Source organism: Aeromonas bestiarum (assembly GCF_028751155.1).
GTDB classification, from domain to species: Bacteria; Pseudomonadota; Gammaproteobacteria; order Enterobacterales; family Aeromonadaceae; genus Aeromonas; species Aeromonas bestiarum.
In genome coordinates this window covers 3,441,329-3,498,362 of sequence record NZ_CP064746.1, presented here as the reverse complement: position 1 = coordinate 3,498,362, position 57,034 = coordinate 3,441,329, and the positions used below count along the sequence as shown (strand labels likewise).

General features: G+C 61.4%; 49 protein-coding genes (2 of these 49 cut by a window edge). 24 read left to right on the top strand and 25 right to left on the bottom strand.

Features of this window, described 5'->3' with window-relative positions:
• The 5 genes from accA to pdxY form a co-directional block, all read left to right on the top strand.
• On the top strand, nt 1–393 hold the final stretch of the coding sequence (accA, locus tag IU367_RS16110) for an acetyl-CoA carboxylase carboxyl transferase subunit alpha (RefSeq protein ID WP_042867203.1). 558 nt of this gene lie to the left of the window's left edge; only the last 393 of its 951 coding nucleotides appear in the window; the start codon falls outside the window, past its left edge; it ends in the stop codon at nt 391–393.
• A 361-nt stretch (nt 394–754) separates the two neighbouring features.
• Nucleotides 755–2,299, top strand: coding sequence for a lysine decarboxylation/transport transcriptional activator CadC (gene cadC, locus IU367_RS16105; protein WP_241279214.1), 1,545 nt, complete (start codon nt 755–757; stop codon nt 2,297–2,299).
• Between the two features lie 740 nt (nt 2,300–3,039).
• Entirely contained in the window at nt 3,040–4,374 is a 1,335-nt protein-coding gene (gene cadB / locus IU367_RS16100; RefSeq protein ID WP_043554782.1) for a cadaverine/lysine antiporter, read from the top strand.
• A gap of 76 nt (nt 4,375–4,450) precedes the next feature.
• Nucleotides 4,451–6,583: a lysine decarboxylase CadA gene (locus IU367_RS16095; protein ID WP_274452437.1), complete on the top strand. Its 2,133-nt coding sequence runs from the start codon at nt 4,451–4,453 to the stop codon at nt 6,581–6,583.
• A 75-nt stretch (nt 6,584–6,658) separates the two neighbouring features.
• Nucleotides 6,659–7,519 (top strand): pyridoxal kinase PdxY, encoded by an 861-nt coding sequence (gene pdxY, locus IU367_RS16090; protein ID WP_274452436.1) that lies wholly within the window; start codon nt 6,659–6,661, stop codon nt 7,517–7,519.
• 13 nt (nt 7,520–7,532) lie between these two features.
• Here the strand turns inward: pdxY and IU367_RS16085 are convergent, their stop codons facing one another.
• Nucleotides 7,533–8,954: an MATE family efflux transporter gene (locus tag IU367_RS16085; RefSeq protein WP_241279217.1), complete on the bottom strand. Its 1,422-nt coding sequence runs from the start codon at nt 8,952–8,954 to the stop codon at nt 7,533–7,535.
• 106 nt (nt 8,955–9,060) lie between these two features.
• A complete protein-coding gene (locus tag IU367_RS16080; protein WP_274452435.1) occupies nt 9,061–9,969 on the bottom strand; it encodes a LysR family transcriptional regulator in 909 nt (302 codons plus the stop codon).
• 504 nt (nt 9,970–10,473) lie between these two features.
• Here IU367_RS16080 and IU367_RS16075 point away from each other — a divergent pair.
• Nucleotides 10,474–11,769 (top strand): HAAAP family serine/threonine permease, encoded by a 1,296-nt coding sequence (locus IU367_RS16075; protein WP_274452434.1) that lies wholly within the window; start codon nt 10,474–10,476, stop codon nt 11,767–11,769.
• A 60-nt stretch (nt 11,770–11,829) separates the two neighbouring features.
• Here the strand turns inward: IU367_RS16075 and IU367_RS16070 are convergent, their stop codons facing one another.
• Entirely contained in the window at nt 11,830–12,858 is a 1,029-nt protein-coding gene (locus IU367_RS16070) for an MBL fold metallo-hydrolase (protein ID WP_274452433.1), read from the bottom strand.
• Nucleotides 12,859–13,013: 155 nt separating this feature from the next.
• Between IU367_RS16070 and IU367_RS16065 the strand changes: the two genes are divergently transcribed.
• Both IU367_RS16065 and yjeH read left to right on the top strand, forming a co-directional pair.
• The gene (locus IU367_RS16065) at nt 13,014–13,913 is read left to right on the top strand and encodes a LysR family transcriptional regulator (RefSeq protein ID WP_274452432.1); all 900 of its coding nucleotides are present in this window, start codon (nt 13,014–13,016) and stop codon (nt 13,911–13,913) included.
• An 89-nt stretch (nt 13,914–14,002) separates the two neighbouring features.
• Nucleotides 14,003–15,283 (top strand): L-methionine/branched-chain amino acid transporter, encoded by a 1,281-nt coding sequence (gene yjeH, locus IU367_RS16060; protein ID WP_274452431.1) that lies wholly within the window; start codon nt 14,003–14,005, stop codon nt 15,281–15,283.
• Nucleotides 15,284–15,344: 61 nt separating this feature from the next.
• Here the strand turns inward: yjeH and IU367_RS16055 are convergent, their stop codons facing one another.
• The 4 genes from IU367_RS16055 to IU367_RS16040 form a co-directional block, all read right to left on the bottom strand.
• Nucleotides 15,345–15,881, bottom strand: a complete 537-nt coding sequence (locus tag IU367_RS16055) for a GNAT family N-acetyltransferase (protein WP_274452430.1) — start codon at nt 15,879–15,881, stop codon at nt 15,345–15,347.
• 81 nt (nt 15,882–15,962) lie between these two features.
• Complete coding sequence (locus IU367_RS16050) at nt 15,963–17,696, bottom strand: ABC-F family ATP-binding cassette domain-containing protein (RefSeq protein WP_274452429.1); 1,734 nt, start codon at nt 17,694–17,696, stop codon at nt 15,963–15,965.
• 381 nt (nt 17,697–18,077) lie between these two features.
• Nucleotides 18,078–18,515, bottom strand: a complete 438-nt coding sequence (locus tag IU367_RS16045; protein ID WP_043134506.1) for a PliI family lysozyme inhibitor of I-type lysozyme — start codon at nt 18,513–18,515, stop codon at nt 18,078–18,080.
• Between the two features lie 124 nt (nt 18,516–18,639).
• The gene (locus IU367_RS16040; protein ID WP_274452428.1) at nt 18,640–20,670 is read right to left on the bottom strand and encodes a M13 family metallopeptidase; all 2,031 of its coding nucleotides are present in this window, start codon (nt 20,668–20,670) and stop codon (nt 18,640–18,642) included.
• Between the two features lie 129 nt (nt 20,671–20,799).
• Between IU367_RS16040 and tilS the strand changes: the two genes are divergently transcribed.
• Nucleotides 20,800–22,140 (top strand): tRNA lysidine(34) synthetase TilS, encoded by a 1,341-nt coding sequence (gene tilS / locus IU367_RS16035; RefSeq protein ID WP_274452427.1) that lies wholly within the window; start codon nt 20,800–20,802, stop codon nt 22,138–22,140.
• Nucleotides 22,141–22,207: 67 nt separating this feature from the next.
• On the opposite strand, the gene IU367_RS16030 is transcribed toward tilS, so the two are convergent.
• On the bottom strand, nt 22,208–23,128 hold the full coding sequence (locus IU367_RS16030; RefSeq protein WP_274452426.1) for a GGDEF domain-containing protein: 921 nt from the start codon (nt 23,126–23,128) through the stop codon (nt 22,208–22,210).
• Nucleotides 23,129–23,228: 100 nt separating this feature from the next.
• On the opposite strand from IU367_RS16030, the gene IU367_RS16025 reads away from it, so the two are divergent.
• Nucleotides 23,229–25,181 carry a cation:proton antiporter domain-containing protein gene (locus IU367_RS16025; protein WP_274452425.1) on the top strand — a complete coding sequence of 651 codons (1,953 nt, stop codon included), beginning with the start codon at nt 23,229–23,231 and terminating at the stop codon, nt 25,179–25,181.
• A gap of 28 nt (nt 25,182–25,209) precedes the next feature.
• On the opposite strand, the gene IU367_RS16020 is transcribed toward IU367_RS16025, so the two are convergent.
• The 4 genes from IU367_RS16020 to IU367_RS16000 all read right to left on the bottom strand — a co-directional run bounded on the left by IU367_RS16020 (nt 25,210) and on the right by IU367_RS16000 (nt 28,890).
• Nucleotides 25,210–26,355, bottom strand: a complete 1,146-nt coding sequence (locus IU367_RS16020; protein ID WP_043134513.1) for a patatin-like phospholipase family protein — start codon at nt 26,353–26,355, stop codon at nt 25,210–25,212.
• A 168-nt stretch (nt 26,356–26,523) separates the two neighbouring features.
• Entirely contained in the window at nt 26,524–27,393 is an 870-nt protein-coding gene (locus tag IU367_RS16015; protein ID WP_274452424.1) for an alpha/beta hydrolase, read from the bottom strand.
• A 69-nt stretch (nt 27,394–27,462) separates the two neighbouring features.
• Nucleotides 27,463–28,044, bottom strand: coding sequence for a TetR/AcrR family transcriptional regulator (locus tag IU367_RS16010; RefSeq protein WP_103471382.1), 582 nt, complete (start codon nt 28,042–28,044; stop codon nt 27,463–27,465).
• Nucleotides 28,045–28,245: 201 nt separating this feature from the next.
• Entirely contained in the window at nt 28,246–28,890 is a 645-nt protein-coding gene (locus IU367_RS16000) for a response regulator transcription factor (protein WP_042867224.1), read from the bottom strand.
• Between the two features lie 158 nt (nt 28,891–29,048).
• Here IU367_RS16000 and IU367_RS15995 point away from each other — a divergent pair, with 158 nt between their 5' ends.
• Nucleotides 29,049–29,675, top strand: a complete 627-nt coding sequence (locus tag IU367_RS15995) for a glutathione S-transferase (RefSeq protein WP_274452423.1) — start codon at nt 29,049–29,051, stop codon at nt 29,673–29,675.
• An 85-nt stretch (nt 29,676–29,760) separates the two neighbouring features.
• Here the strand turns inward: IU367_RS15995 and IU367_RS15990 are convergent, their stop codons facing one another.
• The 5 genes from IU367_RS15990 to IU367_RS15970 form a co-directional block, all read right to left on the bottom strand.
• Nucleotides 29,761–31,872 carry an alpha-amylase gene (locus IU367_RS15990; protein WP_274452422.1) on the bottom strand — a complete coding sequence of 704 codons (2,112 nt, stop codon included), beginning with the start codon at nt 31,870–31,872 and terminating at the stop codon, nt 29,761–29,763.
• Between the two features lie 210 nt (nt 31,873–32,082).
• A complete protein-coding gene (locus IU367_RS15985) occupies nt 32,083–33,243 on the bottom strand; it encodes a membrane protein (protein WP_043134523.1) in 1,161 nt (386 codons plus the stop codon).
• Complete coding sequence (locus IU367_RS15980) at nt 33,243–33,614, bottom strand: GtrA family protein (protein WP_042867228.1); 372 nt, start codon at nt 33,612–33,614, stop codon at nt 33,243–33,245. The genes IU367_RS15985 and IU367_RS15980 overlap by 1 nt, the downstream gene beginning before the upstream one ends.
• Nucleotides 33,611–34,675 (bottom strand): glycosyltransferase family 2 protein, encoded by a 1,065-nt coding sequence (locus tag IU367_RS15975; RefSeq protein ID WP_274452421.1) that lies wholly within the window; start codon nt 34,673–34,675, stop codon nt 33,611–33,613. Before IU367_RS15975 ends, IU367_RS15980 begins: the two co-directional genes overlap by 4 nt.
• Nucleotides 34,676–34,731: 56 nt before the next feature.
• Nucleotides 34,732–35,277 (bottom strand): hypothetical protein, encoded by a 546-nt coding sequence (locus IU367_RS15970; protein WP_274452420.1) that lies wholly within the window; start codon nt 35,275–35,277, stop codon nt 34,732–34,734.
• Between the two features lie 327 nt (nt 35,278–35,604).
• On the opposite strand from IU367_RS15970, the gene IU367_RS15965 reads away from it, so the two are divergent.
• The 4 genes from IU367_RS15965 to IU367_RS15950 all read left to right on the top strand — a co-directional run bounded on the left by IU367_RS15965 (nt 35,605) and on the right by IU367_RS15950 (nt 38,992).
• A complete protein-coding gene (locus IU367_RS15965) occupies nt 35,605–36,378 on the top strand; it encodes a substrate-binding periplasmic protein (protein WP_043554804.1) in 774 nt (257 codons plus the stop codon).
• Between the two features lie 81 nt (nt 36,379–36,459).
• Nucleotides 36,460–37,944, top strand: a complete 1,485-nt coding sequence (locus IU367_RS15960; RefSeq protein ID WP_274452419.1) for a L,D-transpeptidase family protein — start codon at nt 36,460–36,462, stop codon at nt 37,942–37,944.
• 150 nt (nt 37,945–38,094) lie between these two features.
• Nucleotides 38,095–38,640: a peptidoglycan L,D-endopeptidase MepK gene (gene mepK, locus IU367_RS15955; protein ID WP_065401437.1), complete on the top strand. Its 546-nt coding sequence runs from the start codon at nt 38,095–38,097 to the stop codon at nt 38,638–38,640.
• Between the two features lie 100 nt (nt 38,641–38,740).
• Nucleotides 38,741–38,992, top strand: coding sequence for a hypothetical protein (locus tag IU367_RS15950; protein ID WP_043134531.1), 252 nt, complete (start codon nt 38,741–38,743; stop codon nt 38,990–38,992).
• A 91-nt stretch (nt 38,993–39,083) separates the two neighbouring features.
• On the opposite strand, the gene IU367_RS15945 is transcribed toward IU367_RS15950, so the two are convergent.
• Both IU367_RS15945 and cysZ read right to left on the bottom strand, forming a co-directional pair.
• Nucleotides 39,084–39,698 carry a trimeric intracellular cation channel family protein gene (locus IU367_RS15945; RefSeq protein WP_042038201.1) on the bottom strand — a complete coding sequence of 205 codons (615 nt, stop codon included), beginning with the start codon at nt 39,696–39,698 and terminating at the stop codon, nt 39,084–39,086.
• Nucleotides 39,699–39,841: 143 nt separating this feature from the next.
• Nucleotides 39,842–40,606 (bottom strand): sulfate transporter CysZ, encoded by a 765-nt coding sequence (cysZ, locus tag IU367_RS15940; RefSeq protein ID WP_043134533.1) that lies wholly within the window; start codon nt 40,604–40,606, stop codon nt 39,842–39,844.
• A gap of 109 nt (nt 40,607–40,715) precedes the next feature.
• On the opposite strand from cysZ, the gene IU367_RS15935 reads away from it, so the two are divergent.
• The 4 genes from IU367_RS15935 (at nt 40,716) to IU367_RS15920 (ending at nt 47,993) form a co-directional block, all read left to right on the top strand.
• Nucleotides 40,716–44,090 (top strand): AAA family ATPase, encoded by a 3,375-nt coding sequence (locus tag IU367_RS15935; protein WP_274452418.1) that lies wholly within the window; start codon nt 40,716–40,718, stop codon nt 44,088–44,090.
• Nucleotides 44,091–44,105: 15 nt separating this feature from the next.
• The gene (zipA, locus tag IU367_RS15930; protein ID WP_043554810.1) at nt 44,106–45,230 is read left to right on the top strand and encodes a cell division protein ZipA; all 1,125 of its coding nucleotides are present in this window, start codon (nt 44,106–44,108) and stop codon (nt 45,228–45,230) included.
• Nucleotides 45,231–45,331: 101 nt separating this feature from the next.
• A complete protein-coding gene (gene ligA / locus IU367_RS15925) occupies nt 45,332–47,692 on the top strand; it encodes an NAD-dependent DNA ligase LigA (protein WP_274452417.1) in 2,361 nt (786 codons plus the stop codon).
• Entirely contained in the window at nt 47,682–47,993 is a 312-nt protein-coding gene (locus tag IU367_RS15920; protein ID WP_274452416.1) for a hypothetical protein, read from the top strand. Before ligA ends, IU367_RS15920 begins: the two co-directional genes overlap by 11 nt.
• Nucleotides 47,994–48,056: 63 nt before the next feature.
• Here the strand turns inward: IU367_RS15920 and IU367_RS15915 are convergent, their stop codons facing one another.
• On the bottom strand, nt 48,057–49,028 hold the full coding sequence (locus tag IU367_RS15915; protein ID WP_098984738.1) for an ABC transporter substrate-binding protein: 972 nt from the start codon (nt 49,026–49,028) through the stop codon (nt 48,057–48,059).
• 443 nt (nt 49,029–49,471) lie between these two features.
• Here IU367_RS15915 and nrdD point away from each other — a divergent pair, with 443 nt between their 5' ends.
• The 5 genes from nrdD to IU367_RS15890 all read left to right on the top strand — a co-directional run bounded on the left by nrdD (nt 49,472) and on the right by IU367_RS15890 (nt 53,271).
• On the top strand, nt 49,472–51,589 hold the full coding sequence (gene nrdD, locus IU367_RS15910; protein ID WP_274452414.1) for an anaerobic ribonucleoside-triphosphate reductase: 2,118 nt from the start codon (nt 49,472–49,474) through the stop codon (nt 51,587–51,589).
• A 52-nt stretch (nt 51,590–51,641) separates the two neighbouring features.
• The gene (locus IU367_RS15905) at nt 51,642–51,956 is read left to right on the top strand and encodes a hypothetical protein (RefSeq protein WP_274452413.1); all 315 of its coding nucleotides are present in this window, start codon (nt 51,642–51,644) and stop codon (nt 51,954–51,956) included.
• Nucleotides 51,957–52,469 carry an anaerobic ribonucleoside-triphosphate reductase-activating protein gene (nrdG, locus tag IU367_RS15900; protein ID WP_274452412.1) on the top strand — a complete coding sequence of 171 codons (513 nt, stop codon included), beginning with the start codon at nt 51,957–51,959 and terminating at the stop codon, nt 52,467–52,469.
• A gap of 91 nt (nt 52,470–52,560) precedes the next feature.
• A complete protein-coding gene (locus tag IU367_RS15895) occupies nt 52,561–52,731 on the top strand; it encodes a YqaE/Pmp3 family membrane protein (protein ID WP_042867241.1) in 171 nt (56 codons plus the stop codon).
• A 147-nt stretch (nt 52,732–52,878) separates the two neighbouring features.
• Nucleotides 52,879–53,271: an energy transducer TonB gene (locus IU367_RS15890; RefSeq protein ID WP_274452411.1), complete on the top strand. Its 393-nt coding sequence runs from the start codon at nt 52,879–52,881 to the stop codon at nt 53,269–53,271.
• Between the two features lie 31 nt (nt 53,272–53,302).
• On the opposite strand, the gene IU367_RS15885 is transcribed toward IU367_RS15890, so the two are convergent.
• The 5 genes from IU367_RS15885 to IU367_RS15865 form a co-directional block, all read right to left on the bottom strand.
• Entirely contained in the window at nt 53,303–53,662 is a 360-nt protein-coding gene (locus tag IU367_RS15885; RefSeq protein ID WP_241279234.1) for an MliC family protein, read from the bottom strand.
• A 109-nt stretch (nt 53,663–53,771) separates the two neighbouring features.
• On the bottom strand, nt 53,772–54,644 hold the full coding sequence (locus IU367_RS15880; protein WP_241279235.1) for a beta-1,6-N-acetylglucosaminyltransferase: 873 nt from the start codon (nt 54,642–54,644) through the stop codon (nt 53,772–53,774).
• 365 nt (nt 54,645–55,009) lie between these two features.
• Nucleotides 55,010–55,768: a substrate-binding periplasmic protein gene (locus IU367_RS15875; protein ID WP_274452410.1), complete on the bottom strand. Its 759-nt coding sequence runs from the start codon at nt 55,766–55,768 to the stop codon at nt 55,010–55,012.
• A 149-nt stretch (nt 55,769–55,917) separates the two neighbouring features.
• Entirely contained in the window at nt 55,918–56,946 is a 1,029-nt protein-coding gene (locus IU367_RS15870; protein ID WP_043554816.1) for a DUF2955 domain-containing protein, read from the bottom strand.
• A gap of 10 nt (nt 56,947–56,956) precedes the next feature.
• On the bottom strand, nt 56,957–57,034 hold the final stretch of the coding sequence (locus tag IU367_RS15865) for an HlyD family secretion protein (RefSeq protein ID WP_043554817.1). The gene runs 978 nt beyond the window's last position; the window shows 78 of its 1,056 coding nt (coding positions 979–1,056); its start codon lies beyond the right edge, outside the window; it ends in the stop codon at nt 56,957–56,959.

The following is a 57,034-nucleotide window of genomic DNA, read 5'->3' as shown; positions in this document are numbered from 1 at the left end:
GGTCTGACCGTGCCCGTGGTCTGCACAGTAATCGGTGAAGGCGGCTCGGGCGGCGCCCTGGCTATCGGTGTGGGGGATCGCGTCAACATGCTGCAATACTCCACCTACTCCGTCATCTCGCCGGAAGGTTGCGCCTCCATCCTGTGGAAGAGCGCCGACAAGGCACCGGTCGCCGCCGATGCCATGGGCATCACGGCCCAGCGCCTGAAGGAGCTGAAACTCATCGACAGCATAGTCGAGGAGCCCCTCGGCGGTGCCCACCGCAATGTGGAGCTGATGGCCAAGCGCCTGAAGGATCGCATCCAGCAGGATCTGAACGCCTTGCGTCCGCTCGAGACCGATCAGCTGCTGGAGCAGCGCTACCAGCGCCTGATGGGCTACGGCTACTGCTAAGCACCGGCTTCATTCCTACATGCCAGAAGGCCCCCGCACTGCGGGGGCCTTCTTTTTTGGGGCCGGGATAAATACTCTTCATATGGATACCAGTTGGCACGATGTTTGCCGAAAACCCCCGTGTCGGATCAACTGAGCGGCGGTTAGTGGCCAAAAAAAGTGGGATCCCGCTCCCGTTTTGCTTAAAGTGACCGCTTCCGATCGGCCCGATTGGAATACCCGCAAGGATGCCCTTCAGACGTAAACAGGATTGACCCTCAGGCATGTTCACTGTTTCGGCGACACTGCTTTCCCGGTTCCGCCCGCCTCTGGTCTTGCGTCACTCTCATCGTGCATCGTCTTCATCTGCAGCGAGTGAATCATGAGCGAATCGGTTTTTGAGATCCATGACTGGACCCTGAGCGTTGACGACAACATGCTGTGTCGCCCCGATCGCGAGGTCTACCTCGAGCCCAGGCTGGTCAATCTGTTGCGGTTTCTGGCGAGCAATGCCGGCACAGTGTTTGCTCGCGACTCCCTGATCAACGAGGTGTGGGACGGGGCCGAGGTCACCGATCAGGTAGTCACTCAGTCCATCTTCGAGCTGCGCAAGATCCTCAAAGATGGCCGCTTTGATGCGACCGACTACATCATCACAGTGCCCAAGCGTGGCTACAAGCTGGTGGCGCCGGTACGGCCATTGCAACCTTTGCAGGTGGTTTCCGTGGTGATGGCGGATGCCCGGTCAGCCCCGACGGCCAACTCGACCCTCTCCGACCTGAGCCCGCCTGCCGATGACGAGGATGAGGAAGCGATCAGTGGTGTGGCCCCCTTCCCGGCCGGCCCCCTGACCCGCGCCATCTCGACCCGGGCCCAGGACGGCCGCAGCCGCTGGAAGATGATCAGTTTCGACATCTTCGTGGCCGTCATCCTGGTCACCATCGTCAGCCTGCTCAGCTACCAGCACACCAGTCCCCAGGTGCACTCCATGCTGGATCCAAACCTGCTGGTATTTCGCTTTCACTCCGGCATGGAGGGTGACAACGAGAACGTGCGCCTGGCCGATGGCATCACCCGTGCCCTGATGGGGGAGGTGGCGGCCGCCACGCCGCTGCGGGTGCAGTACGGTGCCAATACCCTGATGGGCGGCATACTGCCCGGCAAGGAGCTGAGCGTGCGGGTTTCCCGTCAGCCCGGCGGCACCTATCTGGATCTGGAATACCGCAACATCAACACCAACCGTGTGCTGTTCAGCCACCAGTATCAGCTCAGTCGCCACAACGTCCACGCCGTGCTGCAGGCGAGCAGCCAGGATCTGCTGCGCGCCCTCGATCAGCCGGACGCCTTGCCCGGCATGGGCTGGCCCACCGACGATGCCGCCCTGATGGCCATGATGGAGGCGCACTACTACACCAACAGCCAGGATACGGTGGCGCTCAAGCGCGGCATCGATCTGCTCGACAAGTCCCTCGCAAGCCAACCGGATCAGCCGCTGCTGCTGGCCGAGCGCTATCTGGCGGGAGAGGCGCTGGCAACCCTGGCCGGTCAGTCCGAGAGTGAGCGACTGCAGGGGATAGGCACCCATCTGGCCAGTCTGGTGCAGGACGGCGGCCTGCTGCCGGCGCGGGTATGGGAGGCGCTGACCCTGCAGGCGATACTGGACGGCCAGCAGCAGCAGGCGAATCGCCTGCTGGCGCAGGCAGCCAGCCGGGGCCGCTCAGTGCTCTATCACATACTGCTCGGCAAGCTGGCTGAGCTGGATGGCCGCCCCGAGGCGGCGGGGGATGCCTACAGTCAGGCCTTCCTGATGGAGGCGACCGAGCAGACCTATCTGCTCTGCCAGCGACTCGGTTTCTACAGCAACATGGAAACCCTGACTCCCGCCCTGTTCAACGCGCTGGGCCAGAGCAAGGTGAAGTTGTTCTGAGGCGTGGCAACATGCCGCTTCGCTGATCGCAGAGGTTGCGCTCAGTCAGACAGGCTGCCTTGGGGCAGCCTGTTGCTTATGTGCTGTCTGGTGTGCCGCAGCCCGGCAATGACCAGCCTTGGGTGACCTGGCGGCCAGCCGCTCTCTTTATTCCTGTCCCTATCCCTGCCACTGGCTCAGGGCCATGGCATCTTTGTCTATCCCTCAGGGTTCTGCTGTTACCCCTGTGCAGATGGCCGATCCAGGGCCAGCTCCCTTCTTCATTCCGCTCGCGGCTGTGTCGTCCTGATGCTTGCCCTCCCTTCGGATTACCCAGTCAAGGGCGGCCATTGCCGGGAGGCGTCCGCTCCGCATGGCGAGTCGGGTCTGGGAGGATGGCGAGGTTTCAACCAGCGGCCTGGCCGAGGTTTCAGGGCAAAGGGGGTTGAATGGGGCACCTCGTGGCCGCAAGGGCATCATGAAAAATATCAAGGTGTATCGAATGAGGCCTGGCAGGCCTCTCAAGCGGGGGCGGGGATATCAAGGATTTATCAAGATGGCTTGGCGCCTTGCATCCAACATTATGTTTTTAATCGGTTTTTATTGATTGATGTCGCGGGGTGAAAAAAGTTCACTCATGTTTTTATCCCTTAGCGGGTCTTTATGTTTTCCGGGGCACAGAGGCCTAGTCTGTGGCCATTCGTTGGCGGGACGCTCCGCCAAGCGTGTGTTTGATGACCTTTTATCGACCCGGAGATCTTATGTCCCTAGATACGAGCAAGAAGATTGGCCTCATCGCCTGTACAGGTGTGGTGGCCGGCAACATGATGGGGAGCGGCATAGCGCTGCTGCCCTCGGCCCTGGCCACTATCGGCTCCATCTCTGTATTCAGCTGGGCCATCTGTCTGGTTGGCGCCATGGGCCTTGCCTTCGTGTTTGCCCGCCTCGCTACCAAGAATCCGCAAGAGGGTGGCCCCATCGCTTACGCCGGCGAGATCTCTCCTGTGTTCGGCTTCCAGACCGGTGTGCTCTATTACCATGCCAACTGGATTGGCAACCTGGCCATCGCCATTACCGGCGTCTCCTACCTGTCGGTCTTCTTCCCCATCCTCAACAACCCTATCCCGGCAGCCCTGGCTACCATAGCGGCGGTCTGGATCTTCACCTTCGTCAACCTGCTTGGCGGCAGCTGGGTGAGCCGCCTCTGTACCCTGGGGCTGGTGCTGATCCTGCTGCCTGTGGTCGGTACCGCCGTGATGGGCTGGGGACATTTTGATACCAGCGTCTACAGCCAGAACTGGAACACCACCAGCGGCAGCGACCTGCATGCTGTCATCAGCGCCGTGCTGATCTGCCTCTGGTCCTTCGTGGGTGTTGAATCCGCCGCCGTCTCTTCCGGCATGGTGAAGAACCCGAAACGTACCGTGCCGCTCGCCACCATGCTGGGTACCGGTATTGCCGGCGTCATCTACATACTCTCCACCCAGGTGATCAGCGGCATGTTCCCGGCCGGTGAAGTGGCAGCCTCCGGCGCCCCCTTTGCCATGGCCTCTTCCGCCATCTTCGGCAACTGGTCTGCGCCGTTCGTCTCCGCCTTCACCGCCCTGGCCTGTTTCACTTCGCTGGGCTCCTGGATGATGCTGGTGGGCGAGGCGGGCAAGCGCGCCGCCCACGATGGCAACTTCCCGAAGATCTACGGCGAGCTGGACAAGAACGGCGTCGCCAAGAAGGGGTTGATCCTCGGCTCCCTCAAGATGACTGCGCTGATGATCGGCCTGACCGCCTTCACCTCCCAGTCCGCTCACGCCGCCGACCTGTTCAACGTGCTGACCACGGATGCTGTGCTGCTGACCATGCTGCCTTACTTCTACTCCAGCATTAACCTCATTCGTTTCGAGGGCATGACCTCCCGCAGCATAGGCACCATGATCTTCTCCGGCGTCGCCTGCGTCTTCTGTCTGGTGGCCCTGATGGGCGCCCAGGGCTCCAACCTCACTGCCACCTTCGTGGTGTCGCTCATCATCCTGATGTTCTACGCCAAAAAACAGGGCCTGCGTCAACACGACGCCCTGCTCAAAGAGCAAGCCAGCCACTGATTCCGTTTCCCTTTTCCGAGCGCTCTTCACTCACCATCCCTGATGGAGAGCGCCCCTCTACGTGTGGAGTATCACGATGAATATCATTGCCATCCTCAACCACCTGGGCGTGTTCTTCAAAGAAGAACCCATTCGCCAGCTGCAAGCCTCCCTCGAGCGTAAAGGCTTTCAGGTTGTATACCCGGTCGACGTGGCCGACCTGCTGAAGCTGATTGAGAAGAACCCCCGCGTCTGCGGCGCCATCTTCGACTGGGACAAATATTCCCTCGGCCTGTGCAAGGAGATCCACGATCGCAACGAGAAGCTGCCGATCTTCGCCTTCGCCAACGACCAGTCCACCCTGGACATTCACCTGACCGACCTGCGTCTGAACGTGCACTTCTTCGAGTACCGTCTCGGCATGGCCGACGACATCGCCCTCAAGATGGGCCAGGCTACCCAGGAGTATCAGGACGCCATACTGCCGCCCTTCACCAAGGCGCTGTTCAAGTACGTGGAAGAGGGTAAATACACCTTCTGTACCCCGGGTCACATGGGTGGTACCGCCTTCCAGATGAGCCCGGCCGGCAGCATCTTCTATGACTTCTACGGCCCCAACGCCTTCAAGGCGGACGTCTCCATCTCAATGCCGGAGCTGGGTTCCCTGCTGGATCACTCGGGTCCGCACAAGGAAGCCGAGGAGTACATCGCCCGTACCTTCAACGCCGATCGCTCCTATATCGTCACCAACGGCACCTCCACCGCCAACAAGATAGTCGGCATGTATTCCGCGCCGGCCGGCAGCACAGTGCTGGTGGATCGCAACTGTCACAAGTCCCTGACTCACCTGATGATGATGAGTGACGTGACCCCGCTCTACTTCCGTCCGACCCGCAATGCCTACGGCATTCTGGGTGGCATACCGCAGAGCGAGTTCAGCCGCGAGACCATTGCCGCCAAGGTTGCCGCCACCCCGGGCGCCCAGGCACCACGTTACGCCGTGATCACCAACTCCACCTACGATGGCCTGCTCTACAACACCGGCTTCATCAAGGAGAGTCTGGATACCCCCTACATCCACTTCGACAGTGCCTGGGTGCCCTACACCAACTTCAGCCCCATCTATGAAGGCAAGTGCGGCATGAGCGGCGACGCCATGCCGGGCAAGGTGTTCTACGAAACCCAGTCCACCCACAAGCTACTGGCGGCCTTCTCCCAGGCCTCAATGATCCACATCAAGGGTGACGTGGAGGAAGAGACCTTCAACGAAGCCTTCATGATGCACACCTCCACCTCGCCGCAGTACGGCATAGTGGCGTCCACCGAGATCTCCGCCGCCATGATGCGGGGCAACACCGGCAAGCGGCTGATCAAGGACTCCATCGATCGCGCCGTCTCCTTCCGCAAAGAGATCAAGCGTCTGCGTGATCAGAGCGAAGGCTGGTTCTTCGACGTATGGCAGCCGGACAACATAGACACAGTCGAGTGCTGGAAGCTGGATCCGAAAGATGACTGGCACGGTTTCAACGGCATCGACGATGACCACATGTACCTCGACCCCATCAAGGTCACCCTGCTGACGCCGGGCATGGGTCGTGATGGCAAGCTGCTGGACAACGGCATCCCTGCCTCTCTGGTCTCCAAGTTCCTGGACGAGCGCGGCATAGTGGTGGAGAAGACAGGCCCCTACAACATGCTGTTCCTGTTCTCCATCGGTATCGATCAGTCCAAGGCGATGCAGCTGCTGCGCGCCCTGACCGAGTTCAAGCGCGGCTATGACCTGAACCTGACCATCAAGAGCATATTGCCGAGCCTCTACCGTGAAGACCCGAGCTTCTACGAAGGCATGCGCATTCAGGAGCTGGCCCAGAGCATCCACGATCTGACCTGCAAATACCGTCTGCCGGAGCTGATGTTCAAGGCGTTCGACGTGCTGCCTGAGATGAAGATGACGCCGCACGCTGCCTGGCAGCAGGAGCTGGCCGGCAATCTGGAAGAGGTGCCGTTGCGTGACATGGTGGATCGCATCAGCGCCAACATGATACTGCCCTACCCGCCGGGAGTACCGCTGGTACTGCCGGGCGAGATGGTGACCAGCGATTCGCTGCCGGTGCTGGAGTTCCTCGAGATGCTGTGCGAGATCGGGGCTCACTACCCGGGCTTCGAGACCGATATCCACGGCCTCTATCGTCAGGCCGATGGCAGCTACACCGTCAAGGTGCTGCGTTAATCGAGAGTGACAACAACGGGCCGAGAGGCCCGTTTTTCCCTGTGTTTTTTATCCATTTTTGCGTGAGTCGCCATCATGAAGCGAATTCTCTCCATTCAATCCCACGTGGTGTTCGGCTGCGCCGGCAACGGTGCCGCCGTGTTTCCCATGCGCCGCATGGGCATGGAGGTGTGGCCCGTCAACACGGTGCAGTTCTCCAACCACACCCAGTACAGCGAAGGTTGGCAGGGGATTGTGATGCCCGGCGGCCATATCCGCCAGCTGATGACGGGGCTTGCCGACATAGGCGTGCTGGGGCAGTGCGATGCGCTCTTGAGCGGCTATCTCGGCTCGGCCGAACAGGGGGAGGAGATACTGGCGGCGGTGGCCCACCTCAAGGCGCTCAATCCGAACGCCCTCTATTTCTGTGATCCCGTGATGGGTCACCCCGACAAGGGTTGCATAGTGGCACCCGGTGTCAGCGAATTCTTTAAAACCCGGGCCTTGCCCCAGGCCGACATGCTGGCCCCCAATCTGCTGGAGCTGGAACGGCTCACCGGCCGCGAGATAAGCAATGTGCCCGAGGTGCTGGCGGCTTGTCAGCAGTTGCGCGAGCAGGGGATCAAGCTGGTGATGGTCAAGCATCTGGGGCGGGCCGGGTTAAGCCTGGACAGGTTCGAGATGGTGCTGGTGTGCGATGCGGGCGCGTTTCACATCTCGCGCCCGCTCTATGAATTTCATCGTCAGCCCATAGGGGTGGGGGATCTGCTCAGTGCCACCATGCTGGCCAATCTGCTGGCGGGACATGATCCCGTGCTGGCGTTTGAGCGCACCAACGCCAGCGTGGATGCGGTGCTGGCCCAGACCTGGCTGGCGGGCGCCTACGAGCTGCAACTGGTGGCAGCCCAGCAGGCGATGGCAGAACCCGGGGTGCGCACCCGCGCCACCCGGCTTTGAGTCTGCGTAATGGCTAGCCGGCGCGGCGGGCCAGCTGGACTCCCTGACGGGCGCCGATCGGCTTGGCGTGGTGCGGACGCTGGGGTGTGCACGCCAGCTTGAGGCGACGCCACTCCCGCCACAGCAACCAGCACAGCGGCAGGGTCAGCAGCAAGACTGTGGTGGGCTGGGCCATCAGCACCCCCTCGCGGCCCCACCAGAGCGGCAGCAGGAAGATCAGCGGCAACAGCAGCAGTGTCTTGGCCGCCGAGATGATCAGCGCCTGCTTGGTGCGGGCCATGGACTGCAGCAACACTATGCCGAACATGATGATCCCCTCCAGCGGAATGGCGCCGAGGTTGAGGGTCAGGCTGCTGACGGCCGCGGCAAGCAGCTCGGCATCCTGATTGCCGATGTAGAGCATGGCCACCTGGCGCGGCAGCAGCTGGATCAGCAGCCAGACCGCCATGCCATAGATGAGCGTGATCTTGAGCCCCATCTCCATCAGGAATTTCAGATCCCGATGGCGTTTGGCCCCCGTCGCCTGGCTGATGAGCGGCTGGATGCCGAAGGCCAGACCCTGCAGGATCACGATGAACACGGCCTCGGTGTAACCAGCCACTGTGAAGCCGGCCAGATCCTTGATTGCGCCATACGCCATCAGCTGGCTGTTGTGCAGCAGCAGCAGCAGCCCCAGATTGAACTGGGCGATCAGGCTCGGCAGACCGGTGAACAGCAGGTTGGGCATGGCCGGAAAACTGGGCACCATGTGGCGCCATGAGAGGCGCAGTTTGGCATGACTGGTAAAGAAATAACCCAGGCCAAGCAGACTGACGATCCCCTCGGTGATGAGCGTCGCCTGAGCCGAGCCCACCAGCCCCAGCCCCAGCCGGCCGACCATGAGGTAGTTGAGTACTATGTTGAGGATGGCGCCACTGCTGACCAGGATCATGGCCAGCCTTGGCTTGCCATCGTTGCGCAGCAGGTAGGGCACCGCCAGGTTGCAGGCCAGCAGCAGGGTGCCGCCGCCGATCCAGGTGAGGTAGTCACTGGCCTGTTTCCAGGTCTCTGTGCCTTGCTCAATCCCCAATGCCAGCAGTATGTCGATGTGCCAGTAGTAAAGCAGCAAGGGCGCCAGGGCCCCGAGCAGCCCGAGCAGCCAGAACGCATTGACCAGCGCCTGTCGGGCCAGCCGGATATTCTTTGCCCCCTGATGCAGGGAGATGGCGGTGGCCGCCCCCATGCTGATCATGGCGGCGAGCCCGATCAACACCATGATGACGGGATAGACCAGGTTGATGCCGGCAAGGCCGGCGGCGCCCACGTAGTGGCCGACGAAGATGCCATCGACCAGGTAGTAGGCACCGGAGACCAGCATGGCCATGATGGAGGGGAGGGCATAGCCCCAGAAACGGCGAGTCATCGCCCGTTGGCGCAACATGAAGTAAGCAGACATATCTGTTCTCTTGGGGAGTTCGATTATCGAGCAGACAGTCTAGATTAATACCTTTTTGTTGATAATCCGGTTTTTATTTGATGAATTGATGAGTTACACTCAGCAATCATCGAGTTTGATAGTGTGCCTTGAGCATGTCTATCAGGGCGCGCAGGCCGCTGCCCAGCTGGTGCCGGCTGGGATAAAAGAGTGAAAATCCCACGAAGGTAGGGCACCACTGCTCCAGCACGCTCACCAGTGTTCCCTGTGCCAGCTGCTTGCTCACCTCCTCCTCCAGGCAATACGCCAATCCCAGCCCCGCCTCTGCCGCCCCCAGATAGAGTGCCGGCGTGCTGGTGGTGAGGGGCCCGGTCACCTCTATCTCCAGCATGGAACCCTCTTCCCCGGCAAACGCCCAGCGGTAGTGGTGGGAAGGGGTCAACCGGTAACCTATGCAGGCATGGCGCGACAATTCGCGAGGGTGTTGCGGGGTGCCGTGCCTGGCCAGATAGGCGGGGGCTGCCACCACCAGATAGCGCTGGGGCGGCCCGAGCGGCACACCTATCATCTCCTTGGGCAGCAGGTCGCCATAAAAGAGGGCTGCGTCATAGCCATCCTCGATGAGGCGCGGCATCAGCTCCTGCTCCACCACTTCCACCTGCATGCGCGGGTAGCGCACCATGTAGTCGATCAACACCGGGGCCAGCAGCTCATCGATGGCGCCCCGTGGCGCACTGATCTTCAGCCGCCCCACCGGCTCGTCGCTGTGATGCGCCAGTTCGTCGAGGGCGCTCTGCAGGTGGTTCAGGGTGGGCAGCAACTGTTCGAGCAGGCGCTGGCCCGCATCGGTCGGCACCACGGCGCGGGTGCTGCGATTGAGCAATCTGACACCCAGGCGGGTCTCCAACCCTTTCAGGCTGTGGCTCAGGGCGGAAGCCGACACCCCGAGCTCGAGGGCGGCCTTGCTGAAACTCTGGTGACGGGCGACGGCGGCAAATACTGCCAGTTCAGCGAGGTCGGTACGGGTGATGGCCATATTAATTCAACGGGGAAATGTTGATGAACAGGGTACGACAGGGCACTGCGGTGCACAACTTGAGCAACAAACAGGCAAATGTAAGCAGTTTGTTGTACCCCAAAGGATATAGATACGGGTGAAACTACCTGGAATTGTTAATGGTTGTTCACAAAATTGGGCTGGCAACGTGATCTCTGACGCCAGAAAGGCGATTCCAGTCAAACTTTGGTTGATTAATTCAAAAAAACACTGTGCTCGGTAAGGGGATTTAATTAGAGTCAGCTCATCAGAACAAAGGTGCGTTAATGAGTTGTAACGGTTGACGTGCTTGCGGCCCTCGGGCTGATGACCCACAGACCTGTTTGTTGCAGTTTGGTTGCTACATGGAGTGGCGAGCAAGTTGCCGAGTCGGTGGGATGAGAATAACAGGGATGGACTGCAGGAGTTCCAGGGAGATGGAACAGGGCATTGCGCCCGGTTGACTAGATTTTTTCTATTTTCCTTGATGACAGGAACACCCCTATGTCTGACATGAACATTGCAGTTGAAGGCAGCTTAGCCAGTAACGCGTCTTCCCGTGGCATCAACAAGGCCGACCTGGTCTGGATGCTGGGCCTGTACGGTACCGCCATCGGTGCCGGCGTCCTCTTCCTGCCGATCAACGCCGGTGTAGGTGGACTGTGGCCGCTGCTGGCCATGGCCATCCTGGCCCTGCCGTTGACCTTCTTCGCACACCGCGGCCTGACCCGCTTCGTGCTGTCCGGCTCCACTCGCGACGGTGACATCACCGAAGTCGTGGAAGAGCACTTCGGCAAGACCGCAGGCAAGTTCATCACCCTGCTCTACTTCTTTGCCATCTACCCGATCCTGCTGATGTACTCGGTTGCCATCACCAACACGGTCGAGAGCCTGATGGTTCACCAGCTGGGCATGACTGCACCTCCCCGTGCCATCCTGTCGCTGGCGCTGATCCTGGGTCTGATGGCGATCGTTCGCCTCGGCGGCCAGTTCATCGTCAAGGCGATGAGCGTACTGGTGTTCCCGTTCGTGCTGACCCTGATGGGCCTGGCGCTCTACCTGATCCCGCATTGGAACGGTGCCATCATCACAGAAGCGCCGGCACTGTCTGACGCCTTCAACGGTGACTTCATCAAGACCCTGTGGCTGGCAATTCCGGTAATGGTGTTCTCCTTCAACCACTCCCCGATCATCTCCTCCTTCGCGGTGGACAACAAGGGTCGTTACGGTGAAGGCGCTGAGAAGAAGTGCGGCAACATACTGCTGGGTGCCCACGTCATGATGGTCATGACCGTCATGTTCTTCGTGTTCAGCTGCGTACTGAGCCTCTCCCCGGCTGACCTGGCTGCCGCCAAAGAACAGAACATCACCATTCTGTCCTACCTGGCCAACCACTTCGACAACGCCTTCATCGCCACTGCGGCTCCGCTGATCGCCATGGTCGCCATCAGCAAGTCCTTCCTGGGTCACTACCTGGGTGCACAGGAAGGCATGAATGGTCTGATGGCCAAGGCGCTGCGTGAAAAAGGCAAGAAGGTTGATTCCAAGCAGCTGAACAAGGTGACCGCGGTCTTCATGATCCTGACCACCTGGGCGATTGCCACCATCAACCCGAGCATCCTCGGCATGATCGAAGATCTGGGCGGCCCCATCATCGCCATGCTGCTGTTCCTGATGCCGATGTACGCCATCACCAAGGTACCTGCCATGCGCAAATACGCTGGCAACATCAGCAACGGCTTCGTGACCCTGATTGGCCTGATCGCCATGTCCGGCATCATCTACAAGCTGATTGCCTGATAACTCCGGTTAGTCTGTTGAAAGAAGAAGCCGCCTCGAAAGAGGCGGCTTTTTTTATGGCTATTTGTTGTCGATATTTTCCGATTGCCAGAGGGCAAAGCCCTTGCTGGCAGCCGAGGTGGGCAGGTCAATCTGCATCAGGTCATTACCGATGACGAAGGGGCCCGCGTAGTGGGCGCGTAGCTCCTGCGCCAAGTCCTTGACCCTGATCTGGCCGTTGAGACCGATGTGGCTGAACACCGTCAGTGCCGGTTTAGCCTCGTTCATGACACGAGCCGCCTGCTTGGGGGACGCGAGGTGACCGGCGATCGCCTTGTAGCCCGGGTTGGCCTTCATCTGGTCATCAGAGGTCATGGAGACGCAGTGCACCAGCAGATCGGCCCCTTCGGCCTGCTTCACCACCTCCGGGCTGTAGCGGGTATCGCCGGAGAGCACCACGCTGTGGCCGTGGTAGTCGATGCGATAGCCGAAGGACGGTTTGATGTTGACCCCGTGGTCGTTGTCAAAGGCGGTCACCTTGACCCCGTCCTTGTCGTAAATCACTCCGGCGGTCACCTCGTGGCTGTTGATCTTCACCCCGTCCAGCGGCGTTCCCTCATCCTTGACCCGGGTGGCGATGTCGGTGGCGTAGGCCTGTTGCAGACCATGAGCGAGGGCTGTGGTGCCCTTGGGGCCGTAGAGTTCCATCGGTACGTGGCGCTGGCCATAGGCTGGTTGCAGCCAGCCGGTCAGCCAGAGATCCGCCAGCCCGTTGGTGTGGTCTGAGTGAAAGTGGGTGAGGAAGAAGGCGTTGACCCGGCCGATGGGGATATGCAGTTGCCACAGGCGGGTGGCGGAGTTGCGGCCAAAATCGAACACCAGCTTCTGGCTACCCGCCTCGATGAGCGTACTGTAGCCGCCGCGACTGATCTGGGGCACAGGAGTGCCGGTGCCGAGCAGGCTGACGCGGAAGATATCGGGCTGTGCCTGGGTTGCAGTAGCAGGGACGGGGGCACTCTGGTGCGTGTTGACAACGCTGCTGTCGGCAGCCTGGCTGGCGCCGGTGGTGAGCAGACCGACCAGCAGTGCGGCCAGATAGGTGCTTTTCATGGGAAATTATCCTGTGGGGAAGGGTACTGCATCACTGTATTGGTAACTAAAAGTTGAATAAATTGGCTAAAATCCATTTCTTACTAAACTGGTTGTTGTGAATTAGTGGCCTGGTAGCGGGCCAGGTTGCTTTGAAAAAGGGCAAAGGAGGGTGTTTGGATCGATTGACCAGCATGCGCATCTTCACCCGGGTGGTGGAGCTTGGCTCTTATAGCTCGGTGGCGAACGAACAGGGGATCAGTGCCCAGATGGTGGGCAAACATGTACAGGGACTGGAGCTGTGGCTGGGGGGCAAGCTGTTTCACAAGACCACCCGCCAGCAGACTCTGACCGAGCTGGGGCAGCTCTTTCTGGCCCGCTGCCAGCGGGTGCTGGAGGAGATGACACTGACCGAGTCGCTCACCCAGAACCTGCTGGCCGAGCCCGCCGGTCGGCTGCGCATCGCAGCCCCCCTCAGCTTTGGCCACCACCGGCTGGTGCCGCTGCTGCCCGCCTTCCTCGACCGTTACCCCAGGCTGGATGTGGACTTGCAACTCACCCCGCGCTGGGTCGATCTGGTGGAGGAGGGGTTCGACGCCGCCATTCGCACCCTGCGCCCGCAGGATGAGGCGCTGATTGCCCGCCCGCTGCTGAGCCAACACCATCGCCTCTGCGCCGCTCCCGACTATCTCGCCTGTCACGGCGTACCGGACCATCCCGCCGATCTCGCCCGTCACCAGTGCCTGCATGGCAATTGGGGGGAGCACGAGCGCTGGCAGTTTGTCGGACAGGATGGTCGGGTCGAGGAGGTGCGGGTGGCATCGCGCCTGCGCATCAACCACTGGCCGGCACTGTTGACTGCGGCACTGGCGGGGGCGGGCATCACCTTGCAGCCAGTCGAACAGGTGCGCGAGCATATCGCCACGGGGCGTCTGCTGCCCCTGCTCCGCCACTATCAGACCCCTGCCAAAACCCTCTACTTCATCTACCCGGCTGCACGGCGTCAGGTGCTCAAGATAGCCCTGCTGGGAGATTTTCTGGCCGAGTCCCTCCAATCCGAATTGGACGCTGAATAAAGGTCTGCATATTCATTCCTCGGATGCTTAACAAAGGGGCGGGGGAGGCCTAACATGGCGGGGTGTTTTTCCAGTCAGGACAAAAGGATATGTCTGCGTTGAAAAAAGAGCTGGGGCTCTGGCAGGGAATGGGGCTGCTCGCCACCTCACTGCTGGGTACCGGTATCTTCGTGGTGCCGGCGACCGCGGCGTCGCTGGCGGGGGGAGCCTCGCTCTGGGCCTGGGTGTTGCTCATAGTGCTGGTGCTGCCCATCGCCTTCACCTTCGCCCGGCTCGGCCGCCGTTATCCCCATGCGGGCGGGGCGCCGCACCTCATCGGGCTCGCCTTTGGCAACGGCGCCGAGCGTTTCTCCGCCTTCCTGTTCCTGGCTGTGCTGCCGGTGGGCTTGCCTGCGGCCCTCACCATAGCCGCCGGCTTCTGGCACGCGCTGTTCGATCTGGGGGAGTGGACCCTGTGGGCCATCCAGCTGCTGACCCTGCTCGGGGTGTTTCTGCTCGGGCTGCGGGGGGCGCGCTCCTCCGGCAACCTGCAGTTGCTGATTGCCCTGGCCATATTGGGGTTGACCCTGCTCATCTGGTTCAAGGGGGATCTCAGCTGGCGCGACGCGGCCCAGCCACTGCCGACGGCAGCTGAGTGGCCCGCCATGGGCACGGCGCTGGCGGTGATGTTCTGGTGCTTCGTGGGGCTGGAAGCCTTCGCCCACATGGGGGAGGAGTTCAAGCGGCCACAGCGGGACTATCCGCTGGCCCTGCTCGGCGGCGTGCTGCTGGCGGGGCTGATTTACTGGGTCCACTCGCTGGTGGTGCTCAAATATGGTCTCTATGGCGACGAGGCGACCAATGCCACCGCCATCCCGGCCCTGCTCTCCCTGCTGTTCGGCCCTACCGCCAAGTGGCTGGTGGCCATTCTGGGCTACCTCTCCTGCTTTGCCAGCATCAACATCTACCTGCAGGGATTTGCGCGCCTCATCTGGAGCATGGCGCGGGAGGGCAAACTGCCAGTCTCCCTCTCTCGCCTCTCGGCCAGGGGGGCGCCGCTCAATGCCCTGTGCTGGGTGCTCGTCATTTGCCTCGTCTCCATCACCTTGATCCTCTGGCTGCGACTGCCGCTCGATGAGCTGATCCGCTACGCCAACGGCAACTTCGTGCTGGTCTATCTGCTCTGCATGGCGGCAGGCTGGCGCCTGCTCGGCGGCATGGGCAAGGGGCTGGCGGCCTTGAGCGTGCTGCTCTGCCTCGCCGTGCTGGTGGCGCTCGCCTCCCAGGTGCTCTATGCGGTGCTGCTCACTCTGGGGTATGGCTGCTTCTCGTTGTGGCGGCGCAGACGTCGCCGCACTCTGGCCACCGACAACATCTGCGCCATCAAGTAACCGACCCGATAAAAAGCCCCGCAGTGCGGGGCTTTTTGCTGGCGATCAGATGCGGTTGTGCTCACGCGTCTGGCAGGTCGCTGCGCAGCAGGGCGTAGTGCCGCAGGGAGATAAACTGCTCCCCCTTCCACTCGCATTCCCGAGCCGTCCCCTCGTAGCGAAAGCCGGCCCGCTCGAGCAGGCGAGCGGAGGGGAGGTTTGGCTCCTCCACCACCGCCAGCAAGCGGTGCAGCTCTGTGGTGCGGTAGACGAGGGCCAGAAACTGCCGCAATGCCGCCTGCATGATCCCCTGGCCCCAGTACTCGGGATAGAGCCAGTAGCCGAGCTCGGCCCGTTTGTGCTGCGGGTCGGCATCGTTGTAGCCGATGGCCCCCAAGGGATCGCCGGTTTGCTGGCAGCGGATCAGGAACCAGGTCCCGCTCTGGCACTGCGCTATCTCGGCGTACCAGCGCATCTGGGCCTGGCACGCCTCCATGGTGTCATAGCTGATGCCGTAGCAGGCGATGACCCTGGGATCCGACAGACCGCGGTAGATGTGGGGCAAGTCGGCATCCATGACGGGGTCTAGCCTGATCCCGGGTTGTTGTGGTGACGGCATAATGTGCTCCTTGCGGCCAGCCGTGGCCGGCCGCGTGAGTTGAGTGAAAGGGTGGAATAAAAGCGTGGATCGCTGCTTGTCTCAGGGTTCGGAAAGACCCAGCAAGTCGGCAAGCCTGCCCAGCTCATCGCGCCAGCCCTGTTGCAGGCGCGGGGTTTGATGTTTGGGCTTGCGGGCGAGATCGGCGGCAAGCAGGGCATCCAGCTCGTACCAGCGCGCCAGTTGAGCCTCATCATCGTGCTCCGGCATGGGCTCCTTCCCCCTGGCCTCATTGGCCTGGGCGTCGGCGGCGGGTCGATCGGGCGCATCGCCGAGCAGTTCGGCATAGGCCCGCTCGGCGCTGTGGGCCTCGTGGATCCGGCCCTGCCTGATCACCCAGAAGCGGTTGCAGCTGCGCTCGATCAGATCCCGGTCGTGGGAGACAAGCAGCACGCCGCCGGCAAAGCCGGTCAGTGCCTCGGCCAGCTCCTCCTTGCCTGCCAGATCCAGATGGTTGGTGGGTTCATCGAGCCAGAGCAGATGGTGACTCGCCAGCGACAGGGCGAGAAACAACAGTCTGGCCCGCTCGCCCCCGCTCAGGGTCGCGACGCGCTGACCGTGACGGGAGTAGGGGAAGCCCGCGCGGATCAGTGCCTGGCGTAGCGACACCTCCGGCAAAGGTGCCAGCGGATAGAGGGCATCGGTCAGGGTGGCGTGGTCGTCCAGCTGCTGCAGGGACTGATCGTAGTAGGCGATGCTGGCGCCAGGGTGGCGATACCAGCCCTCAGCCGGTCGTTGGTCGCACACCTCGCCCCAGCACTGGCGCAGCAGGGAGGACTTGCCCGTGCCGTTGGCGCCGAGCAGGGCGACCCTGTCGCCGGCGCGCAGCCAGAGATCCTCGGCCCGCAGCAGCGGCGGCAGACCGGGGGCTGGGCGCACGTCGAGGGCGTCGAGTCGCAGCAGGGCATCGGCGGGCAGCGCCTGCCCGTGCAGTTCGAGGCGCCAGGGCGCGTCCACCCCGACCACGCTCTGCTCCTCCTGCAGCCTAGCCACCCGTTTCTCCATGGACTTGGCCTGGCGCACCAGCTTCTCGTTGTCATGCTCCCGTCCCCAGATGGCGAGGCGCTTGCTGCTGGCGCTCAGGCGGTCGATCTCTTTTTGCTCGTCGGCCCGGCGCAGGCGGGTTTGTTCGTCCTCTTCGGCCAGGGCCGCCCTGGCCTGACTGCAGGGCAGGGCGAAGCGATGAAGCCGCCTATCCCGCAGGATCAGGGTCTCGCGGGTCACCCGATCGAGCAGGCGACCATCGTGGGAGACCAGCACGAAGGCGCCACGCCACGCCAGCAGGAAGCGTTCCAGCCAGAGCAGGGCGGGCAGATCCAGGTGGTTGCTGGGTTCGTCCAGCAGCAAGAGGTTGGGCTGGTGCAGCAGGGCGCGGCCTATCTGCAAGCGGGTGTGCTGGCCACCGCTCAGCGCGCTGACAGGGAGGTCGGCCTGCTCGGCCAGTTGCAGCTCGGTCAGCATCTTGTCCACCTGCCAGGCCTGGTCAGCCTCGTTGGCCAGCGCATCCTGCAGCACGGCGCGGGTGCTGAGCGCTTGCAGTTGCGCGGGCAGATGCTGGGCCACGAATTCACAGCGGCAGGGGGTGGCCTTGTGTATGCGTCCGTCATGGGGCTGGCGCTGACCGGCCAGCAGGGCGAGCAGTGTGCTCTTGCCACAGCCATTGGCGCCTATGAGGCCAATGCGATCACCGCTGCGGATGCTGAGGTCCAGGTTGTCAAATAACGGAAGGTGCCCCGCACTCATTTGCAGGGAATGGGTACTCATCAGGGTTGTCATGCTCTTGCTCTCTTAAATCTCGGGATCGAAGATCCCTGTCATCAGAAGCGCTGGCGACAACGGCAGAGTCGAGAAAGGTCTCGGTTTGGAAGGGAGTCGGCTTTGCTCGAACCCGCTATCGCAGCGCGATGGTATGCAGGCAAGAGCACGCGAATGTGCCGAACAGGCGAGCCGAGAACATCGGACACGCTTGGATAACCATTTTTTACCTCCTTATTTTTCGCAGTGGCAAGGTGGGGCGATTATAAACGCAGAAAAAATAACCGTCCATCGGGGCGCAGGCCCCTAGCCGGGCGGCAAGGAGGCGGGAAAGGATGTCAGCGTCTGTCACCGACCAGGCGGCAGCCCCGCGTTGCGGGGCTGCCTCATGCGTGTGATTAATTAATCGCGGGGGGTCTTGAGCGCCTGGATCACATCTTCCGTGGGAGCCAGCTCTTCCACGTGGTTGAAGCTGTCGAGCCCCTCTTGCGGATGTATGGTGAAGGCGTCGGCGCTCAGGTAGCTGCCGCTGCCGGCGCTCTCCATGATGACGATGAGCTCGGGCTGCTTGTCACCGTTGAGATCCTGCAGTTTGAGCTCCTTGATGGTGCCATCGCGCGCCAGCACCTTGCCGTCGATGAACTGATCGAGGGGGAACTGGGGGTTGGCGCCTGAGTAGAGGCGCACGTCGTAGCTGCCGATGGAGGCGGGTTCACCCCGTCCCTCGCTGACGGTGATCACCTGGCCGGAGGGCAGCGTCAGCTGTTTGAAGAATCCCTCCGCCGCCTGGCCAGTCAGTGGCAGGGTGAGCAGGCCGAGTGTCATGAATAAGGCTTTCATCGTTGTGACCCTTGTTGCTGCGGTGACGGGCGGCACGCCTGCCCGTCACGGATGTGAATGTGTGGGCCGGGTTCGGGGCATGCCTCTGCCCGGCTCTCTTTCTCTGCCTCGCCGGAGGCGGTCATTACCAGATCTTGACCCGTTTGGCCGGGGCCAGATAGAGCTTGTCACCCGGCTGTATGTTGAACGCCTCGTAGAAGGCGGGGATGTTGGGCACCACGCCGTTGACCCTGTACTCGGGCGGAGAGTGGGGATCCGAGGCGAGCAGCATCTGCATCAGCTCGGGGCGATACATGCCCTTCCACACCTGGGCCCAGCCGAGGAAGAAGCGCTGCTCGCCGGTGAAGCCGTCCAGCACGGGGGCCTGCTCGCCCTTGAGCGACAGCTCGTAGGCCTTGTGGGCTATGGTGAGGCCACCCAGATCGCCTATGTTCTCCCCCAGGGTGAACTGGCCGTTGACGAACTGGCCATTGATGGGCTCGAAGCGGTTGTACTGGGCCACCAGCCGGCTGGTACGGAAGCGGAACTCCTTGAGATCCTGCGGCGTCCACCAGTCGCGCATCAGGCCGTCGCCGTCGGACTTGGCTCCCTGATCATCGAAACCGTGGCCCATCTCGTGGCCGATCACCCCGCCGATGGCGCCGTAGTTGACCGCATCATCCGCCGTCAGGTCGAAGAAGGGGGGCTGCAGTATGGCGGCCGGGAAGACGATCTCGTTGTTGCTCGGGTTGTAGTAGGCGTTCACCGTCTGCGGCGACATGTGCCATTCGTCTCTGTCTACCGGCTTGCCGAGGCGTGCCAGGTTGTCGGCATACTCGAAGGCGTGGGCCCGCTGCAGGTTGCCCAGCAGATCGCCCTGGCGGATCTCGATGGCGCTGTAATCCTTCCACTTGTCCGGGTAGCCGATCTTGGGCCTGAACTTGGCCAGCTTCTCCAGCGCCTGGGTCTTGGTGGCCGGCGACATCCAGTCCAGCTCCTGAATGCTCTGGCCGTAGGCGGTGCGCAGGTTCTCCACCAGCTGCTCCATGCGGGTCTTGGCCTGGGGCGGGAAGTAGCGCTCCACGTAGAGCTGGCCCACCGCCTCGCCCAGGTGATCGTCCAGCACGCCGAGGGCGCGCTCCCAGGGGGCGCGTTGCTTGGGTGTGCCGCTCAGGGTGGTGCCAAAGAAGGCGAAGTTCTGGGCGTCGGTCTGGCTGTCGAGATAGGGGGCGTAATCCGTGATGAGCTGCCACTTGAGGTAGGCTTGCCAGTCACCGATCGGGGTCTGCTGCATCAGGCCATCGAGGGCGGCGAGATAACTCGGCTGGCCTATGACCAGGCTGCTCTGACCGGCGAGGCCGGCCTGATCCAGGTAGCCATCCCAGTCGATATGCGGAGCGAGGCGCTTGAGTTCGCTCTGGGGCGCCTTGTTGTAGTTCTTCTCCCGATCCCGCAGGGCCACGTTGTCCCACTGGATCTGGGCGAGTTTGGTCTCAAGGGCCAGGATGCGCTGGGCCTTGGCCTTGGCATCCGCCTCACCGAAACGGGTCAGCATGCCGGCGATGTGCTGCTCGTATTTCTGCCGCAGCGCCTGGCTGTTGGGGTCGGTTTTGAGGTAGTAATCCCGATCCGGCAGGCTGAGCCCGGATTGATAGAGGTAGACCGCATAGCTGTCCGGTGCCTTGGCATCTGCGTCGATCCAGAAGCCGAACGGGGCGCCGCCGCCAGTGCGACCGCTCTGGGCAAAGGCCCGGGCCAGCCCGCTCCGATCGCGGATCTGATCGATCTCGCTCAGCAGGGGCAGCAGCGGCGTGGTGCCCTTGGCATCCCGGCTGCCCTGATCCAGATAGCTCTGGTAGAGATCGTGGATCTGCTGGGCCGGGGTGCCTGCCGCCGCCTTGCCGTCGAGCCCCTCGACCAGCACCCGCACGTCCGCCAGCGACTTGTCCCGCAGCATGTAAAAGGCACCGTCGGCGGGCCTGTCGTCCGGGATCTTGGCGGTGGCCAGCCAGTGGCCGTTCACGTAGCGGAAGAAGTCGTCACCGGGTTTGACCCGGGTGTCCATGTTGGCCAGCGCGAGGCCGGAGTGTTTGTCTGCTGTGTCCGGCGCCTGACTACAACCGGCCAGCAGGGCCAGTCCGATGAGGCCGGCCAGCATGCTTTTTTTATTGTTCATCTTGTTGGATTCCAATTCGGGTTATTCAGCTTCCTGGCCCAAACAGGGCAGTTCTTCACTCTAACAGTCGGGTTGCAGCTTGATAAGCCCGACTCTGCTAAGATCGGCCTGGTCGTTTTGGGGAAGCCTATGATTTCTCGTATTTATTCTCGTTTTTGTCAGACCCTGCCCGCGCCGGAAGGTTCCCGGGGCCTGTTGGTTGCCTTCAGTGGCGGGCTCGATTCCACCGTGTTGCTGGTGCTGGCGGCGCAGTTTGCCCGCGAGCAGGGGCTGGTGCTGCGCGCCCTGCACGTGCATCACGGCCTGAGCCCTCATGCCGATGCCTGGGTAGCCCATTGTGAAGCCGTGTGTCAGCAACTGGCGGTGCCGCTCATGGTCGAGCGGGTGCAGCTGGTACGTGGCAATGGCGAGAGCCTGGAGGCCCAGGCCAGGGAGGCCCGCTATCAGCGGCTGGCCGCCGGCCTGGGGGCCGGGGAGTGGCTGCTCACCGCCCATCATCAGGACGATCAGCTGGAGACACTGCTGCTGGCCCTCAAGCGTGGCGCCGGCGTGCGCGGCCTGGCGGGCATACTGCCGAGTCAGCCGTTTGCGGCCGGCCTGCTGCTGCGCCCCTTGCTTGAGGTCAGCCGGGCCGAGTTGGCCGAGGTGGCCCAATCGCTTCCTTACGGCTGGGTGGAGGATGAGAGCAATCAGGATGTGAGCTATGACCGCAACTTCCTGCGCCAGACGCTGATCCCGCAGCTCAAGGCGCGCTGGCCCGCCATGGCCCGCACTGCCGCCCGCAGCATGGCGCTGTGCGCCGAGCAGGAGACGCTGCTGACCGAGCTGGCCGAAGCGGACTGGCGGCTGGCCGGTGAGGGGAGTGCCCTGAATATCGAGCCGTTGCACGGGCTCTCGGTGACCCGGCGCAACAACCTGCTGCGCTACTGGATCCGCCGGCTGGGGGGCGAGATGCCCTCCCGGGATCAGCTGGCTCTGCTGTGGCAGGAGGTGGCGCTGGCGCGCGAGGATGCCAATCCGCAGTTCAGCTTGAAGAGTCTGGATTGCCGCCGCTTTCAGGGCCGGCTCCATCTGGTCAAGCCTGGGCTGGCGCCCTGTCACGCGCAGCTGGCGGTGGCGGTTGGCGAGTCGGTCGCCTTGCCGGACGGGCTGGGACAGGTGCAGCTAGCGCTGCGCCAAGGCGGTGAGGGGTTGAGGTTGCCCACCGCGCGGGAGCCAATGTCGGTGCGTTTTCAGGTGACGCCCGGGATCATGCTCAAACCCGTGGGGCGCAGCGGCAGTCGGCGCTTCAAGAAGTTGCTGCAAGAGTATGGGGTGCCCTCCTGGCAGCGGGGGCGCATCCCCATCCTCTATTACGGCGAGCAGGTAGCGGCGGTGGCCGGACTCTTTATCTGTGACGGATTCATGACGCGAGCCGCTGGTCTGGAGTGGCACTGGCTGCCAGCGGCGGACAGCTGGATCCCTGAGTGAATCGGGTTCGCCATCAAGACAAAAAAGCCGGCATTGCCGGCTTTTTTGCACTCGTCCCCTGACAGCTTCAATCCAGCAGGCCGGCCTTGCCCGCTTTTTTGCGGGCGTAGAGGTGAGCGTCCGCCGCCTCGTACAGGCTGTGGACCGCCACCCCGGATTGCCAGCTGGCGGCCCCCAGGCTGCAGCCGACCGAGAAGGTGCTGAGCTCCTTGTGGGTCATCAGCATGTGTTGCAGCCGCAGCCAGACGGGGCGCCAGGCCTCGGGCTCGGCGGGTTGCAGCAGCAGCGCAAATTCGTCGCCACCGAGGCGAAACGCCTGATCCGTGCTGCGGATGCAGCTCTTGAGCAATTGGGCGAAGCGGCTCAGCACCAGATCGCCGATCGGGTGGCCCCAGGTGTCGTTGATCTGCTTGAAGTGGTCCAGATCCAGCAGTACCAGCACCAGACCGTGAGACTCCCGGCTGTGCTGCTCCACCGCGCGGCCTATGGCCTCATCGAAGTAGGAGCGGTTGCCGAGCCCGGTCAGGTGATCGAGCCGCACCTGCTGCTCCAGTTGTGCCAGCCGCAGATAGAGGGGCAGGGGCATGCAGAGCAGTTGATGGTACTGCTGCAGGATCCGCTGCTGGCTGCCGCTCAGGACGTGTTCCAGGGTGTAGTGCAGCTGGCCGAACAGCTGGCCATGCTGGCCGCGCAGTTCAAACGGGTAGCTGTACAGCGTCAGGCTGGCCTGGGGCGGTTGCTGGATCAGCCGAAGCGGCTGGGCGTGATCGAAGTAGAGGCTGTGTATTCGGACAATTCTTGCCGCACGATCGGCAAAGGTTGCCAGCAGGCTGTCGAGATCCGTCTGTACCAGCAAGAGCTCGAGCAGCTGGTTGCGATCCTGGCTGGCCAGCGGCGTGAGCCGCTCCATCTGGCGAACCCACTGCTCTATGCCATGCCCCAAGCCATTCAATGACGATGCGTTTTCCACGGTACAGCCCTCATACATCCTACTTCCTGCCACTTCCATGCAATCCTTGTGCCCAAAATATGTTCGATGTGAACAAGGGCGGCTGGCTAGGCTTAAGTGGATAAAAAGGGAGGGAAAATTGTATACAGACGTCTTGATCCTGCTGTTTGCCGCCGTCTTGCTGGTGGCGATTTTCCGGCGCCTCGGCCAGCCGGTGATCCTCGCCTACCTGCTCGCCGGGGTAGTGCTCGGCCCCTATGGCGCCGCCGTGATCACGGGGCAGGCGATCATGCAGACCATAGCCGAGCTCGGCATCGTCTTTTTGATGTTCTCGCTCGGGCTGGAGTTCTCGCTGCCGCGGCTGATCGCCATGCGGATGCTGGTGCTGGGGGTGGGCGGTTTGCAGGTATTGTTCACCTCCTCGCTGTTCTTCTGGCTCGCGTGGTGGTGGGGGCTGAGCCTGCCGCAGGCGCTGGTGGTCGCGGGCACCCTGGCGCTCTCCTCCACCGCCGTGGTGATCAAGCAGCTGGGAGAGCAAAAACAGCTGCACACCCGCCGGGCCCAGCTCGGGGTGAGTGTGCTGCTGTTTCAGGATCTGGCGGTAGTGCCACTGCTGGTGATGATCCCCATACTGGCCAGGCCCGAGATCCAGGGCGGCGCCCTGCTGGCGGAGATAGCCTGGGCCACCCTCAAGGGGCTGTTCGCCCTGTTCAGCCTGCTGGCGGTGGGCAAGTGGCTGCTGCCGCTGCTGTTTCACGAGGTGGCGCGGGCCCGATCCGACGAGCTGTTCGTGTTGAGCGCCCTGCTGGTGGCGCTGCTGGCCGCCTCGCTGACCCAGTGGATGGGGCTCTCCATGGCGCTGGGGGCGTTTCTGGCGGGCATGATGCTGGGCGAATCCCACTATCGCCACCAGCTGGAGGTGGACATACGGCCGTTTCGAGACGTGTTGATGGGGCTCTTCTTCATCACCATCGGCATGACCATGGACTGGCAGCTGGTGGCACGGGCCTGGTGGCAGGTGATCCTCAGCGTGCTCGGCCTCATCTTGATCAAATCCCTGCTGGTGCTGCTGGCCGGACGCCTGATGGGGGAGCGCAAGCGCGATGCCATGGCGACGGGGATCATGCTGAGCCAGGTCGGCGAGTTTGGCTTCGTGCTGCTGGCGCTGGCCAATCACCACGGCCTGCTCGACCATCAGCTGATCTCCCTGCTCATCGGCATAGGGGTGACCTCCATCGCCATGACCCCCTGGCTGGTGCAGCGGGCCCACGGTCTGGCCCGCTCGCTCATCGACTCGACCCTGCTCTCCCGCTCCGAGGTGGCGCAGTCGGGCCTCAGCAAGCATCAACACGTCATCATCGCCGGTTTCGGCCGGGCCGGGCAGACCTGCGCCCGCTTCCTCAAGCTGGAAGACATCCCCTTCCTGGCGCTGGATCTCGATCCCGAACGGGTGAGCGAGGCCAAGTCGGCGGGGGAGCAGGTGGCGTTTGGCGATGCGAGCCGGCGCGATATCCTGCTGGCCGCCGGCCTGTTGCGGGCCCGGCTGGTGATCATCACCTTCGACGATCGCAAGCGGGTCGAGGCCATGCTGGCGCTGATCAGGGAGCTGGCGGTGGATGTCAGGGTGCTGGTGCGCACCCGGGATGACAGCTTTCTGGAGGCCTTCAAGCAGGCGGGTGCCCATGAGGTGATCCCCGAATCCCAGGAGGGGGCCCTGATGCTGGTCTCGCACCTGCTGCTCAACTGCAACGTCCCCATAGGCCGGGTGATCCGGCGCATGGAGCATGAGCGCAGCAGCCAGTATCGCTTCCTGCACGGCTTCTACTGGGGGGATCAGAGCGCCGGCAATCTGGAGACGGACCAGCTGCTCGAGCGACTGCATCCCGTGCTGCTGCACGATCAGGCCTGGGCTGTGGGGCGCACTGTGCAGGCGCTGGCACTGGAGGAGGTGCGGATCAAGGAGGTGCAGCGCGGCGAGCAGAGCCTGGAGCCCAGACCCGAGCTGACGCTGGCGGTTGGGGATCGGCTGGTGCTGTTTGGCAATGCGGTGGCGATGGAGCAGGCCGAGCAGCGGCTGCTGGAGGGGCGTTAGCCCGGCTGTCCCCCGGGTTGGCTGCGGTTCATGCCTCCTCCCGCGCCATCTGCTCTATGCCCAGAAACTGTTCGACCCGCTGGCGCTCATTGAGGGTGTCCCGGTAGCCCAGCTTGATCAGCTGTTGGCAATAGCCGGGGTAGAACATCAGGAAACTGGCCAGGCTGCTGGTCTCATCCCCCGTGACCCCCAGCACCCGCAGCAGGCGGCGCAGGTGCACCGGCAGCTTGCGCAAATAGTTCAGCGCCATGATGTCGAGATCCTCGCTCGGCTTCAGCACGCAGGTCTCCACCCGCTTCAATTTCAAACGGTTGCGCTCCCGCTCAGGAATGAGATCCAGGGTCTGGTTGATGCGCCACAGCCGCTCAAGATCCGAGTTGAGGGTGTCGGTGAAGACGGTGTCCAGCAAGTGGCTGGCGATGTTGGAGCTGGTCAGGTGACCGTGATGAAAGGTCGGCGCCGAGTGGGCCGGCGGATCCAGGGTGATCAGCAGGATCCGCTCCGCCCCCAGGTGGATGGCGGGGCTGAGCGGGCTGAGCTGGTGGATGGAGCCATCGCCGTAGAATTTGTCGCCTATATGGGTCGCGGGAAAGACAAACGGCAGCGCCGAGGAGGCCAGCAGGTGATCCGAGGTGAGCAGGGTACGCACCCCGCGCCGTCTGGCCCGCTCCCATGGCAGGTGTTCGGCCCGCCCCTGGAAGAAGGTGGTGGAGAGGCCGTCATCGTAATCGGACGCCGTGATGGCGAGCGCCTCCAGGCTGCCGTAGAGGATGTTGTCATCGATGCGGTGGTAGTCGATGAGCTGATCCAGCAGGCGGCGCAGCGGCGCGTTGTCGAACAGGTGAAAGGCGTGGTTGGTGTGGGGATTGATGAGGCCTGCCGAGCCCTCGTACATCAGCCGCCACAACAATCTACCGGGATGAAAGTCAAAGATGTGATGGGTCTCGAAGCGGCGCCAGACCCACTCCAGCTTGCGTACCCCCAGATGAAAACAGGAGGCATAACAGGCCAGTGCGGTGACATTGATGGCGCCGGCCGAGGTACCGCATAGTATGGGAAAGGGAATGCCGAGATTGCGGGGATAAAACTCGGCGATGGCCTTGAGGGCCCCGACCTGATAGGCGGCGCGAGCACCACCACCGGTTAACAGAAGAGCTGTGTTGGGTCTGGCCATGACGCTACCCCTTATGTTGTTGGCGGCAGCAGTACACCCTGCTCATGATACTGCGCCTTATGCTTGCCACTGGGGGTGTTGCCACCGAGCAATTTAACTATAAGGCGCTGTATCGAATATAAAAACAGGGTTGCTCACCATTTTTTTGCAGGCTGGTTTCGACCCCTGTCATCCGGCCGTCTGCGACGTGTTCAGCCGATCGAAGGCGGCAAACACGGGGGCGCTGGCGAGGATGCGACCGTGACCGAGGCCGCGGGTGCTGACCAGCCGGGTGCGGCCGTCCCGGCTTGCTCGCAGGGAGTCGTCGTGGGGGGCAAACCTGTCCTCCTCGTCGTGCACTATGGTGGTGGCCCCTGCGCGGCTGGCGAGGCGTCCCAGCGGATCGACAGTGCTGAGAGGGTGCTGGTACTCCTGCTCTATCTCTTTCACCACGGCATCGAACAGCCGGATGGAGTAGCCGGAGCGTGCCACCATGCCGTAGAGCTGGGGCACATAGTCGAGCACGGGCGAGATGAGCAGCAGCGGCAGCCGGTCCAGGCCTGGCACCCTGCTGGAGAGGGTGACAGCGCCCCCCATGCTGTGGGCTATGAGCCCCTGGATGGGGCCAGACTCGTCGCTCAGTTTGGCCACCAGCTCGTCGAAGGCGCGCACGAAGCGGGGCAGGTGGCCGGTATGGCCGGCGCTGTGGCCGTGAGCCGGATGATCATAGGCGATGGCGGTAAAGCCCTGGGCGGCGATGTGACTCATCAACGGATAGAACTGGCTGGCGCTGCCGGACCAGCCGTGCATCAGCAGCCAGACAGGTCCCTGGCCGAGCCGGTAGCTCATCAGCACACCTTCGCTGGTGTGAACGGCCTGTTTGACCAGGCCCGCAGGCGCCGCCGCGTCCCGCTGGTTGCGCTGGGGGGTGAGCAACAGCTTGCTGGCGGTGCGTCTGGCGTGGGCCGGGGCGAGTCTGTGGTGCAACCGGGTGCCGAGCCCCAGCAGCCACTTGCTCGGGCTGAAGCGGCGGGTGTTGAAGTAGATCTTGCTGCTCATGATGCTCCTGTCTGTTTTATGTTCGAACGGTCGTGCTTTTTTGTGGGTTTTTAAAAGGGCAGTTGAAAATCAGCGCCAGCTGGTCAGCAGATCCTCCACTTCGGGCCAGAAGTGGCGGGCCGGATCCTGACACAAGTCCAGCGCGTTGAACACCTGATCCCCCAGATAGAGGCCGTACAGTCGGTAGACGGCGCGCCAGGGATCCATGTCGCCGCGCCACTCCCCCTGCGCCTGACCCTGCACCACCTGGCGGGCCAGGTAGTCGAGCCAGAAGCGTACCAGCTTGCGTGCAGCCTGCTGCACCTCGCCCTCCTGGGCCGAGGTCCAGGCATCGAGGAACATGCAGCGGCCGGCGAAGCTCTGGTTCCAGGCCAGCCAGGCCTGCAGCAGGGCGATCAGCTTCTCCTGCTGGTTGCCGTGCTGCTGCTGGCGTACCGGCTGGATCACCCGTTCCCGAAACACCTCGGCGGCGTACTCCAGCACGGCGATCTGCAGGTTGTCGCGGGATTGGAAGTGAGCAAAGAGGCCGCTCTTGGACATCTCGCAGGCGCAGGCAAGGGAGCCTATGGTGAGGCTCTCCAGCCCCTGCTGGCTCGCCTGCTCAAATGCAGTCTGCAAAATGTTGTCGCGGGTCAACCGGCCCTTGCTCATCGCACTCTCCTCGTTGGCCCTGCAGCATAAAGTACGACCGTGCTATTTGTCGAGCGGCGGATCCTCATGCAAGACGAGATGAGCGGGGTCAGTCGTCCTTGATATCCATCTGCTGCAGGGCTATCACCGCCTGGGTACGATTCTTGACGCCGAGCTTGCGAAAGGCGGGAGTGGATATGGGCCTTGATGGCGATAAAAGGGTCAGTCGTCCTTGATATCCATCTGCTGCAGGGCTATCACCGCCTGAGTACGATTCTTGACGCCGAGCTTGCGGAAGATGGCGGTGATATGGGCCTTGATAGTGGCCTCGGAGACGTTGAGCTCCCAGGCGATCTGCTTGTTGAGGCTGCCATCGCGCAACATCACCAGCACCTTGTATTGCTGGGGGGTGAGGCTGGCGAGCTTGCTGGCGAAATCGGGGCCATCTTCGGACTCTGGATGCAGCGAGATGCCGGCCGGCACCCAGTTATCCCCCCCGATCACCGTATTGAGGGCGTTGACCAGCTCCTTCATGGGCACGGATTTGGGGATGAAGCCCAGTGCACCGAGCCGCAACACCTGCTGGATGATGGCGGGATCCTCCGAGGCGGAGACCACGACTATGGGCAGATCCGGGTGCTGGCCGCGCAGGTGGGCGAGGCCGGAGAAGCCGTTGGCGCCCGGCATCTTGAGATCGAGCAGCAACAGGTCCACCTCAGGGTGTTCCCCCAGCAGGCTGGTCAGGCTGTCGATGGAGTCCGCCTCCAGCAGCTGGGCGTCGTTGATGGCCATGTGCACCGCTTGATAGAGGGCGCCCCGAAACAGGGGGTGGTCATCTGCGATGACGATGGTAAATTGGCTATCCATTGCTCACATTGTTGCTAACTGATTGTTTTGGAAAATCAAACTAGCATCGCTCCCCGAGGGGGTCAAACCCGCAGGCGTGCAAATGTGAAGCGACCGTCGGATGTCGTGCCATTGGGGCAGATGGGATGGTCATGAGCAACCCATGCAGGAGGCAAGAGATGGGATCCTTGGTATTGACGGTGGGCACTGGCTCCACCTGGGCGATGCGCGCCGCGCTGGTGCTCGCCATGAGCGGACTGGAGTGGCAGGAGCAGGTGTTTGATCTGGAAGATGCCAAGGCGTTGGCGCGGCTCAAGCGCGTGGGGCCCGCCGGCCTGGTGCCCTGGCTGGATCACGATGGCGTGCGGATACACGACTCGCTGGCCATCGCCGAATACCTGCACGAGCTCTGTCCAGAGCGCCAGCTCTATCCAGCTTCCCGCGCCGAACGGGCACTGGCCCGCAGCCTGTGCGCCGAACTGCACGCGGGCTTTGGCCAGATCCGCAGCCAGCTGCCCTTCTTCCTGGGGGCGCCGACCCGCAGCGAGCCGCCGGTGGAGGCCATAGGCGAGCTGGCGCGCTTGCAGACCATCTGGTCTCAGGCGAGGGGGCCTTTCTACTTCGGCGAGGCGGGTATCATAGATGCTTTCTACGGGGTGATGGCTTATCGACTGGCCAGCTACGGCATCCAGCTGCCCGGTCAGGCCGGCGTCTATCAACAGGCCTTGCTGGCCTGGCCCCTGTGGCAGGCGCTGCTGGTCAAGGTGCGGCTGCAGTGGCCGGTGGCGGCCCGTCAGCCGGCGTAAGACGACCCAGTGGAATGTTCGATGACTGACATGAAGAGGGGAGCCACTTGTCCCCCTCTCTCTTGTGGCTAATCTGGTCCAGACGTTATTTCTGCCGACCGGCAAACACCACCACCACCTTGTCGTTCCCCTTCTCCCGCACAAAGCTGTAGGGCGCATCGGACAGCTTCTTGTGGCTGCCTGCCGCCACCGCCGGGTGCGCGGCGCGGAACTGGCCGAGTCGCTGCCAGTGCTTGACCAGCTCGGCCTTGTCGCCACTGGCCAGCTCCTGCCAGTTCATGTCAGATCGCACGCTCTGATCGAACACGCCGCCATCCTTGGCCAGACCCCGGCCAGACTCGTCCCCGTAGTAGAGCTGGATGCCGCCCGGCAGCAGCATGAAGCTGTTGGCCACCCGCCGCTGCAGCGGCACGTCCTGATAGTCGCCGAAGAACAGCTTGGTGTCGTGGGAGCTGATGTAGCTCAGCACGTTGAACTCAGGATCCTGGTTGATGCGGCTGGCGTAGCTGGCATAGGTGGGATCGCTGCCCGCCATGCACTGGGCCTGGGGTAGGGCGAACTCGCGCTGGTAGTCGAAGTTGATCAGTGAATCGAAGCCATTCTGGTACCAGAAATCCTTGGCGACCCCGTGATCCCACACCTCGCCCACCATGTAGAAGGGCAGGTCATCCAGCGCCTTGGTCGGGTTGGCCTGTTTCCACTCCTTGAGCGCCGCCGTGCCTGCCTGCTTGAGCCTGGCCCAGACGGCGGGCTCCAGGTGCTTGACTGTGTCGGCCCGAAAGCCGTCTATGCCGAAGCGGCGCACCCAGTCGGTGTGCCAGGCAATGAGGTAATCGCTGACGCTGGCATTGGGCAGTGGCTTGGCCCTGGTGTCCTGCTTCGCTGCCAGCAGCGGCGGCAGCCCCACCGATTTGGTTGATTCGGTCAGAAAATCGGGTAACCCCGCCACTGTGCCGGTGACGTCGTCGGTCCCCGGTTGCGGATAACCGGGCAGGCCGGCCCGCACCCAGTCAGGGCCCCACCACTTGCTCCAATCGCTCGATTGGTAGTCGATAAACTGGTTGTAGCCATGCCAGTTGAGGCCGCCGCTCGGCCGCCACTCGTTCCAGCGGGTCGGCAATTTGCCACTGTTCTGGGTCAGATCGGTGAGCCCCAGATCCTGCAGGTCGGCCAGGGTGGCGTAACCGGCGTGGTTCATCACCACGTCCAGTATTATCCGCATGCCGCGCTTGTGGGCCTCGTCCACCAGGGTTTTCAGGCTCTCCTCGTCGCCGTAGTTGGGATCGATTTTGGTGAAGTCGAGTGCCCAGTAGCCGTGGTAGGCGTAGAAGGGGAAGTTGCCCTGCTCGCCGCCGCCGATGAAACCGTGCACCTGCTCCACCATGGGGGTGATCCAGATGGCGTTCATGCCGAGGTTCTTGATGTAGTCGAGCTTCTCGGTCAAGCCCTTGAAGTCGCCGCCGTGCCAGGTGGCCACCTCGTCCTGGCCATCCTTCTGGCGGCCGAAACTGTGGTCGTTGGCCGGGTCGCCGTTGTTGAAGCGGTCGGTCAGCAGGAAATAGACGCTGGCCTGATCCCAGCTGAAGGGTTCCGGCTTGGCCGCCTTGACCGGTTCGAGCAGCATCAGGCCGCCGCTCTCTTTGGTCGGGGTCAGGGTCAGCTTGCCCCCCTTGACCAGAGCCTCCTGTCTGGAATAGGCATCCCGCAGCCGGGTGCCGTCGGGCCAGACCCCCTTGAGCGAGACGGTGACGGGGCCGCCATCCCACTGGATGCAGGGCTCCTCGGGGGGCTGGCGCTTGAACTCACTCTTCTTGGTGGCCCGCAAGACCTTGAGGCTGGGGGTAGCCGGGTTGAAGGTGAACTGATAGTCCCCCGCCAGCATCACCCGCAGGGTAAAGCTTTGATCCTTGGTGCATTTGTCCATGGGTTGCGCCGTACCGAAGGGGAGTGGCTTGCTCTCGCTCGGGCCGAAGCTGGTGCCGCAGCTGCTGTCCGGGTCGCTGATCCGGATCTGGTGGCTGCCCTTGGCGAGGGTATGGGTCAGCTCCACCGGGCCCTTGTCCAGACGCAGCGGCGTGGCGACCGCTTTGCCATCCACATAGAGATGCACCTCGGGGGCGGCCAGCACCTGGCCGGTCAACAGGGGGCCGGCCAGCAGGGCGAGCCAGAGGGGAGAGAAGCGGGGAGCGCGACGCATAAGCCATTCCTTGAGCAGGGGTAAGCGGACCAGATTCCGTCAATGGGGCTCATTCTAGGGGGCATGGTGGCGGGCATGGACAGGCAAAGCGCCGATTTGTGACCTCAGTTCAAATGGTTACGTTTTCAGAAATGGCAAAGTGTGACACCGGAACGGCAGCCATAAAAAAAGCCGGTCAGTCGACCGGCTTTTTTGGTGCAAGTGATTACATCAAACGGTGAAGAACTTGAAGTTGACGAAGGCCACCGCGATGAAGGAGGCCACCATGCCGCTGACGCAGAGCACGGCCGGGCGAATGGCAGGCCAGCGATGGGTCAGCAGGACAATGGCCAGCATGGTCGGATAGAGGCCGAACATGTAGCGCGGCATGGCGTTGAGGCCTGTCATCAGCGGTATGGTGCAGCAGATGAACATCAGGGTCGCCTCGGCCCAGCGCTTCTGGCTGAACAGATAGAGGTTCAGGGCCCAGCCGAACATCACCATGATGGAGAGGTAGGATTTGCGCCCCCCCAGCTCGAAGCCGCTCAGCCACCAGTCCAGCGGACTGTCCATGTAACGGCCCCAGGCCACCTGAATGTGCTTGAAGGCCAGCGCATCGCCGGTGAGGTGATAGAGGTAGACCATGTAGGCAAACAGGCCGAGCGGGATCATCCAGAGGGTGAACACCACCTTGAAGGCCCGCTCGGTGAAGCGGAAGAACTCGCGCCAGCCGTAGGCCTGCAGGGCCAGGATCAGCACGGGGAACACCATCATGACCCCCAGGTTGCGGGTGCCCGAGATGAAGACGCCGAGCAGGGCCACCATCAGCCACTGTTCCCGATAGGCGAACAGGAACATCCCCAGCATCAGCGCCATGAACATCGACTCGGTATAACCGGAGACGAAGTAGGCGGAGAAGGGGGAGAAGGCGAGCAGCCAGACGCCGAAGCGGGCTGTCTCGTCACCCAGCTTGAGCTGACGCAGCACCAGCAGCATCAACGGCAGGCTGGCGAAGAAGGCGATGTTGGCCACCAGCATCAGGCCGATAAGACTCTCGACCTTGAGCAGGTTGGAGAGCGCGCCCGACAGCATGGGGTAGAGCGGCATGAAGGCCCAGTTGGCCGCGTTGCCCTTGCTGAGCCAGCGGGGGTAGAGATCGTAGCCGTTCTCTATGATGCGCTGGAACCAGACGCAGTCGAACTGGCAGTAGGCTTGCAGCGGACCTATGTCGGTGGCGCCGTAGAGCTGAACGCCAAAATAGCCCATGCCATAGAGCGCTACTCGGCTCAGTACGAAGGCGGCGATGATCATCAGCCAGTCGCGGCTGCTGATGCGCAGTGACGGGCGGTAGGGGCCCACGTTGTCAGGGGTCATAGTTGTCATGTCATTCATCAGGCAAATACCCAGATCCTGGAGAGGAGGTAGGTGAGCACGGTGACTGTCAGGGTGGCGATCACCACAGGCAGCAGACCGGAAAGACCCGCAAACAGCAGACCGCTCAATATCAGGTTTCTCACCGCCAGCGAGAAGAGTGCGACCAGCAAAAATTTGCCGATGGCACCCTGTTTCTGGAAGGTGATATAACGATGGCCAAAGAATGAGAACCAGAAGGCAATCATGAAGGCGATGGTGGTAACCCAGTGCTCAGAGATGGCAGGCCAGGTGTGGAACAGCGCGATAGAGGTGCCAAGGTCGACGAGGGTTGCCCCCCCGCCGACCAGACCGAACCGAAACAGGCGCCAGAATTCCTCGCGGGAGATCATTGAGGCGCTTGCTCCTGCTGGTCGTCAGCGGCCTTCACTGTGGCCGCCTTCTTGCCTGCGATCTTCTTGCTGCCGGTGGCTGCGCCGTCCTGCGGTTGTGCTTCATCCTGCTTGGCATACTGGCCGTACACACCTTCGATGAGGTAGACGGGGCGTTGCTTCACTTCCACGAACATACGGCCTATGTACTCGCCTATGATGCCAAGCGACAGCAGCTGGATGCCGCCGAGGAAGAGCACCACCGACATCAGGGAGGCGTAACCCGGCACGTCTATGCCGAAGAAGACCACCTGGGTCACTATCTTGAGGATGTAGAGGAAGGCGACGAAGGAGACGCCGACACCGACGTAGCTCCACACCCGCAGCGGCCAGCTGGAGAAGCTGAGCAGACCGTCGAGGGCGAAGTTCCACAGCTTCCAGTAGTTGAACTTGGTTTCACCGGCGTGACGGGCGGGGCGCTCGTAAGGCACGCCGACGGCACGGAAGCCGGCCCAGGCAAACAGCCCCTTCATGAAGCGGTTGCGCTCCGGCAGTTGCTTGATCGCCTCGACCACACGGCGGTCGATCAGGCGGAAGTCACCGGCGTTCTCCGGCAGCTTGGTGCTGGTGGAGAGGGCGTTGAAGAAACGGTAGAAGCCACCGGCGGTGAGGCGCTTCATCGGGGTATCGGCGCTGCGATCCACCCGGATGCCGTAGACGGTGTCATAGTCACCTGTCTGCCACAGCTTGACGAATTCGAGGATCAGGGCAGGGGGATCCTGCAGATCCACGTCCATCGGCACTATGGCGTCGCCCTTGGCATGATGCAGGCCGGCGGTCATGGCCGCTTCCTTGCCGAAGTTGCGCGCCAGGTTGACCAGGGTCACCCGGGGATCGCGGGTAATGGCCTGCTCGATCACCTCACGGGTGCGGTCACGGCTGCCGTCGTTGACGAACACTATCTCCAGCCGATCCTTGAGGGGCGCCAGTTCGTTATCTATCGCGTTGATGAAGGCATCTATGCTCTCTTCCTCGTTGTAGACGGGAACGATCAGAGAGAGTCGAAAATCGGCATGCGACATGAAAACTTCCTTATTTGGAAAATTATTTTATAAAACAGCGTATTGGATAATACGTCTTACTGGGCGACTGTCAGACGTACCGACTGGACATTGAGAGGTGTCGGTGCGGACAGTGCCAGGAAGTTGGGACGCTTGGGATCCGATGTCAGCGATTCGCCCGGCAGATTGAGCCGGATCTCGTTGATACCGGCCTTGGCCAGCTTGATGGTGGTGGTAAAGTCATGACCCAGTGCCACCTTGAGCAGTGCGCCGGCTTGCGGGCTGTTGACCCGGGCCTGGATGGTCAGCTGTTCGGGTTGTGTCTGTTGCCTTGGCAGCACGAAGTAGAGGCCACCCTGGCCACTGAGTTCGGTGCCGTCCGCGCTCGGCTTCTTGGCCCAGCCTTCGCTGGAGAGGAAGCGGCTCGGCTTGGTCAGATTGAGCTCGTTGCCGGGCTGGTAGGTCATGCTGGAGTTGTGCTCCCAGAAGCGGGTCTTGCCTTCCAGGTAATAGAGTTTGTAGGCCAGGCTCACGTTGGGGTGAGCAGCCAGATAGAGGGTGTAAAGGTAGAAACCACTCAGGGCCATGATGGCCGTCAGAAAACCGAACTTTTTGTACGTCATATCACTCTCTACGCCTCACGATTGGTAGGCTGATTTCGCGCATATGCTAATCCAATTGCAAAAAAAGCATAGTGGATCACAAAAATATATTTGGTCACATATTAACCCCTTTCCAGTCAGTGCTCCAAATGTTCCTGCTTTGCCCTTTTTATCGCCTGATCCAGCCTCATGCCGCGCGGGGGCTGGGCTCATTTCCGGGCTGAGTCCCTGCTGCCGCGGCGGGCCCGTTCAGACACTGTGCTGGCAGTCGCGATCGCTGTGGCAGGATCTGTCGCCATTTTACCAAGGCCGATTTATGATGACCTATCGCCAAGTCAAGGATGACCCATGAAGCTGAAACTCTGTTGCTGGATGCTCTGGTTGCTGACCCCGCTGGTGTCGGCAAACAGCCTGTGTCCCTCTCCATTGCGGGTCGGTTACGACAACTGGCCCCCCTATCACTATTACGCCAGTGCGACGGCGACCGCGCCCAAGGTGCTGCAGGGTTTTGCGGTCGAGGCGCTCAACGCCATGCTCAAGCGTCTGGACTGCCGGGCGACCTATGTCGAGCTGCCCTGGAAGCGGGTGTTGCACGGCCTGGAACAAGGCTCGCTCGATATCGCCATGGAGGCCTATTTCAACGACGAGCGTGGCCGCTACGCCTGGTTCTCCGATGCCTACAACCCGGGGCGCAGCGTGCTCTGGATCCGCAAGTCATCCTCCTATTCCGAATCCGATCTGGCGACCTGGCTGGCCAATGGTCACACCCTGGGGGTCACCAAGGACTACTACTATGGTGCCGAAACCGCCGAACTGGTGCGCCGTTATGCGGCCCAGGTCAGCGTGGTCAACGATCGGCAAAACTATGGCAAGCTGGTGCTCGGCAGGATCGACGGTTTCCTCGGGGATATTCTGGCGACCCCCTGGGGTCTGAAAGAAGAGGGGCTGGCCGATCTGATCGTGCCTCACACCATGCCCGTCTATGAGGCACCGACCTTCTTCATGTTCAGCAAGAAGCGGCTGTCACCCGCGTTTGTCAAGGCGTTCAATCGGGAGTTGGCTGAATTTAAAGCAACAAATGAGTATGACATTATCTGGCGGCGCTACGCGCCCGCCAGCTAGTAAAGTCGTTGGCATTCACGCATCATGAGCGCCTTGACCGCCGGGTCTGACAGGCTGAAGTGAACCGATCTTGAGGTAAGCATGGGGAAGAAGTATTGGCTGGCATTGGCAAACCTGATCTGGCTGGGCTGTTGGCCTGCGGCCATGGTACAGGCCAGCGAGGGTCAGGTGGTGGTGACCAATGCTGCGGTGCAGCACGACTGGTACCAGAACAGCACGGCGGAGCAGGCTCGCCACGAGTTGGAGCAGCAGTTGCAGGAGGCCGTGCTGGCCCAGCTGCACCCGGATTTCTTCAGCCTCTGGAAGAAGCTGCAGGCCAAGCCTGCCGATCAGCGCGGCGCCATTTATGACGAGGTGTTTGGCAAGTTGGCCCGCTTCCAGCAAGCCTGGCGTGCCATGGATCTGGTCTCCCGCGAGCAGATGCAGACCCTCAAGCTCAATCTGAACAAGCCGCTGGCCCACGAGCCTGCCGGCGACAACCTGCTGGAGCAGGTCAAGCAGCTCAGACCCCAGGTTGCCGAGTACGACGGGGTGCGCGAGGAAGTACGCAAGCTGCTGGCCATGCCCATGGCCAAACGCTGGCCGACCCTCACCATGCCGACCCTGCGGGCGGGTGAGACCTCGGCCGAACTGGGGCAGATCCGCACCATACTCAACGAGTTGGGCGATGCGGCTCCCCGCCATGACGACGCCACCTATGACGCCGACACCCAGCAGGCCATCAAGCAGTTCCAGCACCGCCACGGCCTGACCGCCGACGGCATCATAGGTCGGCAGACCCGCAGCTGGCTCAATACCGGGCCCGAGGTGCGCGCCAGCCTGTTGCTGCGCAACCTGTGGCGTCGCGATCTGGTGGATCAGCTCTCCGGTGCCCGCTACGTGCTGGTCAACATTCCCGACTATCGACTGAGCGTGGTGGAGTCCGGCAACGAGGTATTCACCAGTCGGGTCATCGTCGGCAAGGAGCAGCGGGCGACCCCCATCCTGGCCAGCGAGATCCGCTCCATCGTGCTCAACCCGGCCTGGCATGTGCCGCGCTCCATCCTGAGCAAGGACATTCTGCCCAAGCTGAGCCGGGATCCGGCCTACCTCAACCGCGAGCAGTTTGAGGTGATCGACGGCGAAGGCAACCCGGTGCAGTTTACCGAGGAGGCCTGGCAGCAGGCGCTGGCGACAGGCTTCCCCTATCGCCTGCGGCAGAAGCCGGGGGATCACAATGCGCTGGGTCGCTACAAGTTCTACCTGCCCAACAACGAGGCCATCTACCTGCACTCCACGCCGCGCAAGGCGCTGTTCGAGCAGGGGGCACGCGCCTTCAGCTCGGGTTGCATCCGGGTGGAGCATGCGGACGATCTGGCCGAGCTGCTGCTGGCGGACTCCCGCTACCAGCCGGACAAGGTGGCCAGCATATTGAAAGAGACCCAGACCAAGTGGCTGCCGCTGACCACCCCGATCCCTGTGTTTACCGTCTATTGGAGCAGCTGGATCGACGAAGAGGGTCGCCAGCAACTGCGCAACGACATCTATGGATTTGATCGAGTCAGCTTCCAGAGTCGCTTGTTGTGATCCTCGCCACAGAGCGAAAAGCCCGGCCCCTGCCGGGCTTTTCTATTGAGCCCCGGTGGTTTGACATGAGGGGGCCCGGCAGGTAGTTTCGAGCCCCTGTATCAAATTCATTCACCTGTTTCACTTCAATCTGCGATGGACGGACAACGGATGCTTGAACAAGAGATAAGCCGACGTCGCCTGCTGCTGGGGGCCGGCTGCCTGCTGGGGGGAGCCATGCTGTCATCCCCGGCCATGGCGAGTCGCAGTACGGCGGGACGTGAACTCAGTTTCTTCAATCTCAATACCGGCGAGCGAGTGAGCGCCAGTTATTGGGAGGATGGCCGTTACCTGAAAGACGGGCTGGCCGAGCTCAACCATATTTTCCGCGACTACCGTCGCAACGAAGTCTTCAACATAGACAAGAAGCTGTTCGATCAGCTCTATCTGTTGCAGCACAAGCTGGGCCGTCACGGCGAGATCCAGCTCATCTCGGGTTATCGCTCCCCCGTGACCAACCGCCAGAAGCGCAGCAGGAGCCGAGGGGTGGCCAAGCACAGCTACCACACCCTGGGACAGGCGGTGGATGTGCGGATCCCGGGCGTACAGTTGGCACACCTGCGCAAGGCGGCGCTCAATCTCAAGGTGGGCGGGGTCGGCTACTATCCGAGCGACAACTTCGTGCACCTCGATACCGGGCCTGTGCGCAGCTGGTAATCGTGGGCGGCCTCAACTTGGGGTGTGGCCGCGCGGATGGCGGCTGGCAAACAGGGTGGCCGAGCTGGTAGGCTCTGGACACTATCCAGAGGAGAACCAGATGAAACATATTTTGCTCGGGGGCCTGATCGCCCTGTTGTTGACCGGTTGCAGCAAGCTCAATCGCGAGAACTACGACAAGTTGCAGATGGGGATCAGCTATACGCAAGCAAGCAGCATACTCGGCAAGGCGGAGCGCTGCGACGATACGCTGGGCACCACCAGCTGCATCTGGGGCAACGAGGGCAAGAACATCAAGATCCGTTTCATCGCCGACAAGGCGACCTTCTTCAGCTCGGAAGGGATCAACTGAGGCAAGCGCCCGGTTATCAATGCAAAAAAGCGCCTGTCAGGCACTTTTTTGTTGTCGGCGATCCGTACCGCCTCGCCAGAACCTGGCGCGCTCAGTGCGTCGCGTACTGGTAATGGAAGGTGGGCAGCCCCCACTTGAAGCGCACCGCCAAGAGGCGCAGCACGAAGCCGATGCCGATGGCACCGAAGGCGGCCCAGTCGTTGGGCAGGCCCTGATCCAGTGCCAGGCAGTAGAGGGCGGCTGTCACCAGCGAGATGGCGGCGTAGAGCTCGCGGCGAAACACCAGCGGAATGCGCTGGCAGAGCAGATCCCGCAGCACGCCACCGAAGGCACCCGTCACCACCGCCATGATGCAGGCGATACCGGCCCCATGGCCCATCTCAAGCGCACGGGCCGCCCCGAAGATGGAGAAAACCACCAGTCCCAGCGCATCGAGCGCCATGAACAGCTTGCCGAGATAGCGCATCAGCGGCGCCGAGATGACAGCCGCCATGGCCGCGCCGGCCACCAGCAACACATATTCCGGATGCTCGATCCAGAGCAGCGGATAGTGACCAAGCAGCACGTCCCGTATGGTACCGCCGCCTATGGCCGTCGCCGAGGCGATGATCACCACGCCAAACAGATCCATCCGTCGCCGACCCGCTGCCAGCGCGCCAGTCATCCCTTCGGCCACCAGGCCCAACAAGAAGAGTGCATGTAACATGAGATATCCCAGGGTGCGAGAAAGGCCAGCATCCTATCAATTCAGGCTATAGGCGACAAGCAATGAAGGCCATGCATTATTTTTTATAATGCAAAAACGAAAACGGGCACCGCCAGGGTGCCCGTTTGCCGCGCGGTAAGGGATCAGCGTTTGAGCTGTTCGGCGCGGTAGTGATCCACCCACATGGCGGTGGCGCCACAGATGGCCACCGGCATCACGAACAGATTCACCACCGGGATGGCGGAGAAGAGGGTGACCAGGGCGCCAAAGCTCAGGCACTTGCCGCGGCGCTGCTTGAGGGCATCGCGCATGGTGATGAAGCTGATCTTGTGGTTGTCGAACGGATAGTCGATGTACTGGATGGCCATCATCCAGGCGCTGAACAGGAACCAGAGCACGGGGGCGAGTGTCTGCCCGACCACAGGGATGAGGAACAGGATCAGGCAGCCGATGGCCTTGGGCAGGTAATATTTCAACTTGGTCCATTCGCGGCCGAAGGTGCGGGGCACATCCTTGACTATGTCCAACATGCCGGTGTCGCTGACCACCTCGCCGGTGAGGGTCTGTTCCACCTTCTCCGCCAGCAGGCCGTTGAAGGGGGCCGCTATCCAGTTCGCCACCGAGCTGAACAGGAAGGAGAAGACCACCAGTATGGTCACCAGGGCTATGGGCCAGAGCAGGTAGTCCAGCCAGTCGAGCCAGCTGGGGATCTGCTGGTGCAGCCAGCCGAACAGGCCGTCCAGTTGCAGCAAGAGGGCGTAGAAGGCCCCCGCAAACAGCACGAAGTTGACCAGCAGGGGGATCAGCACGAAGGTGCGGATGCCGGGCTGGCGGATGAGCGAAAAGCCGCGCAGGAAGTAGTCCGCACCGCTGATTGAGTCTTTGACCATAGGGGGTGATTGGCTCATCTGAGCTCCATCTGTTCATGGGAAACTGCCAGCATATTACAAACAAGGTTTGGATTTGGTAAAGTCGCCTGCCCGCCTCCTCTTTATTTCGTTACCCACATAGGCCCCCATGCGTCTGAAATTGATCAAACTCGCCGGTTTCAAGTCGTTTGTCGAGCCGACCCGCATCGAGTTCTCGGCCGACATGACAGCCGTGGTGGGGCCCAATGGCTGCGGCAAGTCCAACGTCATCGACGCCGTGCGCTGGGTGCTGGGGGAGAGCTCGGCCCGCCATCTGCGGGGCGAGAACATGACGGACGTCATCTTCAACGGCTCCATCAACCGCAGCCCCCACGGCCGCGCCTCGGTGGAGCTGGTGTTCGACAACCCCCACAACCGGGTCCCCGGTGAATTTGGCCGCTTTACCGAAATTTCGGTGCGCCGCGAGGTGCTGCGCGACGGCTCCAACCATTACCAGATCAACGGCCAGAAGTGCCGCCGCAAGGATGTCACCGACCTCTTCCTCGGCACAGGGCTGGGCCCGCGCAGCTACGCCATCATAGAGCAGGGCACCGTCAGCCGGCTGGTGGAGTCACGCCCCGCCGATCTCAAGCTCTTTATGGAAGAGGCCGCCGGTGTCTCCCGTTACAAGGAGCGGCGCCGGGAAACCGAGCAGCGCATCCGTCATACCCAGGAGAACCTGGAGCGGCTCGGCGACATTCGCGGCGAGCTGGGATCGCGCCTCGAACATTTGAAAGCCCAGGCCGAAACCGCCGAGCGTTACAAGCAGCTCAAGGGCCGCAGTCGCGCCGCCAAGGCCGAGCTGATTGGCTCCGAGCTGTGGGCGCTGGAGACCCGCCTCGGCGAAGCCAAGGCCGAGCTGGCCCAGGCCGAGCAGGCATTGGCGGCACTGGATGCCAAGCGCACTGCCGACGAGGGGCGCCACGTCAGCCTGTCGGTGGCCCGCCAGGAGGCCCAGGCCGAGCAGGCGAGCCGCCAGCAGCAGATTTTTCTCGGTGGTCAGGCCATCGCCCGCCTCGAACAACAGCAGCTGCACCAGACCGAGCTTGGCCGCGACTGGCAGGCCCGGCGTCAGGCGCTTGGCGAGCGTATCGAGGCGATCAAGGCCCAGTTGGCCAGCCAGCAGGAGCAGCTGACCGACGGCACCCTCAGAGAGGAGGTTGAATCGGCGCTCCTCGAACAGTGTGAGCAGTTGCTCACCGACCAGCAGGGGGCGCGCCTGGCTGCCGGCGAGCAACTGGAGCAGGCCCGGCAGCGACAGCAGCAGTGGCAGCAGCAGCTCGGCCAGTTGCAGGGGCGGCTCAACCAGACCCGGGCACAGGTGAACGGTCTGCAGGAGCTACAGGCCAAGACCCGGCTGGCCCGCCTCAAGCTGGAGGATGAACAGGCCGGCCCCCTCGGCGGGGAAGGGGAGAGCCTGCAACCCGGACTCGATGCCCTGACGGCCGAGCTGGCGCTCTCCCGCGCCCGGCTCGCCGAGCTCGATGAACAGTGGCAGGCCAGCGTGGCTCGCCATGAAGAGTGCAAGTCAGAGCAGGGCCAGCAGAGTGGCCTGCTGCGGGAACTGGAGGCCCGCCTCACCACGCTTGACCAAATTCTGGGGGAGCAGATGGTGGGCGCCACCCTGGCGGATCGGCTGCAGGTGGCGCCCGAGTGGGCCCAGGCGCTGGACAAGGTGCTGGGGCGCTGGCTCACCGCCCAGCCAGGGGACGAGTGCAACCTTGAGCAGAGCGGACTCTGGATTGGCCCGGCCCTGCCCGCGGTTGCCGGTACCCTGGCGGCCCGGCTCGAGGGCGATCACATTCCCGCCTTTCTCAACGCCATCTGGCTGGCGGAGAGCCGGGAGGCGGCATTGGCCCGCCAGTCGAGCCTTGCAGCCGGTGAGTCGGTACTGACCCCGGCGGGAGACTGGTTGGGTCCCAACTGGGCCGACCTCGGTCAGGGTGGGGCGCTCGGTACCCTGGCGCTGCTCGGTGAACGTGAGCGGTTACACACAGAGCTGACGGCAGGCCGGCAGGCGCTTGGCCGGTTGGATGAGCAACTGGGCGTGGTCGATGCCGAGCGTGCCCGGCTGCACAGTGCCCATGAGCTGGCCCAGCGCACCCTGCGCGAGCAGGAGCAAAAATGGCAACAACTGCGCGAAGCCTGGAGCCTGCAACAGGGCCAGCGCCAGGAGCGACTACAGCGGCTCGGCCAGCTTGGCGAAGAGCTGATCAGGCTCGACCAGGAGCAGGCCAAGGAGGCGCAGCGACTGGCCGCCGCCCTGCAGCAGCTCGAGCTCGATGAAGCGCGGCTCGGCGAACTGCAGGAGCAGGGGGAGCCGCTGGCTCAGGCGCTGCAACTTGCCCAGGAGCGAGTCACCAGTACCGAGCGGGCGGTGGAAGAGGCTCGCCTGCGCCGGGAGCAGCAGCAGGCCGGCTGCCAGCGTTTGCAGCTGGAGCTGCAGAATCAGCGCCAGCTCATCACGCTGCGTGAGCAGGAGCTGGCCAGGCTCGGACTGGAATTGGCCGAACTCAAGGCGCCGGGAGCTGTGCCGGGTCAGGATCTGTCGCCCCTGCTGGCCGAGCAGCGCAACCTTGAGGCGCTGCAACTTGCCTGCCATCAACGGCTGGCAGAGTTGGAGCGCCAGCTGACCGAGCTGGAGCAGGCCCGCAGCGCCGATCACAAGCAGCTGGTGACCCTGCAGGAGAAGCTGGCCCAGCTCAGATTGGAGCGCGAGCGCAACCTGACCCGCCGGCAAGGGCTGCACGAGCAGTTTGAAGAGCTGGGTGTGCGGCTGGTGGATCTCGATCAGGCGGTGCTGATCGCCGCCGATCGCGGCAAATTGCGCCAGGAGATCCAGACCCTGGAGGCTCAAGTAGAGGCGCTTGGCGCCATCAACCTGGCGGCGCTGGAGGAGTATGAAGAGGCGAAAACCCGTTCAAGCTACCTGGAAAACCAGTGCCAGGATCTGGAACAGGCGCTGGAAACCTTGAGCCAAGCCATTAAAAGAATTGATAAAGAAACACAAATACGCTTCCGAGACACTTTCGATAAGGTCAACGAAGATTTAAAATCCCTCTTTCCAAAAGTGTTTGGGGGTGGCAGTGCCTGGCTTGAGCTGACCTCGGATGATCTTTTGGAGGCCGGAGTGAGCATCATGGCAAGACCTCCGGGTAAGAAGAATGCTACCATTGCCCTGCTTTCCGGGGGGGAGAAGGCGTTAACCGCACTTGCGCTGGTTTTTGCCATCTTCAGACTCAACCCAGCACCATTTTGTCTGCTGGATGAGGTGGATGCACCGCTCGATGAAGTGAACGTCGGTCGCTTCTGTTCTCTTGTCAAAGAGATGTCGAGCACAGTACAGTTCGTTTACATCAGTCATAATAAGGTCTCCATGGAGATGGCTGAGCAGCTGGTTGGCGTCACGATGCAAGAGCCCGGGGTTTCTCGCATTGTGTCGGTCGATATCGGTGAAGCCGTCGCTTTGGCTGAGCAAAACTAGAAAGAGAAGCAGCTAATGCAGGAATTGCGTTACATCTTGGTTGCCCTGGGCGGTATTGCTATTGCGGCATTGCTCATTCACGGGTTGTGGAGCAACAGAAAGAATCGTCAGGCACCGATCAAAGAGAAACCTCTGGGCCGGATGGAATCCAAATCACGGACTCGTGACAATGACGCCTTCGACAGCGATGGCATAGGTCAGGTGCGTGTGGTCAGCGGCAGCCGTCGTGCCGAGCCCAAGCTCCACAGCGATGAGGCTCGCCAGCCGGATGTCAGCCGTCGTGCGCCCGTCCCCGCCTTCGATGATGAGGATGATGACGCCGAGCTGCCACCGCCCGTGGTGCGCAAGCCTGCCGCTCGCCCGGTTGCCCCGCCCCCCGTCTACGAAGAGGACGAGGAGGAGTTCGAGGAGCCCCTGGCCGAGACAGCAGAGGAAGCGCCTGCCGCGCCGGTGCGCAAGCCTGCCCAGGTGATCCGTCGTACCCCGGTACACCGTTCCCGTCCCCAGCGCGAGCCGCTGCTGCAACCGCTGGATGATGAACCCCTGGTCGAACCGGCTTATGCCACAGCCCCGACATTCGGTGTGCGTGAACCGGTTCAGGCGCCGGCCCCCGAATACAAGCAGGCCCGTTATGCAGTCCCCGAGCCTGCCTACGAGGAGCCCGTGTATGAAGAGCCCGTCCGCGAGCCGCTGCTCGATACCCCGCCGGTCGAGAAGATCTGGCAGGATGTCTATGTCATCAACTTGATGGCGCGCCCCGGTCACGATCTGCAAGGGGCCACCCTGCTGGCCTCCCTGATGGCGTTGGGCTTCAAGTTTGGCGAGATGGACATCTTCCATCGCCACGAGGATCTCAATGGCAAGGGTGAAGTGCTCTTCTCCATGATCAACATGGTCAAACCGGGCACCTTCAATCCCTACCGGATGGAACAGTTCGACACCCCGGGTGTCTCCCTGTTCATGCAGTTGCCGCTGCGCAGCAATGCCGCCTTTGCCTTCGAGCACATGCTGCAGGCTGCCGACCAGCTGGCCAGCGATCTGGATGCCATGCTGACTGACATGGATCGCAGCCCGCTGAGCGACGAGACCATAGCCCGTTACCGGCACGAACTGGCTGCCTACGAGGCCAGTCGCGACTAAGACTCCACGCGGGTCGAGTACATCAAGAGTGCGGTACCCAGGTGCCGCATTTTTGTTTGTGCGGTTAACTTATTATTCCAACCACAGTCCGAGACTTCTCCATGAGCGAAACCCTCTCCCGCCACCGTCAACTGTGTGAGCTGCTGATTGAATACGGTCATCAGTACTATGTGCTGGACGAGCCGACCGTGCCGGACGCCGAATACGATCGGCTGATGCGCGAACTGATCGCGCTGGAAGCCGACCATCCCGAGCTGAAGACCCCCGCCTCCCCCAGCGTGCGGGTCGGTGGTCAGCCGCTGACCGCCTTCAAGCAGGTGCGCCACGAGATCCCCATGCTGAGTCTGGACAACGTATTCAGCAGCGAGGAGCTGCAGGCGTTCGAGCAGCGGATGAGGGATCGCCTGAAGCGGGAGATAAGCTTCACCTTCTGTTGCGAGCCCAAGCTGGACGGTCTGGCGGTGAGCCTGCTCTATGTGGATGGCCAGCTGGTGCAGGCTGCCACCCGGGGCGATGGCACCACGGGCGAGGAGATCACCGAGAACGTGCGCACCATCAAAGCTATCCCGCTCGTCCTGCGGGGCGAGGGCTGGCCCACCCGCTTGGAGGTGAGGGGTGAGGTCTTCATGCCCAAGGCCGGCTTCGAGGCGATGAATGCCAGGGCGCTGGCGGCAGGGGAGAAGGTGTTCGTCAACCCGCGCAACGCCGCCGCAGGCAGCCTGCGCCAGCTCGATTCGCGCATCACCGCCAGCCGTCCCTTGAACTTCTATGCCTATGGCGTCGGGGTGGGCGGCGATCAGCTGGGGGATTCCCACTTTGGTCGCCTGTGCCAGCTCAAGGCGTGGGGCCTGCCCATGAGTCAGGAGGTGAAACTCAAAGAGGAGGCGGCCGGTTGTCAGGCCTTCCACGATGACATCCTGACCCGCCGTGGCGAGCTGGCCTACGAGATCGACGGCGTGGTCTACAAGGTCGATGCCATCCCCCTGCAGGAGGAGCTGGGCTTTGTGGCGCGGGCCCCGCGCTGGGCCACGGCCCACAAGTTCCCGGCCCAGGAGGAGATGACACTGCTGGAGAACGTCGAGTTTCAGGTCGGCCGCACCGGCGCCGTGACCCCGGTCGCCAAGCTCAAGCCGGTGTTTGTCGGCGGCGTCACCGTCTCCAACGCCACCCTGCACAACGCCGACGAGATTGAGCGCCTTGGCGTCATGATCGGCGATACCGTGATAGTGCGCCGGGCCGGGGACGTGATCCCGCAGATAGTCGCCGTGGTGGAGGCGCAGCGTCCCGTTGATGCGTGTGTAATTGAATTTCCGGCCAACTGCCCAGTTTGTGGTTCGGAGGTTATTCAGGAGAAAAAAATTGTTCAGCAAAAGACCAAAATTTTCGAAAAGATTTTGGCAACCCGTAAATGTACTGGTGGTTTAAATTGTTTGGCACAAGTCAAAGAATCGTTAAAACATTTTGTTAGTCGTAATGCGGTTGATATTGAAGGTGTCGGCGACAAAGTTATTGAACAGTTAGTAGATAATGGTTTGGTTAAACATCCCGCCGATCTATTCAGGCTCGGTGTCGACGATTTTTTAACGCTGGATGGTTTTGCTGATATCTCGGCAAAAAATTCATTTGATGCGATCCAAGCTAAAATTGGCACCACTTCTTCAATTGATTTTCTGTTTGGACTTGGTATTCCATCTGTAGGTCAGGTGGTAGCAGAAAGATTGATTGTTGAGTTAGGGTGTTTGGATAATATAATGTCTGCCCCAAGGGGAATTATTAGCCAAATTAATGGTATTGGTTTGGATATTGATGCAGAAATTTCAGACTATTTCAATACAGCTTCAGTCAGTAATTCGGTAATGGAACTGGCAGATGTAATGTGTGTCGAAAGAAGTGGAGTACCGATTTCTACAACGTTTAAACGAAATTTCTCGATAGCAAAGATCATTGAAGGCTTAAATATTGATGGAATTGCTAAAACATTCTCTGAGGCTATTTCTAAAGAAATTACTTTAGAACAGTTGTGTAATGGCGTATATCATGGTGACTTGGCTGGCATAACTACACCTGCTGGCACAAGTATTAGTAAGCAAAAGATTGATGCAGTGGTTGATGGTGTTAAAGAAAATAAAATACTACTGGAATCTATAAAACACTATGTCGATAAGCATTCATTATTGAATGTTGATGCCTTGTTAGATATTGAACCAAAAAAATCAGATAGCTTTATTGCGGGTAAGTCGTTCGTGATTACAGGCAGCTTTACATTCATGTCCAGAGATGAGTTAAACTCGAAATTAAAGAGCTTGGGTGGCGAGTCAAAAACTTCTGTGTCAAAAAATACGAATATGTTGATCATGGGTGAAAAGGCTGGCAGTAAACTGAAAAAAGCGACTGAGCTCGGTGTAAAAATCATTGGTGAGGATGAGCTGCACTCACTACTGGAGGCTGAAAATGCATTATAAATTTTCCATCAAGGGAAGTGAGGGTGATTTATATACAGTTCTTCTTAAAGAAGATGATGGTGTATTCAATCTAACCTGTGATTGTATTGCTGGCTCTTATGGAAAAAAGTGCAAACATAAGACAAGCGTGATTGAAGATATATCGAGTGGCAACATCAGTGATGTTTCTCAGTCTGACTTTATGGGGTCTGAACCGTACTCCCATTATCTCTCCTTGAAAGAGAGCGAGGCTGAGCTTGAGTTGGCAAAGAAAAACGTAAAGCGTATGACTGCCCGTCTTGAAAGACTTATGGCTGGATAATATCTCCGCATAGCTGCAGACCCGGCCTTGGTGCCGGGTTTCTTTTTTTTGGGGGGCAGTGAATCACTCACGCCAGAGGATCTTGTAGCGCCACTTGTCGGGCAGGGTGAGCTGCCAGCGGGCCAGCTCCTGCTTGCTGAACACATATTCACCGCGCAGGGCGGCGCGCGGTGCCAGGGTTTTGGGCTGGGCCCCCGCCAGTATGGCGTTGACCAGCTCGGCCGCTTTGGCCCCCTGATCGCGTCCATCCAGCACCAGGCCGCCGATGGCCTTGCCCGGGCCCACGGTGAACTCCCAGAAGCAGAACAGGGGCACAGGGCTGTGGGCGCTGGTCCACTCCAGCACAGTCTGCTCGCTCACGTGCTTGCCATCATCGTCCACCAGCGTGTGGTAGAGGCCGATAAAGATGGCCTCGTAGCCATTTTTTTTGGCGTTGAGCACCGCCTCCTGCCACAGGCTGTAGTCACCTATGAGCTGACTGTTGACCCGGGTCTGGCCGACCCGCAGATCGGTCTGGGTCTTGAACTCGTCCTCGATGGCGGTGAGCGCCACGTTGCTTGAATCAAACAGCACCAGTGCCTTCTCGATACCGCCCATCAGCTGGCTCATTTCGCTGATGTTGCGTTTGAGCAGGGGGCGCTCAAGCACGCCCGTGATCTTGGGGTGACCGACCAGCCCCTTGTGGCGCGGGTTCTCGTTCATGCCGAGAAACACCACGGGAGTGCCGAGGGAGGCAATCTCGTTGGCCAGATAGTTGATGGCGTTGTCGTCACCGAGCACCACCAGATCCGGCTTGACCTGCTGGTAGAAGGCCAGCGCCTGTTCGGCAATCTTGTCGAAATCGCCATTGGGGTGGCGCTTGGTGTCCATGTAGAAGTGGCTGATGTGATTCTTGCCGCTCAGATGGGCTTGCAGGCTGGCGTTGTAGCTCTGATCCCACAGGTATTCGGGGTGATAGCTGCTGATCACCAGGATCTCGGCCGCCCACAACCGGCAGGGCAGGAGGCACAGCAGCAGTAGCAGGGTCTTGGCCATGTGTGGTCCCGTTGATAGCAATGATATTCCACTCATTATGCCTATTTTGCGCCAGACGTGCCCTCGTCAGCCACTGTCGCAGGAGGGGATTTTTTTCTGTCACTGCCCCGTCGAACGCCAGCCCGCACCAGGCTTGGGAATGGCCTTGTATGGGGCTGTTTTTCACTGGTCGGGAACTGCGCCACTCGCCTCAAAACCTGTTCTGGATCAAGAAATGAGGCCGCGCTTTGGTGCCTAATAGACACCACATATAGGGACGCATTCATATAAAACACCTATATGTTGTGTTATTAAGCTGTGTACAAGCTGTTCTCTTCTCATCGTCAGCCCAGGCTTGTCAAGCCTCGGCTGAATTTATTTGCGCCCAGGACGAGGCGTGGAGAAGGGCACCAAACAAGGGTAAGCCGAAGGCGATAGCCTGGCCTTTTAAACGGGGAAAACGCATGAAACCGGTTGTGATCAAACGTGATGGATGTCGCGCACCATTCAATGCCCAGCTGATTGCCGAGGCAGTGGGCCGAGCGGCAGAGGCGGTCAGTCAGGCCAATCCGACCCTGGGTGAGCGCGTTGCCGCCGCCGTCACTCAGGAGCTGGAAGGGCGTGGCGAGGTGGATATCCACGAGATCCAGAACCGGGTCGAGAACCACCTGATGGCTTCCGACGACAAGGCCATCGCCCGTGCCTATATCGAATATCGTCACGACCGGGATCAGGCTCGCGAGGCCCGCGGCCGGTTGGCCCAGGAGATCCGTGGCCTGGTGGAGCAGACCAACGCGGCCCTGCTCAACGAGAACGCCAACAAGGATTCCAAGGTGATCCCGACCCAGCGCGATCTGCTGGCCGGTATCGTCGCCAAGCATTACGCCACCAGCCACATGCTGCCCCGCGACGTGGTGCAGGCTCATGAGAGCGGCGATCTGCACTTTCACGATCTCGACTACTCTCCCTTCTTCCCCATGTTCAATTGCATGCTGATCGACCTGAAGGGGATGCTGACCCACGGCTTCAAGATGGGCAATGCGGAGATAGATACCCCTAAGTCCATCAGCACGGCCACCGCCGTGACCGCCCAGATCATCGCCCAGGTGGCGAGCCACATCTATGGCGGCACCACCATCAATCGCATCGACGAGGTGCTTGCTCCCTATGTAACCATCAGCTGGCAGAAACACAGGGAAGTGGCCGAGGAGTGGGGGATCAAGGACGTGGACGCCTACGCCATGGCCCGAACCGAGAAGGAGTGTTACGACGCCTTCCAGTCGCTGGAGTATGAGGTCAATACCCTGCACACCGCCAACGGCCAGACTCCCTTCGTCACCTTCGGCTTCGGCCTTGGCGACAGCTGGGAGTCCCGCATGATACAGGGCGCCATCCTCAGCAACCGCATCGCCGGCCTTGGCAAGAACAGAAAGACCGCCGTGTTCCCGAAACTGGTGTTCGCCATCAAGGATGGTCTCAACCACAAACAGGGTGATCCCAACTACGACATCAAGCAGCTGGCGCTGGAGTGTGCCTCCAAGCGGATGTATCCGGACATCCTCAACTACGACCAGGTGGTCAAGGTGACCGGCTCCTTCAAGACCCCTATGGGCTGTCGCTCCTTCCTCGGGGCTTATGAGGAAAATGGCGAGCTGATCCACGAAGGGCGCAACAACATAGGGGTGGTCAGCCTCAACCTGCCGCGCATCGCCCTGAAATCCCGCGACGAGGCGGATTTCTGGGACAAGCTGGATGCCGCTCTGCGAGTGGCCAAGACGGCGCTCATGTATCGCATCGAGCGGCTCGACGGTGTCAAGGCGCGGGTCGCCCCCATCCTCTACATGGAAGGGGCCTGCGGGGTGCGGCTCAAGGCCGACGACAACGTCAGCGAGATCTTCAAGCACGGCCGCGCCTCCATTTCGCTCGGCTACATAGGGGTGCACGAGACCATCAACGCCCTGTTTGGCACCGATGTCCATCTGTTCGACAGCGACACCCTGCGCCAGAAGGCCATCGCCATCATAGCGCGGCTCAAGGCGGCGACTGACGAGTGGAAAGAGGAAACCGGCTACGGCTTCAGCCTCTACTCCACCCCGAGTGAGAATCTCTGCACCCGTTTCTGCCGCATCGACGCCAAGGAGTTTGGCGTGGTGGCCGGTGTGACCGACAAGGGTTACTACACCAACAGCTTCCACCTCGACGTGGAGAAGCAGGTGAACCCTTACGACAAGCTGGACTTCGAGGCGCCCTATCCGCCCATCGCCAGCGGTGGCTTCATCTGCTACGGCGAGTACCCCAATATCCAGCACAACCTGGAAGCGCTGGAGAACGTCTGGGACTACAGCTATGACAAGGTGCCCTACTACGGCACCAACACCCCGATTGACGAGTGCTACGACTGCGGCTTCACCGGCGAGTTCGAGTGTACCTCCAAGGGCTTCACCTGCCCGCGCTGCGGCAATCACGATCCGGCCAAGGTGTCTGTGACCCGCCGGGTGTGCGGTTACCTCGGCAGCCCGGATGCGCGCCCCTTCAACGCGGGCAAGCAGGAAGAGGTGAAACGCCGGGTCAAACATATGTAAAACGGAACCATCTGAAGTTCTTTCATGTAGCAATTTGTTAGGAGATGCTTGTATGAGTACTTATGAATTAGTCAAATACGCAATTCTGAATAAAAAACAAATTATTGCTGAATACCAAGGTCACTATCGTGAAATGTGCCCTCATGCTATCGGTACCAAGAATGGCCACCAGCAAGCACTTTTCTATCAGTTCGGTGGTTCAAGTAGTAAAGGGGTTGTGACTCCGGACTCTATTTACAATTGGCGCTGCTTGCGGCTGCAAGATTTAAGGAATGTTCAGGTTCGTGATGGTGAATGGTTTACTGCGGCAAATCACTCCCAGGCTCAGACATGTATTGATGTGGTCGAATGTGAAGTGAAGTTCTAGATGCACTACCACCAGTACTACCCGGTCGATGTGATCAACGGCCCCGGCACCCGCACCACCCTGTTCGTGTCGGGCTGCGAGCACCAGTGCCCGGGTTGCTACAACCAGAGCACCTGGCGGCTCGATGGCGGCAAGCCGTTTGATGAGGCGATGAGCGATCGCATCATTGGCGATCTCAATGACACGCGCATCAAGCGGCGAGGTCTGTCGCTCTCCGGCGGCGATCCGCTGCACCCGGCCAACGTGCCCCAGGTGCTGGCGCTGGTGAAACGGGTGCGGGCCGAGTGCCCCGGCAAGGACATTTGGTGCTGGACCGGTTATCTGCTTGGCGAGCTCTCGCCGGCCCAGTGCGAGCTGGTGGCCTTGCTGGATGTGCTGGTGGATGGCAAGTTCGAGAAGGGGCTGGCGGATCCCGGTCTGCTCTGGCGCGGCAGCAGCAATCAGGTGATTCATGACCTCAAGGCCTGGCGCGAGCAGCAGGAGAAGCGGATCCCCTGTTTCACTCAGCCGTGAGCGGCCCTTTGTTTCGTTTGCAGTTGAGGCCAAGGCTGTTTATGGTGAGCCCATCCCGAACCGTGAAACATCTTTGACGAGGAAGTGAGAGATGAACAATCTGCTCAAGATCTTGCTGGCCATTTTTCTGCCCCCCGTGTGCGCCTTTATCCAGGTAGGCTTCAGCCTGCACTTTTTCATCAACATAGTGCTGACCCTGCTCGGCGGCCTGCCCGGCATGGTGCATGCGCTCTGGCTGGTGGTGAGCGACAAGCGCGGCTGAATCAGGCCCTTCGTTGCATGCTGAGCCAACCCGACCGGGTTGGCTTTTTTTATGCTGCTCAAACGGGTTCCGATTGTTACAGTAATGGGCCGGCAACCATGCCGGGGAGGGGTTACCCCTCTGATTTGACTCAACAAGGAGTGTTGAATGGGTTTGAAGGTCTTGCTGCTGGGCACTGTGCTCGGTCTGCTGGGGGGCTGTGCCAGCCCCAGTCCCACCATGAAACTGAACCAGCCGCCGCTGGAGGTGACCATGGCGGAGCTTGGCAAATACTGGGTGCAGGATGGCGAGGTGCCCCCGTTTGAACCTGTGGGCGGCGCGCCAGCCAAGCGGCCCGTCAAGGGCCATGTGGAGATCCGTTATCTCATCGACTCCAACGGCAATCTGTTCAGCCCACAGATCCTGGCCTCGGAGCCGCCCGGCGTGCTGGACCTGATCGCCCTGTCGGCGCTGGCCAAGACCAGCTATCGAGTGTCGGAGCAGAACCCGCAGGCCATTCCGGTGCGAGTGGTGGGTCGCTACGAGATTGAAGTGGAATAATGAACAACCCCGGCCTGGCCGGGGTTGTTGTTTACTGCTGCTTGCAGTCGTTGTAGACGCTCTGCCACTCGCCATCCTTGTCGCGCATCTCGACGAATCCTTCCTCCCCCTTGTTCCACCAGACGGCCTCATGCTCATCGGTATAGCGGGCGCCGGAGGCGGAGACTGTCTGCGGCAGGGTGTAATCCTTGCCATCGGGCAGTGCCAGCTTGACGAAGTTCAGGCTCTGGTCGGAGAGGGCGAAGTAACTCACCTGCACCTTCTTGCCCTGCTCACACTGATAGGTGACGGGATCGCCGCCGGTCACGCTCAAGGTGGTGGCCCCGCGTTCGCAACCGCTCAGCAGGGTCAGGGCCGTGATGCCCAGCAACAGAATATTGGTGTGTTTCATCTTGAACTCTCCATCGGTGTCATCCGGGCTTGAGCCTACCAGCTTGTGCCCAAGTCGCAATCATCCCGGAGGCGGATTGCGTCGGTAAGTGTCCGGGTGAATCGCATGGTCATACCAACGCAGCCTGCCGGATGACGGGTGTGTCGAGGGGGCATCTCATGGCGCGCTCCAGGATATCCAGGATGTCGCTGTCTATGGTCTCGTCAAACTTGCGGGCGAACAGGTGCTCGCTTTGCTGCAGGGCCTCGGCGTCGTGCACCGTGTAGTCGCGCGGGCGCAGCTTGATGTCCCCCATGGGGATCCAGTCAATGGCTCGCTTGTCATCGTTGACTATCTGGCCCTGATAGCTGGTGTTCATGATCACCGTCTGGAAGAAGCCCTCGTCGGCGATCAGGGTGTGGCGGTAGAAATCCTTGAAGCGGTCGACCTCCGGGCTGTGGCTGACGAATTCGCAGAAGGCCCGGCTCAGGATCATCCACTGATTGCCAATGTAGGGGGTCACACCCGCCAGATAGGGACGGGTCTTCACCGGCTCGCACACCAGCTCAGTCGCGGTTTCGGTCACATAGTGATCGATGCGGTGCAGGGTGTCCGGTCTGTGCTGGCGCTGATCCGCGACCTTGAGGAAATCCTTGCCCTTGTGATCGCGCAGGAAGTCGTGAATGTCGTGCTGGGAGCGCAGCGGGAAGTCCTGGGCGCTCAGATTGATGAAGAACTCCCACTCCTTGTTTTGCTCCAGCAGCGCCGCTATGCCGCGCAGCTCCGCATCCACCAGGCTGTAACCGCCCCAGAGCGCATTCTTGCTGGGGAGCATGGTGGCGTTGGGGTAATCGGCCAGAAAGCGGGCTATCTCCTGCTGCAGATCCGGGCCCGAGCGCTTGTCCACGTGGATCAGGTAGTGGTTGCTGTCGTGGTAAATCGCCTTGAACAGGCGCTTGAACTGACCGGGATAGCGATGAACCAGAATGAGGTAGGCAATCATGTCAATGTGTCCTGTGTGGGCGGCAGGGCTGCGCCAAACAGAAAATCGCCTCAGGCCGCTGGCTTGAAGCTTGTTCTCGTCGGGATGGCCGCTGTCGCAGTAAAAATAGAGTGGATAGCAGATAACAACAGTGAGAACAGGCTGCGATGGGGAGGGGATGCGCCTTATGGCATCGGGTCAATACAGCTGGTCTGGCGACGTCAGGTTGGGAGTGAGAGGTGGGCAAGGGCTGCCCTGGCTGGCGACTCTTTTGCATGACAAGCCTGTCATCAGGTGCAGAGCGCAATCGGCCGACGAGTGAGGGGCCACAGTAGCACGGTTCGGGCCTGCGTCGTCATATATCGCCGGTGGCGCAGCAAAACTGTTCAATGGAGTCCAAGCCTGGCTTCGAAGTCCCGTACCAGCGCCTCGTAGGTGCCATTGTTTTTGATCTTCTGCAGCCCCTCCTCGAAGCGCCTGGCCATGGCCTCTCCCTGGGGATGGGCGCGCGAGAAGGCGAGCCAGAAGCCGTCGGTGGAGAGCTTGCCCACCTTGACCACCCGGCCGGTCAGCTGCTTCTGCTGGATCTTGAGGTAGCCCGGCATCTCGTTCATCAGTATGTAATCGACCCGGCCGCGCACCAGCATCTCGATGATCTGGGTGTCCGACTTGGCCTGAAAGCGGGTGATCCTGGGGTTTTCCATGAAATCGGTGGGATAGGTGTAGCCGAGGGTGATGCCCACCGTTTTCTGTTCCAGCGAGGTAAGTTTGAGATTCCGACGAGGCTCGCTGGCCAAGGCGAAGATGGCGAGATCCTCCTCGAACATGGGGGTCTCGTGCCAATAGTACTGGTAGCGGTTCTCCTCCGTGATGGTGGCATCGAAGCAGCCAAGCACCTTGTCACTTTTGGCCTCGTGCATGCAGCGGGCGAAGGGAATGGTGCGAAACTCGACGGCTATGCCCTCCACGGCGAAGATGGCCTTCACCAGATCCGGTGCCAGCCCTTCTGGCTGGCCAGTCTCCTTGTTCAGCTCGCAATAAGGAGCCCAGTCATCCTCGGCGGCGATCAGCACAGGGGCGGCCCAGGCGCTGCTTATGCCCAGCGAGAGGGCGACTGCCAGCCAGCCATTGTGAACTCGTGCCATTGTGCCTCTCCGCCTTGTGACTACCCTTGCAAGCATAGTTGCTGTTGTTGTCCGACCAGCGCGGCTGGCCTGCAAAATGCGGACAAAAAAACGCCCCGGTAGGCATAGCGGGGCGAAAAACAGCACATCCTTGAGCTAACAACAGGGAGTCAATAACCGAACCGAGTCGCCTCGAAGCGGTTAAGCAGTCGGTGGATGAGATAACAGGCCAGCAGGGTGGCGACGATGGCAAACAGTATGCTGCTCACCCGATAGAGGGCGCTGAACACCAGATCGTTGCCCGGGGTCAGGTACTGGCCAAACAGTATGCCGAGGGTGGTGAGGGCGCCGAAGCCAACCCCGGAACCGCTCGCCTCCTTCACGTGGGCGTGGCTGAACAGCATGGCGCCGAGCCAGAGCATGGGGGCGACCAGCAGGAGCAAGCCGGACCAGTCGTAGAGCACCAGCTGGCTGAGCAGGCCGAAGGTCACGCCGAGCAGTGTGCCCATGGCCCGCTTGCGGGCATAGCTCAGCGCGCCGTTCCAGTGCATGGGAAACAGCAGCAGCAGGGTGGTGGCCTGGGCAGACATGGAGTCCCGCAAGTCGAAGATCTGGAACACCATGAAGGAGAGGGTGGCTATGCTGGCGCCGAGCAGGGCCTCGTGCCGCATCCTGTGTGGCGCCTTGGGGGTCGCCGCCGGCTTGGGCCGCTCCTCCACATCCGGGATCAGCGCCGTCATCAGGTAGGCGATGAGCACCGACAGTGTGCTGGCCCACAGGTTGCTGAAGATGAGGTCGTTGAGATCGGTCTGCGGATAGCTGGCAAAGTGCAGCATTATGCTCAGGCTCAACACGCCATTGGCGCCGAACAGGAACAGACTGCCCCGCGACATGGCAGCGAAGCGATAGAGAAACAGCAAAAAGGCGATGGGGATCATCAGGCCGGGATGGCCGCCAAACAGCCCTCCCAGCAGACCCACTTCCACACCGCAGATGACGGCGGCCGCGATCAGCTGACGGGCGGCATGGCCGTTCATCACTGGCACCATGCCCAGCAGCAATACCGGGGTCACGGTATAGAAGACCCCATAGTTCCAGCCGAAGGTTTTACAGAGCAAGAACCCCAGTGTGCAGCCAAAGGCGATGCGCAGACATTGGCGCAGCTCGTTGGCGGTGAGGGGCCTGTGCCACAGGTTCATGGTCGCCACCTTAGTAGATGTAGTGCAGCAGGCTGAGCAGGCGGATCTGGCCGCGGGCAAACAGGGCGCTCAGCGCGTTGTCCGGCAG

Bases quoted from the DNA above. Each gene is read 5' to 3' on its own strand.
- cadC (WP_241279214.1), top strand. From the start codon at position 755: ATGAGCGAATCGGTTTTTGAGATCCATGACTGGACCCTGAGCGTTGAC.
- cadB (WP_043554782.1), top strand. From the start codon at position 3,040: ATGTCCCTAGATACGAGCAAGAAGATTGGCCTCATCGCCTGTACAGGT.
- IU367_RS16095 (WP_274452437.1), top strand. From the start codon at position 4,451: ATGAATATCATTGCCATCCTCAACCACCTGGGCGTGTTCTTCAAAGAA.
- pdxY (WP_274452436.1), top strand. From the start codon at position 6,659: ATGAAGCGAATTCTCTCCATTCAATCCCACGTGGTGTTCGGCTGCGCC.
- IU367_RS16085 (WP_241279217.1), bottom strand. From the start codon at position 8,954: ATGTCTGCTTACTTCATGTTGCGCCAACGGGCGATGACTCGCCGTTTC.
- IU367_RS16080 (WP_274452435.1), bottom strand. From the start codon at position 9,969: ATGGCCATCACCCGTACCGACCTCGCTGAACTGGCAGTATTTGCCGCC.
- IU367_RS16075 (WP_274452434.1), top strand. From the start codon at position 10,474: ATGTCTGACATGAACATTGCAGTTGAAGGCAGCTTAGCCAGTAACGCG.
- IU367_RS16070 (WP_274452433.1), bottom strand. From the start codon at position 12,858: ATGAAAAGCACCTATCTGGCCGCACTGCTGGTCGGTCTGCTCACCACC.
- yjeH (WP_274452431.1), top strand. From the start codon at position 14,003: ATGTCTGCGTTGAAAAAAGAGCTGGGGCTCTGGCAGGGAATGGGGCTG.
- IU367_RS16055 (WP_274452430.1), bottom strand. From the start codon at position 15,881: ATGCCGTCACCACAACAACCCGGGATCAGGCTAGACCCCGTCATGGAT.
- IU367_RS16050 (WP_274452429.1), bottom strand. From the start codon at position 17,696: ATGACAACCCTGATGAGTACCCATTCCCTGCAAATGAGTGCGGGGCAC.
- IU367_RS16045 (WP_043134506.1), bottom strand. From the start codon at position 18,515: ATGAAAGCCTTATTCATGACACTCGGCCTGCTCACCCTGCCACTGACT.
- IU367_RS16040 (WP_274452428.1), bottom strand. From the start codon at position 20,670: ATGAACAATAAAAAAAGCATGCTGGCCGGCCTCATCGGACTGGCCCTG.
- tilS (WP_274452427.1), top strand. From the start codon at position 20,800: ATGATTTCTCGTATTTATTCTCGTTTTTGTCAGACCCTGCCCGCGCCG.
- IU367_RS16030 (WP_274452426.1), bottom strand. From the start codon at position 23,128: ATGTATGAGGGCTGTACCGTGGAAAACGCATCGTCATTGAATGGCTTG.
- IU367_RS16020 (WP_043134513.1), bottom strand. From the start codon at position 26,355: ATGGCCAGACCCAACACAGCTCTTCTGTTAACCGGTGGTGGTGCTCGC.
- IU367_RS16015 (WP_274452424.1), bottom strand. From the start codon at position 27,393: ATGAGCAGCAAGATCTACTTCAACACCCGCCGCTTCAGCCCGAGCAAG.
- IU367_RS16010 (WP_103471382.1), bottom strand. From the start codon at position 28,044: ATGAGCAAGGGCCGGTTGACCCGCGACAACATTTTGCAGACTGCATTT.
- IU367_RS16000 (WP_042867224.1), bottom strand. From the start codon at position 28,890: ATGGATAGCCAATTTACCATCGTCATCGCAGATGACCACCCCCTGTTT.
- IU367_RS15995 (WP_274452423.1), top strand. From the start codon at position 29,049: ATGGGATCCTTGGTATTGACGGTGGGCACTGGCTCCACCTGGGCGATG.
- IU367_RS15990 (WP_274452422.1), bottom strand. From the start codon at position 31,872: ATGCGTCGCGCTCCCCGCTTCTCTCCCCTCTGGCTCGCCCTGCTGGCC.
- IU367_RS15985 (WP_043134523.1), bottom strand. From the start codon at position 33,243: ATGAATGACATGACAACTATGACCCCTGACAACGTGGGCCCCTACCGC.
- IU367_RS15980 (WP_042867228.1), bottom strand. From the start codon at position 33,614: ATGATCTCCCGCGAGGAATTCTGGCGCCTGTTTCGGTTCGGTCTGGTC.
- IU367_RS15975 (WP_274452421.1), bottom strand. From the start codon at position 34,675: ATGTCGCATGCCGATTTTCGACTCTCTCTGATCGTTCCCGTCTACAAC.
- IU367_RS15970 (WP_274452420.1), bottom strand. From the start codon at position 35,277: ATGACGTACAAAAAGTTCGGTTTTCTGACGGCCATCATGGCCCTGAGT.
- IU367_RS15965 (WP_043554804.1), top strand. From the start codon at position 35,605: ATGAAGCTGAAACTCTGTTGCTGGATGCTCTGGTTGCTGACCCCGCTG.
- IU367_RS15960 (WP_274452419.1), top strand. From the start codon at position 36,460: ATGGGGAAGAAGTATTGGCTGGCATTGGCAAACCTGATCTGGCTGGGC.
- mepK (WP_065401437.1), top strand. From the start codon at position 38,095: ATGCTTGAACAAGAGATAAGCCGACGTCGCCTGCTGCTGGGGGCCGGC.
- IU367_RS15950 (WP_043134531.1), top strand. From the start codon at position 38,741: ATGAAACATATTTTGCTCGGGGGCCTGATCGCCCTGTTGTTGACCGGT.
- IU367_RS15945 (WP_042038201.1), bottom strand. From the start codon at position 39,698: ATGTTACATGCACTCTTCTTGTTGGGCCTGGTGGCCGAAGGGATGACT.
- cysZ (WP_043134533.1), bottom strand. From the start codon at position 40,606: ATGAGCCAATCACCCCCTATGGTCAAAGACTCAATCAGCGGTGCGGAC.
- IU367_RS15935 (WP_274452418.1), top strand. From the start codon at position 40,716: ATGCGTCTGAAATTGATCAAACTCGCCGGTTTCAAGTCGTTTGTCGAG.
- zipA (WP_043554810.1), top strand. From the start codon at position 44,106: ATGCAGGAATTGCGTTACATCTTGGTTGCCCTGGGCGGTATTGCTATT.
- ligA (WP_274452417.1), top strand. From the start codon at position 45,332: ATGAGCGAAACCCTCTCCCGCCACCGTCAACTGTGTGAGCTGCTGATT.
- IU367_RS15920 (WP_274452416.1), top strand. From the start codon at position 47,682: ATGCATTATAAATTTTCCATCAAGGGAAGTGAGGGTGATTTATATACA.
- IU367_RS15915 (WP_098984738.1), bottom strand. From the start codon at position 49,028: ATGGCCAAGACCCTGCTACTGCTGCTGTGCCTCCTGCCCTGCCGGTTG.
- nrdD (WP_274452414.1), top strand. From the start codon at position 49,472: ATGAAACCGGTTGTGATCAAACGTGATGGATGTCGCGCACCATTCAAT.
- IU367_RS15905 (WP_274452413.1), top strand. From the start codon at position 51,642: ATGAGTACTTATGAATTAGTCAAATACGCAATTCTGAATAAAAAACAA.
- nrdG (WP_274452412.1), top strand. From the start codon at position 51,957: ATGCACTACCACCAGTACTACCCGGTCGATGTGATCAACGGCCCCGGC.
- IU367_RS15895 (WP_042867241.1), top strand. From the start codon at position 52,561: ATGAACAATCTGCTCAAGATCTTGCTGGCCATTTTTCTGCCCCCCGTG.
- IU367_RS15890 (WP_274452411.1), top strand. From the start codon at position 52,879: ATGGGTTTGAAGGTCTTGCTGCTGGGCACTGTGCTCGGTCTGCTGGGG.
- IU367_RS15885 (WP_241279234.1), bottom strand. From the start codon at position 53,662: ATGAAACACACCAATATTCTGTTGCTGGGCATCACGGCCCTGACCCTG.
- IU367_RS15880 (WP_241279235.1), bottom strand. From the start codon at position 54,644: ATGATTGCCTACCTCATTCTGGTTCATCGCTATCCCGGTCAGTTCAAG.
- IU367_RS15875 (WP_274452410.1), bottom strand. From the start codon at position 55,768: ATGGCACGAGTTCACAATGGCTGGCTGGCAGTCGCCCTCTCGCTGGGC.
- IU367_RS15870 (WP_043554816.1), bottom strand. From the start codon at position 56,946: ATGAACCTGTGGCACAGGCCCCTCACCGCCAACGAGCTGCGCCAATGT.